The 52,812-nt window shown below is 65.1% G+C and carries 52 protein-coding genes, 1 tRNA gene and 1 pseudogene; 21 read left to right on the forward strand and 33 right to left on the reverse strand.

Features of this window, described 5'->3' with window-relative positions:
- On the forward strand, positions 1 to 254 hold a 254-nt coding region (locus IEW98_RS14735), incomplete at its 5' end, for a PEPxxWA-CTERM sorting domain-containing protein (protein WP_188764074.1).
- Positions 255 to 379: 125 nt separating this feature from the next.
- Here the strand turns inward: IEW98_RS14735 and IEW98_RS14740 are convergent.
- Positions 380 to 964, reverse strand: coding sequence for a TetR/AcrR family transcriptional regulator (locus IEW98_RS14740; protein ID WP_188764075.1), 585 nt, complete (start codon positions 962 to 964; stop codon positions 380 to 382).
- Between the two features lie 81 nt (positions 965 to 1,045).
- On the opposite strand from IEW98_RS14740, the gene IEW98_RS14745 reads away from it, so the two are divergent.
- Together IEW98_RS14745 and IEW98_RS16215 are read left to right on the forward strand one after the other, a co-directional pair.
- On the forward strand, positions 1,046 to 2,026 hold the full coding sequence (locus IEW98_RS14745) for an alpha/beta fold hydrolase (protein ID WP_207792589.1): 981 nt from the start codon (positions 1,046 to 1,048) through the stop codon (positions 2,024 to 2,026).
- Between the two features lie 45 nt (positions 2,027 to 2,071).
- Entirely contained in the window at positions 2,072 to 2,335 is a 264-nt protein-coding gene (locus IEW98_RS16215; protein ID WP_207792590.1) for an alpha/beta fold hydrolase, read from the forward strand.
- Positions 2,336 to 2,411: 76 nt separating this feature from the next.
- On the opposite strand, the gene IEW98_RS14750 is transcribed toward IEW98_RS16215, so the two are convergent.
- Positions 2,412 to 3,206 (reverse strand): DUF1206 domain-containing protein, encoded by a 795-nt coding sequence (locus tag IEW98_RS14750; protein ID WP_188764077.1) that lies wholly within the window; start codon positions 3,204 to 3,206, stop codon positions 2,412 to 2,414.
- Positions 3,207 to 3,374: 168 nt separating this feature from the next.
- Here IEW98_RS14750 and IEW98_RS14755 point away from each other — a divergent pair, with 168 nt between their 5' ends.
- The 5 genes from IEW98_RS14755 to IEW98_RS14775 all read left to right on the forward strand — a co-directional run bounded on the left by IEW98_RS14755 (position 3,375) and on the right by IEW98_RS14775 (position 7,398).
- Positions 3,375 to 3,653 carry a hypothetical protein gene (locus IEW98_RS14755; protein ID WP_188764080.1) on the forward strand — a complete coding sequence of 93 codons (279 nt, stop codon included), beginning with the start codon at positions 3,375 to 3,377 and terminating at the stop codon, positions 3,651 to 3,653.
- A complete protein-coding gene (locus IEW98_RS14760; protein WP_188764083.1) occupies positions 3,650 to 4,090 on the forward strand; it encodes a Spy/CpxP family protein refolding chaperone in 441 nt (146 codons plus the stop codon). The genes IEW98_RS14755 and IEW98_RS14760 overlap by 4 nt, the downstream gene beginning before the upstream one ends.
- Positions 4,091 to 4,097: 7 nt before the next feature.
- Positions 4,098 to 4,685, forward strand: a complete 588-nt coding sequence (locus IEW98_RS14765; RefSeq protein ID WP_188764085.1) for an RNA polymerase sigma factor — start codon at positions 4,098 to 4,100, stop codon at positions 4,683 to 4,685.
- Positions 4,686 to 4,750: 65 nt separating this feature from the next.
- On the forward strand, positions 4,751 to 6,469 hold the full coding sequence (locus tag IEW98_RS14770; protein ID WP_188764156.1) for a copper resistance system multicopper oxidase: 1,719 nt from the start codon (positions 4,751 to 4,753) through the stop codon (positions 6,467 to 6,469).
- Positions 6,466 to 7,398, forward strand: coding sequence for a copper resistance protein B (locus IEW98_RS14775; protein WP_243450804.1), 933 nt, complete (start codon positions 6,466 to 6,468; stop codon positions 7,396 to 7,398). The genes IEW98_RS14770 and IEW98_RS14775 overlap by 4 nt, the downstream gene beginning before the upstream one ends.
- A 54-nt stretch (positions 7,399 to 7,452) precedes the next feature.
- Here the strand turns inward: IEW98_RS14775 and IEW98_RS14780 are convergent, their stop codons facing one another.
- From IEW98_RS14780 to glnE, 11 genes are all read right to left on the reverse strand, one after another.
- The gene (locus tag IEW98_RS14780; protein ID WP_188764087.1) at positions 7,453 to 9,282 is read right to left on the reverse strand and encodes an AI-2E family transporter; all 1,830 of its coding nucleotides are present in this window, start codon (positions 9,280 to 9,282) and stop codon (positions 7,453 to 7,455) included.
- Between the two features lie 70 nt (positions 9,283 to 9,352).
- Complete coding sequence (locus IEW98_RS14785; protein ID WP_188764159.1) at positions 9,353 to 10,231, reverse strand: metallophosphoesterase family protein; 879 nt, start codon at positions 10,229 to 10,231, stop codon at positions 9,353 to 9,355.
- 121 nt (positions 10,232 to 10,352) lie between these two features.
- Positions 10,353 to 11,177, reverse strand: coding sequence for a hypothetical protein (locus tag IEW98_RS14790; RefSeq protein ID WP_188764089.1), 825 nt, complete (start codon positions 11,175 to 11,177; stop codon positions 10,353 to 10,355).
- Between the two features lie 284 nt (positions 11,178 to 11,461).
- On the reverse strand, positions 11,462 to 13,774 hold the full coding sequence (locus IEW98_RS14795; protein ID WP_188764091.1) for a DNA/RNA non-specific endonuclease: 2,313 nt from the start codon (positions 13,772 to 13,774) through the stop codon (positions 11,462 to 11,464).
- A gap of 20 nt (positions 13,775 to 13,794) precedes the next feature.
- Positions 13,795 to 14,748, reverse strand: coding sequence for an MvdC/MvdD family ATP grasp protein (locus tag IEW98_RS14800; protein WP_188764093.1), 954 nt, complete (start codon positions 14,746 to 14,748; stop codon positions 13,795 to 13,797).
- A gap of 5 nt (positions 14,749 to 14,753) precedes the next feature.
- Entirely contained in the window at positions 14,754 to 16,238 is a 1,485-nt protein-coding gene (locus IEW98_RS14805) for a trypsin-like serine peptidase (protein ID WP_188764096.1), read from the reverse strand.
- A 166-nt stretch (positions 16,239 to 16,404) separates the two neighbouring features.
- A complete protein-coding gene (gene xth, locus IEW98_RS14810) occupies positions 16,405 to 17,175 on the reverse strand; it encodes an exodeoxyribonuclease III (RefSeq protein ID WP_188764098.1) in 771 nt (256 codons plus the stop codon).
- Positions 17,176 to 17,232: 57 nt separating this feature from the next.
- Positions 17,233 to 17,565, reverse strand: coding sequence for a HesB/IscA family protein (locus IEW98_RS14815; protein WP_188764100.1), 333 nt, complete (start codon positions 17,563 to 17,565; stop codon positions 17,233 to 17,235).
- A gap of 64 nt (positions 17,566 to 17,629) precedes the next feature.
- Positions 17,630 to 18,814, reverse strand: coding sequence for a M23 family metallopeptidase (locus tag IEW98_RS14820; protein ID WP_188764102.1), 1,185 nt, complete (start codon positions 18,812 to 18,814; stop codon positions 17,630 to 17,632).
- A gap of 433 nt (positions 18,815 to 19,247) precedes the next feature.
- Positions 19,248 to 19,715 carry a peroxiredoxin gene (locus IEW98_RS14825; protein ID WP_188764104.1) on the reverse strand — a complete coding sequence of 156 codons (468 nt, stop codon included), beginning with the start codon at positions 19,713 to 19,715 and terminating at the stop codon, positions 19,248 to 19,250.
- A gap of 2 nt (positions 19,716 to 19,717) precedes the next feature.
- Positions 19,718 to 22,462 (reverse strand): bifunctional [glutamate--ammonia ligase]-adenylyl-L-tyrosine phosphorylase/[glutamate--ammonia-ligase] adenylyltransferase, encoded by a 2,745-nt coding sequence (gene glnE / locus IEW98_RS14830; protein WP_188764106.1) that lies wholly within the window; start codon positions 22,460 to 22,462, stop codon positions 19,718 to 19,720.
- Between the two features lie 106 nt (positions 22,463 to 22,568).
- Here glnE and IEW98_RS14835 point away from each other — a divergent pair, with 106 nt between their 5' ends.
- The gene (locus IEW98_RS14835; RefSeq protein WP_207792591.1) at positions 22,569 to 22,709 is read left to right on the forward strand and encodes an entericidin A/B family lipoprotein; all 141 of its coding nucleotides are present in this window, start codon (positions 22,569 to 22,571) and stop codon (positions 22,707 to 22,709) included.
- Positions 22,710 to 22,972: 263 nt separating this feature from the next.
- Positions 22,973 to 23,110, forward strand: a complete 138-nt coding sequence (locus tag IEW98_RS14840; protein WP_188764108.1) for an entericidin A/B family lipoprotein — start codon at positions 22,973 to 22,975, stop codon at positions 23,108 to 23,110.
- A gap of 4 nt (positions 23,111 to 23,114) precedes the next feature.
- Here the strand turns inward: IEW98_RS14840 and tatC are convergent, their stop codons facing one another.
- The 5 genes from tatC to IEW98_RS14865 form a co-directional block, all read right to left on the reverse strand.
- Positions 23,115 to 23,915 (reverse strand): twin-arginine translocase subunit TatC, encoded by an 801-nt coding sequence (gene tatC / locus IEW98_RS14845; protein ID WP_188764109.1) that lies wholly within the window; start codon positions 23,913 to 23,915, stop codon positions 23,115 to 23,117.
- On the reverse strand, positions 23,912 to 24,418 hold the full coding sequence (locus IEW98_RS14850; protein WP_188764111.1) for a Sec-independent protein translocase subunit TatA/TatB: 507 nt from the start codon (positions 24,416 to 24,418) through the stop codon (positions 23,912 to 23,914). The genes tatC and IEW98_RS14850 overlap by 4 nt, the downstream gene beginning before the upstream one ends.
- Positions 24,419 to 24,441: 23 nt before the next feature.
- Entirely contained in the window at positions 24,442 to 24,687 is a 246-nt protein-coding gene (locus IEW98_RS14855) for a twin-arginine translocase TatA/TatE family subunit (RefSeq protein WP_188764113.1), read from the reverse strand.
- Positions 24,688 to 24,941: 254 nt separating this feature from the next.
- Complete coding sequence (locus IEW98_RS14860) at positions 24,942 to 25,640, reverse strand: PEPxxWA-CTERM sorting domain-containing protein (protein ID WP_243450805.1); 699 nt, start codon at positions 25,638 to 25,640, stop codon at positions 24,942 to 24,944.
- 207 nt (positions 25,641 to 25,847) lie between these two features.
- Positions 25,848 to 25,922 (reverse strand) — tRNA-Thr (locus IEW98_RS14865).
- Positions 25,923 to 25,999: 77 nt separating this feature from the next.
- Here IEW98_RS14865 and IEW98_RS14870 point away from each other — a divergent pair.
- Positions 26,000 to 26,137 carry a hypothetical protein gene (locus IEW98_RS14870; protein ID WP_188764115.1) on the forward strand — a complete coding sequence of 46 codons (138 nt, stop codon included), beginning with the start codon at positions 26,000 to 26,002 and terminating at the stop codon, positions 26,135 to 26,137.
- Between the two features lie 52 nt (positions 26,138 to 26,189).
- Here the strand turns inward: IEW98_RS14870 and IEW98_RS14875 are convergent, their stop codons facing one another.
- Both IEW98_RS14875 and IEW98_RS14880 read right to left on the reverse strand, forming a co-directional pair.
- Entirely contained in the window at positions 26,190 to 26,771 is a 582-nt protein-coding gene (locus IEW98_RS14875; RefSeq protein WP_188764117.1) for a glutathione peroxidase, read from the reverse strand.
- 109 nt (positions 26,772 to 26,880) lie between these two features.
- Positions 26,881 to 28,674 (reverse strand): aminopeptidase P family protein, encoded by a 1,794-nt coding sequence (locus IEW98_RS14880; protein WP_188764164.1) that lies wholly within the window; start codon positions 28,672 to 28,674, stop codon positions 26,881 to 26,883.
- Between the two features lie 143 nt (positions 28,675 to 28,817).
- Here IEW98_RS14880 and IEW98_RS14885 point away from each other — a divergent pair, with 143 nt between their 5' ends.
- Entirely contained in the window at positions 28,818 to 30,884 is a 2,067-nt protein-coding gene (locus tag IEW98_RS14885; protein ID WP_188764166.1) for a S9 family peptidase, read from the forward strand.
- Positions 30,868 to 31,275 carry an acyl-CoA thioesterase gene (locus IEW98_RS14890; protein WP_188764119.1) on the forward strand — a complete coding sequence of 136 codons (408 nt, stop codon included), beginning with the start codon at positions 30,868 to 30,870 and terminating at the stop codon, positions 31,273 to 31,275. Before IEW98_RS14885 ends, IEW98_RS14890 begins: the two co-directional genes overlap by 17 nt.
- Here IEW98_RS14890 and IEW98_RS14895 read toward each other — a convergent pair.
- A complete protein-coding gene (locus IEW98_RS14895) occupies positions 31,268 to 31,471 on the reverse strand; it encodes a hypothetical protein (protein WP_188764121.1) in 204 nt (67 codons plus the stop codon). The genes IEW98_RS14890 and IEW98_RS14895 overlap by 8 nt on opposite strands.
- A 66-nt stretch (positions 31,472 to 31,537) precedes the next feature.
- Here IEW98_RS14895 and IEW98_RS14900 point away from each other — a divergent pair, with 66 nt between their 5' ends.
- A complete protein-coding gene (locus tag IEW98_RS14900) occupies positions 31,538 to 32,326 on the forward strand; it encodes a class I SAM-dependent methyltransferase (RefSeq protein WP_188764122.1) in 789 nt (262 codons plus the stop codon).
- An 83-nt stretch (positions 32,327 to 32,409) separates the two neighbouring features.
- Here the strand turns inward: IEW98_RS14900 and IEW98_RS14905 are convergent, their stop codons facing one another.
- From IEW98_RS14905 to IEW98_RS14925, 5 genes are all read right to left on the reverse strand, one after another.
- Positions 32,410 to 33,258, reverse strand: a complete 849-nt coding sequence (locus IEW98_RS14905) for a C40 family peptidase (RefSeq protein WP_188764124.1) — start codon at positions 33,256 to 33,258, stop codon at positions 32,410 to 32,412.
- 7 nt (positions 33,259 to 33,265) lie between these two features.
- On the reverse strand, positions 33,266 to 33,616 hold the full coding sequence (locus tag IEW98_RS16590; RefSeq protein ID WP_279380385.1) for a MarR family winged helix-turn-helix transcriptional regulator: 351 nt from the start codon (positions 33,614 to 33,616) through the stop codon (positions 33,266 to 33,268).
- Between the two features lie 93 nt (positions 33,617 to 33,709).
- Positions 33,710 to 35,098 (reverse strand): leucyl aminopeptidase family protein, encoded by a 1,389-nt coding sequence (locus IEW98_RS14915; protein WP_188764128.1) that lies wholly within the window; start codon positions 35,096 to 35,098, stop codon positions 33,710 to 33,712.
- 32 nt (positions 35,099 to 35,130) lie between these two features.
- Positions 35,131 to 36,459, reverse strand: a complete 1,329-nt coding sequence (gene rimO, locus IEW98_RS14920; RefSeq protein WP_188764130.1) for a 30S ribosomal protein S12 methylthiotransferase RimO — start codon at positions 36,457 to 36,459, stop codon at positions 35,131 to 35,133.
- A gap of 32 nt (positions 36,460 to 36,491) precedes the next feature.
- Positions 36,492 to 37,445 (reverse strand): M23 family metallopeptidase, encoded by a 954-nt coding sequence (locus IEW98_RS14925; RefSeq protein WP_188764132.1) that lies wholly within the window; start codon positions 37,443 to 37,445, stop codon positions 36,492 to 36,494.
- Between the two features lie 364 nt (positions 37,446 to 37,809).
- On the opposite strand from IEW98_RS14925, the gene IEW98_RS14930 reads away from it, so the two are divergent.
- Positions 37,810 to 38,604, forward strand: a complete 795-nt coding sequence (locus tag IEW98_RS14930; protein WP_188764134.1) for a PEPxxWA-CTERM sorting domain-containing protein — start codon at positions 37,810 to 37,812, stop codon at positions 38,602 to 38,604.
- Positions 38,605 to 38,733: 129 nt separating this feature from the next.
- Here IEW98_RS14930 and surE read toward each other — a convergent pair whose 3' ends face one another.
- Together surE and serS are read right to left on the reverse strand one after the other, a co-directional pair.
- Complete coding sequence (surE, locus tag IEW98_RS14935; RefSeq protein ID WP_188764135.1) at positions 38,734 to 39,510, reverse strand: 5'/3'-nucleotidase SurE; 777 nt, start codon at positions 39,508 to 39,510, stop codon at positions 38,734 to 38,736.
- A 143-nt stretch (positions 39,511 to 39,653) separates the two neighbouring features.
- Positions 39,654 to 40,934, reverse strand: a complete 1,281-nt coding sequence (serS, locus tag IEW98_RS14940) for a serine--tRNA ligase (protein ID WP_188764137.1) — start codon at positions 40,932 to 40,934, stop codon at positions 39,654 to 39,656.
- Positions 40,935 to 41,050: 116 nt separating this feature from the next.
- Here serS and IEW98_RS14945 point away from each other — a divergent pair, with 116 nt between their 5' ends.
- The 4 genes and pseudogenes from IEW98_RS14945 (at position 41,051) to IEW98_RS14960 (ending at position 45,357) form a co-directional block, all read left to right on the forward strand.
- Positions 41,051 to 41,857 carry a zinc-ribbon domain-containing protein gene (locus tag IEW98_RS14945; RefSeq protein WP_188764140.1) on the forward strand — a complete coding sequence of 269 codons (807 nt, stop codon included), beginning with the start codon at positions 41,051 to 41,053 and terminating at the stop codon, positions 41,855 to 41,857.
- 156 nt (positions 41,858 to 42,013) lie between these two features.
- Positions 42,014 to 42,445, forward strand: a pseudogene (locus tag IEW98_RS14950) (DUF4166 domain-containing protein); the annotation flags it as partial.
- Between the two features lie 456 nt (positions 42,446 to 42,901).
- Positions 42,902 to 44,056, forward strand: a complete 1,155-nt coding sequence (locus IEW98_RS14955) for a tyrosine-type recombinase/integrase (protein ID WP_308785510.1) — start codon at positions 42,902 to 42,904, stop codon at positions 44,054 to 44,056.
- A gap of 602 nt (positions 44,057 to 44,658) precedes the next feature.
- The gene (locus tag IEW98_RS14960; RefSeq protein ID WP_188764144.1) at positions 44,659 to 45,357 is read left to right on the forward strand and encodes a peptidylprolyl isomerase; all 699 of its coding nucleotides are present in this window, start codon (positions 44,659 to 44,661) and stop codon (positions 45,355 to 45,357) included.
- Between the two features lie 432 nt (positions 45,358 to 45,789).
- Here the strand turns inward: IEW98_RS14960 and IEW98_RS14965 are convergent, their stop codons facing one another.
- A complete protein-coding gene (locus IEW98_RS14965; RefSeq protein ID WP_188764146.1) occupies positions 45,790 to 46,800 on the reverse strand; it encodes an alpha/beta fold hydrolase in 1,011 nt (336 codons plus the stop codon).
- Between the two features lie 118 nt (positions 46,801 to 46,918).
- On the opposite strand from IEW98_RS14965, the gene IEW98_RS14970 reads away from it, so the two are divergent.
- The gene (locus IEW98_RS14970) at positions 46,919 to 48,346 is read left to right on the forward strand and encodes an amidase family protein (RefSeq protein WP_188764148.1); all 1,428 of its coding nucleotides are present in this window, start codon (positions 46,919 to 46,921) and stop codon (positions 48,344 to 48,346) included.
- 368 nt (positions 48,347 to 48,714) lie between these two features.
- Here the strand turns inward: IEW98_RS14970 and IEW98_RS14975 are convergent, their stop codons facing one another.
- From IEW98_RS14975 to IEW98_RS14990, 4 genes are all read right to left on the reverse strand, one after another.
- Positions 48,715 to 49,101, reverse strand: coding sequence for a DUF4149 domain-containing protein (locus IEW98_RS14975; protein WP_243450807.1), 387 nt, complete (start codon positions 49,099 to 49,101; stop codon positions 48,715 to 48,717).
- 94 nt (positions 49,102 to 49,195) lie between these two features.
- Positions 49,196 to 50,149: an NAD(P)/FAD-dependent oxidoreductase gene (locus IEW98_RS14980; RefSeq protein WP_188764150.1), complete on the reverse strand. Its 954-nt coding sequence runs from the start codon at positions 50,147 to 50,149 to the stop codon at positions 49,196 to 49,198.
- Positions 50,149 to 50,325 carry a hypothetical protein gene (locus tag IEW98_RS16955; protein ID WP_207792592.1) on the reverse strand — a complete coding sequence of 59 codons (177 nt, stop codon included), beginning with the start codon at positions 50,323 to 50,325 and terminating at the stop codon, positions 50,149 to 50,151. The genes IEW98_RS14980 and IEW98_RS16955 overlap by 1 nt, the downstream gene beginning before the upstream one ends.
- A gap of 230 nt (positions 50,326 to 50,555) precedes the next feature.
- Positions 50,556 to 51,860: an NADH:flavin oxidoreductase/NADH oxidase family protein gene (locus IEW98_RS14990; protein ID WP_188764151.1), complete on the reverse strand. Its 1,305-nt coding sequence runs from the start codon at positions 51,858 to 51,860 to the stop codon at positions 50,556 to 50,558.
- 89 nt (positions 51,861 to 51,949) lie between these two features.
- Between IEW98_RS14990 and IEW98_RS14995 the strand changes: the two genes are divergently transcribed.
- Entirely contained in the window at positions 51,950 to 52,594 is a 645-nt protein-coding gene (locus IEW98_RS14995) for a tyrosine-type recombinase/integrase (RefSeq protein WP_243450808.1), read from the forward strand.
- The last annotated feature ends 218 nt before the right edge of the window (positions 52,595 to 52,812 follow it).

Raw genomic sequence — 52,812 nt, forward strand, 5'->3', positions numbered from 1 at the left:
ACCAGATCAATCAACTCAGGTTTCGTAAGCCCCTCAAGATCCTCGCGATTCATGGAAAGGATGAATCACGGACAGCCCGGTTTGGCAAGGGGGTGAGTAATTACGCTACCGGGAGCCACTTTAGTCTCGACAACTTTGTCGGCGATGCAGTTGGCGGCGTTCCTGAGCCTGCGACATGGGGCATGATGATTGTCGGTTTTGGTCTCGTCGGCGCCGCCGCCCGTCGTCGCAAGGCGCTCGCTGTTACCGCCTGACGCCGCGAATCCTTTTCGGAGAATTGCGCCGCCGTGACCAAAACCTCGGCGGCGTTTTCGCACATTGCTCATAGTGCTGGCCACGCCGCCGCCGCCACGCCTCGACGCCTCGACCGAACGCTTGGTCAGGCCTCGATCACGCGCGAAGTCCACCGCTCCGCACTTACGTCCGCCAGTGCCAGAAAGACAGCCGGCGTACGTTCCAGCCGAGCAATCGTTCTTGCGCCTTCGAGGGCGGCCACCAAGGCAGCCGCAGTAGCGGCCGCACGCGCCGTGTCGAACCCGCAGCCCCTGAAGTGCGCTGCGATCATCTCGGTTGAATCGACGAACCCGCGCGCTACTCGTGCGGTCAGCTCGGCATCGAGCGCGGGCAGCTCATTTGCCAGGTTCTGCATGAGGCATCCGTACTGGAAGTCGGATGCGACCATCTCTGCCGCGAAGGTGTCGAAGAGCCGGCGAACGAAGATCAGGGCGTCACCGGTCGTATCTGCTGAAATTGCCGCCTGCACGGCCATTCTGGCGGCAACATACTGGTCGATCGCTTCTTCGGCGAGCTGCGCCTTGCCGCGCGGGAAATGAAAGTAGAACGACCCCTTGGGCGCGCCACTTTCGGCAAGGATCTGGGTCAGTCCGGTCGCCGTATAACCCTGGCCGCGAAACAATCGCGTGGCGGTGGCAATGGCTCGGTCGCGGGCGTCTGTCTTGCGCATGTTGCTTCACTAACACGTCCCGCTTGACATGCCTATGGCGGTCGCCCTACTATGGTGATCGCCATATAAGGGGATGAGACGATGCCGGGCTTTTCGATTGCGCCATCGCCATCCCGGCGCTCAGTCCTGACGATAGGGGCGGCCGGCTTGCTTGCTGCCTCGTCCCGTCCGGCGCTTGCCAGTGCGAAGGACAGGCCTGCCTCGGCCGTATCGCCCTATGGCATCGGCACGCTGCCGGCGGAGGTTCGCTCGCGCATGATCCGCGGGATAAATGGCCTCGACGTCCACATTCTCGAAGCCGGGTTCCAACGCTCCGGTCGGCCACTTGCGCTGCTGCTGCATGGGTTTCCGGATCTGGCCTATGGCTGGCGTCACGTGATGCCCATTCTGGCCGACGCCGGCTATCATGTCGTGGCGCCCGACCAGCGGGGTTTCGGTCGCACGACCGGCTGGGTGGACGACTATGATGCTCCGCTCGAGCCTTTTGGTCTGCTGAACATGACGCGCGACGCGCTCGCCCTGGTGTCGGCCCTTGGGTATCGGCGGACGGCGATGCTGGTCGGGCATGACTTCGGCTCACCTGTCGCGGCCTATTGTGCGGTGGCCCGGCCTGATGTCTTTCCCTCCGTGGTGTTGATGAGTGCGCCGTTTCCTGGCGTCCCGTCATTTTCGTTCGATACTGCCAAGACCGGCGCATCTTCGGTCCAGCCGAACACCGATGGTCACAAGCTGGCCGCGGCGCTGGCGGCGCTCAGTCCGGCCAGGATGATCTACCAGCAGTATCTGAGTCTGCCGGAGGCAAACCATGAGCTGTCCCACCCACCTCAAGGCCTGCACAGGTTTTTGCGGACATTCTTCCACGTCGAGAGTGCAGACTGGTCGGGCAACAGGCCACATCCCCTGCAAGCGCCGACTGCCGAGGCGTTCGCGCAATTGCCAAACTACTACATCATGGAACGCGGCAAAACGCTGCCAGAGAACGTCGCCCCGTTCGAACCGTCAGCTGCGGACGTCATGGGTTGCCGATGGCTCACCGAATCCGAACTTGCTGTTTATACTTAGGAATATGGTCGCACCGGATTTCAGGGCGGGCTGCAGACCTACCGCGTGCATAGCGATCCTGGCCTGAATGCCGGGTTGCGACTGTTTTCGGGCCGGACGATCGACGTCCCGTCGCTGTTCATTGGCGGCAAGAGCGATTGGGCGACCTATGTGTCACCGGGAGCGCTCGATTTGATGAGGACGATAGCGACAACGCGACTGCGCGATATCAAACTCATCGACGGCGCCGGCCCCTGGATCCAACAGGAGCAGCCGGCTCGGCTGGCCGAGTTGCTCCTGGCCTTCGCCAAACAGGTGGGTTCCCGTTAAACCAGTGAGCGAGAAGCACAGGGAAGGCCGGCGGTTCGAGACTTTCTCGAACTCGAAGCAAGGTCCTGAAGGCGCTCTACGATACCAGGCGCCGTCCTGCCCCCTGCAGCCTTGCCAACACCTGCGGGTCATTGATCCGCCGGTACCGCGCTTCGACCAGGCTGAACACTCCGAAGAGTCCCAGCCCCGCCGCCACCAGCAGCCGCGGCCACCCCGTCAGCCAGTCCAGCGCCTCGTCGATGCCGCCCGCCTGCGCTGCGCTCGCCGCCTGGGCCGCACGCCAGAAGAACAGCGCCATGATCGCGAAGACCACGCCGCGCGCCGCATAGCCACCGCGCCCGACCCATTTCACCCACGCCTGCCCTGCTGCCTGCGCGTCAAGATGCTTGAGAAAGCCGCCTTTCACCGCCTTCAAGAGATTGACCACCGCCGTTGCCAGCAATGCCGCCGCGGCGACCATCAGCAATCCCTCGCCGCCCGGCAGGCTCAGCGCCGTTGCGGCGCCGCCCTCGGCACCGCCGCTTTCGGCCGGCCGCCCCGCCGCCAGCTTCGCCGCATAGACGCCCAGCCCCAAGTGGATGAGCCCGCTCACCGCGCCGCCTGCGCGCACGGCCAATCCCTTGGCATTGCTGCCATGGCCTTCGCTGTCGATCGCGGCCTCGGCCAGCCGCCACACGCCATAGGCGAGGAACCCCAGCGCCATCACTGCGAGCACCGCCCGACCGACGTCCGAATCGAGCAATTTCAGCGCGCCCGCGCCATCCTCGGTTCGCCCGGACCTGAGCGCCAGAAACGCGACCAGCAAGTACATGAGGCCACGGGCGGCGAACCCGGCCCGTGTTGCAGTCTCCATCCGGCTGGCACCATTCATGTGTCATCTCCCTTGCCTCCGGATGAACGTCACGCCCCCGGCAATGTTCCGGGTTCGGGTTTCCCGGTGATTTGACGCCGGACAAGCGGGTCGCGCAATGACCTCATGGATCTGTTGAGGGTTGCCGCGAAAGCGTGCGTATTGACGGTTGATTTGGGAGGAACCACGATGGACGACCTTGACCGGGCACTGGCGCAATTGCGGACCATGTCCGTGCCGGCGCGCACTTCGACCATGGAAGGCGATGTGATGATGGGCATCGATGCGGAACGCCGCGCCGCGGCCGTGACGTCGGCCCCGGCGCTTGGTCTTGCCGCCATGTTGGCGCTCGGGATCGGGATCGGAGGGGCAATGCTGCCCGCAGGCGTCACGCCGGCAGGGACGGCAGCAGGTTTTCTGGGGGATGCGAGCCTTGCGCCATCGACGTTGCTGGCAAATTCGGGATGAGCAATTTCGGACGCTTCGTCGTGGTTGCGCTCGTTGCATTCGTCGCGGCGCTCGGCGGCGTCGTCATCGGGCGCGCGCTGGTCACGCAATTGTCGCCGCCTGAGACCGAATTGCATGCCCTGCTGCACGACAAGTTGAACCTGACGGCGGTCCAGCGGCAGCGCATCGAACTGCTGGAACAGCAATTCGCATCGCGCAAGCGCACGCTCGAACAGGCAATGCGTGCCGACAACGTCAGCCTTGCGGCCGCGATCACGGCGGAGCATGGCTATGGCCCGGGCGTCGCCGCGGCCGTCGATCGCTCGCACATGGTCATGGGGACGCTGCAGAAGGAGACGCTCGAGCATGTTTTCAGGATGCGCGAAGTGCTCACGCCCGATCAGGCGCGCAAGTTCGATGCCGCAGCAGTCAGGGCTTTGACAGCGCCGGCCGAATGACCCGGCGTTGAGCCCGGGGCTCGGCGAAATTGCGGACAGCGAGCTGGCGCGCCTGGCGATTGGCGGGCACCAGCAATCTTATGGCGAGTTGCTGCGACGCTATCGCGATCCAGTCTATCGGCTCGTCCGCAGCCATGTCGGCGATAGCGATGAAGCGCTCGACGTCGTCCAGGAAACCTTTGTCGCCGCCTTTGCCGCCATCGGTCGTTATGACGGCAGCCGGTCGTTCCGCCATTGGATCAATCGCATCGCGCTCAACAAGTGCCGGGATTGGGGCCGCCGCCGCAAGGTCCGCCAGTTCTTCGGTTTTGCCCTGCCACTGTCGGCGGCCGACAAGGTCGCTGCCGACGCGGCATCGGGTGAGACGGCAATCGACGACACGCGCGCCCTGCGCCGCACGGTCCAGGCTCTGGCCCAGCTGCCGGTGGGGCTGAAGGAGCCGTTGATCCTGACCGCCGTCGATGGCCTGTCGCAGGCGGAAGCCGCGGCCGTGCTCGGCATCAGTGAAAAGGCAGTCGAGGTGCGCATCTACCGGGCGCGCAATGCGCTGGCGACTTCGCTCGCCGCTCAGGGTGCGACAAAGTCGCAGGCTTGAACCATGAGGGCCAGACGCGCGGCTCGCGTATTGCCAGAGACGCCGCCATGGCATCAAGGACGATGATGACGCCGTTGACCGACCGCCGTAATTTTCTGCGCACTGCATCGATGTTCGGAGGGGCCCTGGCGATTCCGGCGATGCCGGCGATGCCGGCTTGGGCGCGCAGCGGCACGCACGGGCTCGGTTCCGCCATCGACGTGCTGACGGGCAACGACATCAAGTTGAGTATCGGCCATGCGCCGTTGCGCGTCGGGGGCCGGACGAGCCATGCGATCGCCGTCAACGGCACGGTGCCGGGGCCGTTGATCCGGCTCAAGGAAGGTCAGGATGTCCGGATCTCGGTTACCAACACGCTCGCCGAGGACAGCTCGATCCATTGGCACGGGCTGTTGTTGCCGTTCCAGTATGACGGCGTGCCGGGCGTCAGCTTTCCGGGGATCAAGCCTGGCGAGACCTTTGTCTATGAGTTCCCGATCCGCCAGTCCGGCACCTATTGGTATCACAGTCATTCGGGGCTGCAGGAGGCGATGGGGCATTTCGGCTCCATGGTCATCGATCCGGCCGGCATCGATCGCGTCGGTTTCGACCGCGAGCATGTGCTGGTGCTCAGCGACTGGAGTGCGATGCACCCGCACGCGATCCTGAAGAAGCTCAAGCAAAACGGCGGCAACTTCAACTTCCAGAAGCAGACGCTTGGCGGCCTGCTCACCGGCAAGGACCAGTCGGCCGCCGAGCGGCGGATGTGGGGCAAGATGCGCATGGACCCGACCGACATTTCGGACGTCACGGGCGCGATCTACACCTATCTCGTCAATGGTCATGGTCCAGATGAGAACTGGACCGGGTTGTTTGCGCCGGGTGAACGGGTGCGGCTGCGCATCGTCAACGCCGCCGCGATGACCAATTTCAACGTCCGCCTGCCCGGCCTGGCGATGACCATTGTCGCCGCCGACGGCAATCTGGTGCGGCCTGTCGAAACCGACGAGTTCCAGATCGGCGTCGCCGAGACCTATGACGTCATCGTCCGCCCGGCGGAGGACCGTGCCTATGGCTTCATCGCCGAATCCATCGACCGGTCGGGGATGGTCCGCGCCACGCTGGCGCCGCGGCTGGGAATGGTTGCGCCGGTTCCGGAGCGGCGGCCACGCCCGCTGCTGACGATGAAGGACATGGGGATGGAGATGGCGGGCCACGACATGGCCGGCATGAGCCACGATATGGGGTCGATGAAGATGCCCGATCCGTCGGTGGCGCCGCAGGTCAGGATGGGCCCCGGTGTCGCGACCCTTGCGGCAATGCCGATGGATCGCACAGCCGAACGACCGACCGGTCTCGAAGACGTGCCGCACCGGGTGCTGACCTATAGCCAGTTGCGCTCGCTCGACCCCAACCCCGACCCGCGCAACCCTTCGCGCGAGATCGACATTCACCTGACGGCCAACATGGAGCGCTACATGTGGTCGTTCGACGGCGTGAAGTTCAGCGAAGGCGCGGAGCCGCTGGCGTTTCGCCACAACGAGCGGGTGCGGGTCAATCTGATCAACGACACGATGATGCCGCATCCGATCCACCTCCACGGCCACTTTTTTGAGGTGGTGATGGGGGAAAAGGGGCATCGCCCGGTCAAGCACACGGTGAACGTGCTGCCCGGGGGCAAGGTGGCGTTCGACCTGACCGCCGATGCGCTCGGCGACTGGGCCTTTCATTGTCACATGATGCTCCACATGCACGCCGGGATGTTTCGGGTGGTTACGGTGCGTGCGGACGAGGACGCGGCGTGAAGCGCCTGGCGATTGCGATCGCCGCGATTGGGTTCGCGGCGCCGATCAATGCGCAGCAGCCGGCCGCCGCCGACCCGCACGCCGGCCACGACATGGGTGCGAAGCCGGCACCGGAAACGCCCGTTGCCGACCCCCACGCCGGCCATGATATGGGTGCGAAGCCCGCGGCTGGCCCGGCCGGCGAGGAGGTCGGCACGGCACCGGCGCCCGCGCCGCCGATTGATCATGCCGCCGATGCGGTCTGGGGCGCCGCGGCACTGACAGCATCGCGCGCCAGTCTGCGCCGCGAACATGGCGGTTTTCAGGGTTCGATGATCCTGTTCAATCTTGCTGAATATCAGGCGCGAAGCGGGACCGACGGTTATCGCTGGGAAGGCGAAGGTTGGTTCGGCGGTGACATTCATCGCTTCGTCCTCAAATCCGAAGGCGAGGGCGACGTTCGCGGCTCGGTCGAGAATGCCGAGGTCCAGGCGCTGTACTCGCGTGCCATTGACCCCTGGTGGAACCTGCAGGCCGGCGTTCGCTACGATATCCGTCCCGATCCGCAACGCGCCTTTGCCGTGCTGGGCATCGAGGGACTTGCGCCCTATTGGTTCAAGGCCGGCGGCGCGCTGTTCCTGTCGACCAAAGGTGAATTGCTTGGACGTATCGAGGGATTTTACGACCAGCGCATTACGCAACGCCTGGTGCTCCAGCCTCGCGCCGAAATCGACGTCGCGGCGCAGGACATCCCCGAGATCGGTGTCGGTGCCGGTTTGAGCAGTGTCGAGGTCGGGCTGCGGCTGCGCTATGAAATCGAACGCGAATTTGCACCTTATATCGGCATCGAGTGGGCGAGCGACATTGGGGATACGGCACGGTACGCACGCGCGGTGGGCAAGGAGCCAAGCAGCTTCAGCCTTGTCGCCGGCATTCGCTTCTGGTTCTGACCGGATCGAACGGCACCGCTTTCGTTGTCGCTGGTCGGCAATCAGGATGCCAGTCTAGACAGGTGCGGTGCCGGCGGGTTCGGAAACGCTTGCGCATAGTTCGGCAAGCGACTGGAAAGCCGCCGGCTCACCGATATCCGACGCGCCGTCTTCATCGCCGCGCCGGACACCAAGCAGCACCATGATGCCTGGGAATTGTTGCTGCATTCGCTGGGTGATCGGCTGGATGCGTGTCGTGGCGCGCTGGTCGAACAGTCCAAGAAGACACAGGATCCTGGTCGATCCCAATTCCAGCGTCGACGTATCGCGGCCCGGCAGGCGATCACGCGACTGTTCGGAAACACTGTGTCCGGCATCGCGAAGCAATTGCACAACCATCTTGCTCACCACCACGTCGAGCGGTCCGCGTCCTGGCATGCAGACGATATCGGTGCAGTTGGTCGTGTCATCGAGAGCCGGCAGATACGCCGAAACGGTTTCACGATCTTCAAGCGATGCGAGAACCTCCAGCGTTGCTTCGCAGACCGCGTGCAACGCCGACCGTTCGACCGCCCCGCGGTCGACATCGGCTGCTGCCATGCGAAGAGCGCCAAGCACGACATCATCATAATAAGTCGCAAGCGTCGTGGTCTGGAGCAAGACATTGGCGTGATCAACCGCCTCGTCCGGGTGATTGGCGAGTACGCGCTGGTAAAAAGTCTCGGCAGGCGAAAGCGCCGGTCGATTGCCAAGAAGAATATCGAATACCGCAAAGGCGGGAATGTGGTGACCGAGTACGACCAGTGTCAGTGTCAGGGGCATCGAGAGTACCAGTCCCACCGGGCCCCAGATCCACGTCCAGAACAGCGCTGCAACGACCACCGAAACGGGCGAGAGCCCGGTCGAATGGCCGTACAGGAGCGGCTCGACGACATAACCAGTGAACGGTTCGAGTATCAGGAACAGCAGCGCGACATAGATGACCAGGTCCCAGCCCGGATCGACGGCGGCAGCGAGTGCGAGCGGACCGATTGCCGCGATGATGCTGCCGACATAGGGCACGAAGCGCAAAAGGCCTGCCAGGATGCCCCATAAGCCGGGTGCTGGCACGTCGAGCATGTACAGCCCGCCCCAGACGATGGCCCCGAAGGCACTGTTGATGGCAAATTGTGACAGGAAATACCGGCTGAGACGCTTGGCACCGTCATCGAGCGCGACGGTCGTGCGGTGCAGGTCGGTGGTGCCCATGAGGCGGATCATGCGGTCGCGCAAATCCTCCTTTTGCAGCAGGATGAAAATGGTCACGATCAGCACGATCAGGGTCGTCTCGAGTGGTGCAAGGGCCGGAAGCACGAACGTCTTCAGCTCTTCGGTTGCGGTCAGTGGCGGGGCCTGAATCTCTACCGGCAAAGCGCCGCTGGCAGTCGGCGGCGGCAGGCCATTGCGGCGACTGCGTGACGTCGTGGCTCGTTTGGCGGCGCTTTCGTTGAGCAGAAAGTCGAAGCGCCGGGTCAGTTCGGATCGAACATCCTGGACTTTGTCGCCGACGCGCTGGACGTACACTGGAGCGTCCTTGCCCAGCGTTGCCGCTTGGCCGACAACGACGGCCGTCACCGCACCGAAGCTGGCAAGCGCGAGCAGGACAGCACATAAGACCGCAAGGCCCCGCGGCAGGCCGATACGCCGGAAAAGTCCTGCGACCGGTGCAAGCAGGAACGATACCAGCCCGGCCAGGATGATCGGGATGAGGACGGACTTGCCGAAATACAGCGCTGTCGTGGCAAGTGCGGCAATCAGCCAGGGCACCAGCGCATCGAGCCCCGACGGTGCTCCTCGCCGACGACCGACAGGACGAACCGCCGCCGATCTTGTCATGTCCAGCTTGCCGCCGACTATGTTTGGCACACGACCCCCCGTTCGATACCAAGGCGTAACGCGCGAGCGGCGCGATAGTGGCGTGTGGCTGGCTGTGGGATCAACCTGGGTGGGCGCCGATGTGCCTGGTTTTCAAGCGCTCGACTTCAGGCGTGTCTCCGGTGCGCCAGATCTTGCCATTGAAAGCGAAAACGGCTTCGGCACGGTCGCCGAAGCTGGCACCGTTCCACGCGATGACCTGGAGCGAAATGCGGTCCCGGCGCTCGACGTGCAGCCAGTTGAAACTTTGCGGCTCGTCGTTGCGCAGCCGCGTCGATGTTGCCGTACCGGCCTGGATGACAAGCGCCGTCCCGACGTTCTCGGCCATGTCGCTTGCAGACCTTGCATAAGTACGGTGGAAGTGGCCGGCCAGGGCGATATGCACGCCGGCCTTGCACGCGCCGGCCACGGCATCCTCGTGACGCCCGACGGCTTCCGAGAGTTCGGCCCCCGTTCCGATCGGCATGGCGAAAAGCGGATGGTGAGTGACGAGGATGCGGGTTTTCTGGTCGGACACGGCGCCGAACCGCTCCTGCATCAGGTCGATCTGCCGATGATTGATCCGGCCGTCCTTGATGGTCAGCGAACGCGCGGTGTTGATGCCCAGCACGGCGACGTCGTCATCCTCGAACCAGGGGGTGAGGTCGTTGGTGATGAAGCGCTTGTAGCGATCGAGCGGCGCTGCGAACCGGCGAACGACGTCGTATAATGGTACGTCGTGATTGCCCGGGATGGCCAGGACCTTGAGGCCGGCCGACTGCAGACGGTTGATGTAGGCCGAAGCTTCGCGAAACTGGGAAATGCGGGCGCGCTGCGTGAAATCACCGCTGATGATCACGAGATCCGGCCGGCGTTTCTGGAGCCATGCCTCGGTAGCGGCAACGATCTTCGCGTCGTTCGCGCCGAAATGGAGGTCGGAGAGATGGGCAATTCGTGTCATTGCGCTTCCAGCATCCTCGACGTTTGGACGCCGCGAGAACAGGCATGCCCCGCCCGAATAAGCGGGGCATGCAGGTGTCCGGACGCTGATATCGTTCCAACCAATGTCCGAGAAGCGCACGCTACATCGTCGAAGTGCGCGCGTGCGAAGCCGAGTGACCGCCGTTCCTGTAGAGAACGTCCTGGGCAAGCTGGCGATCGATGCCAGTGTCGTTCACTGTCACCAGGACGCCGCCGCTCTTGAGCCGGTCGCCGTAATAGGCCGAATCGTCATCGCTGACGCCGTGCTTCTTCAGCGCTTCGTTGAATGTGCCGGCAGCGGCGCCGACGACTGCACCGAGCGCCATGGCTTCGGGGACAGCCGATGCGGCGATCGCGCCAAGAGCCGCGAGCGGACCGACACCGGGGATGGCAAGCGCGGCGATGCCGAGGCCGGCGCCGAGAGCGCCGCCGCCGAGGATGCCGCGGAGCAGGTTCGAATGCTCTTCATCGGTGATCTCGCCGCCGCCTTCGCGCGTCGTCATCGTCCCCTTGGACTGTGCGATGAGCGACAGGGCGCCATTGTCGACGCCCATTTCACGAAGCTCTGCAACGGCCCGTTCCGCCTCGGCATTGCTGTCGAATACGGCAGAGATGACGCCGGCGCTGCGGGACGCCTGTTCGGAGCCGTTGCCAACCGCCGCCGAGACGCCGCCCGTACCGCCGGTCAAGGCATTGGCGGCACGATCGAGCGGACCGCGATTGGGATCGTCATGCCCGCCAAGGGCCTTGGCGGCACGGTCGAGCGGACCGCGATTGGGATCATCATGCCCGCCAAGGGCATTGGCGGCACGGTCGAGCGGACCGCGATTGGGATCGTCATGCCCGCCAAGGGCATTCGCGGCACGGTCGAGCGGACCACGATTGGGATCGTCGAAACCGAACGCGCTCTTGTCGTTATCGCTCATGTGAATCTCCTGACGTGGCTATTCCGCCTCGTCTCAACTCGCCTGCACGACATAGGTTCATCACGATGGACCCTCGACGATTGCTTCTTTTTCACGGAAATAAGTGCGCAACCATAATGACATGGAGCTGGCGCGGCTAATTGTCGGAACGAAAACACGAAACTGGAGCGCTGCCCCGAGAAGACTGCGCATGGCCTTCACAGCGGATCCTGCGTCGACCGGTCCAGGATGGTTTCGGGCGGGATCAGCGAGAGCGGAAGTCGCCGTGCCGAAGCGGCATGAAGCTAGCAGATAATGTCGGTAAGCGCCTCGATGGGTCGGTCACCACTGGCGCCGATAACTTCATGCAGCCGATCGGTCGGTGCGCCGGCAAGTCGATCCAGCCGCGCCAGTTCGCCGAAGTCGAGATCGACCGTCGTTTGGATGGCCGAGATCAGGCGCTGGCGCAGCCTGAACTCACCCGCGTCGATCGCTTCCTCGGGCAGGCGGGCGATCAGGTCGGATTGTTCGAGAACGAAGCCGACCGCGCCGGCCTCGGCCTCGCCGTCGTCGTGCCAGACGACGATCTTGAAAAAGGCGCGGGGGACCAGGATGTCCTTCAAAGGCTTGTCGTTGCCAGCGAAGATCGGGCCGTTGAAGATCGTCAGCCGGGTCCGCTGCTGCTGTCCTTGCGCGGCGATGAAGTCTTCGAGATCGCCCCAGAGTTTCAGATGCTGGTGCGTGAAGGCGTCGGATTGATTGAAGAATTTATGCTGGGGAGCAGCGTTGGTGTAATGGAAAGTGTCGGCGTTCGCGGCGACGGCTTCCGTCAATGTCGCGCCCCACGCAGCGTCGGCGCGCCTGGTCAGATGGCCCTTGTCGTAGTCGTTCTTTAAATAATAGTCGTTGCCGACCTGCATCGCTGCCGGGATGCGGCCGTCGCGTGCCCATTTGTCACTGTTCGACCGCGGCGCAGTGATCGCTGCAAAGTCGACGTTCGCCGCCGACAGATAGGCCAGCCGCCGCCTGGCGTTCATGATGACCGAGTAGCGCGCATAGCGAAGTTCGCAAGGGTTGCCCGTCAGCGGCGGCAGCGTCAGCGGCAGCGGGGTGCCAAATACCGGGCGCGGCTTGATCACCGGCAGCGGCACTGCCACGCCGAGGAAGTCGGGCCGATAGCCATCCCGGCCGGCAAAGCTCGCCGCCGGTGTCATGGGCTCGGTCGCTTCCGGGCTGCGCTCGACCGGTGCCGGGGTTCCGATGCCCCGGCCGTTGCCGAAGGCGATCGTGACCCGCAGCGGTATCTCGAAGCTCATATTTTCCGCGGCCAGCACGATGCCGGTTGCTTGAGCATCAGCTTCTGGCGGGGCTTCCCCGACCAGGCTCGACTCATTCGATCCCGCGGGGTGCGCAGCGGCGGGCGCGATCGTCGCTGCGGCATTGGCGGAGCCCGGGCCGGCACCGGCGAGGACCAGCGCCAGCAAGGTGCGAGCCTCGCCCTGCAGCTGGAGCGAAGTGAAGGCAGTGACGAGGCTGGAAACGCGTATCCCTTCGTTGCCGACCCACGCGATCGATTCGAGCGGTTCGGCCGTCCGGTCCCACACCCCGCCGGCCTTGTTGAGAAAGCGGCCCTCCGCGTCGGTCTGCGGAACGCCCATGTGGTGGAGCGCTACCACCTCCCATTGGTCGTTGAACACCGGTGACCCCGACGAGCCGTGTTCGGTGTCGGCCTCGTAGTGGATGAACGGCGTCATTGCCGCCGCCGCCGTTTCGGTGGCACTCGTCCTGAGGTCGAGGATCCGGTTGTCGCGCAGGACGACTTCCTTGCGGCGGCCGAGCGGGTGCTGGACGATGTTGAGGAAATCCTCGGGCAGGGTGGTGATCTTGCCGAAGCCGCCGTCGAGCGGATTCCAGCCATAGTCGGCAATCGGCTTGCCGCGATCCGACACCGCGGCCACGGCGACCAAGGTATAGTCCAAGTCCTTGTCGGTGACGAAGATGCGATCGGGTTCGAGCTGGTAAAGCTGCGGTAGCAATCCCGGCCCGAAGTCGTTGACATAGTCCATCTGGATCGAACAGCCGTCGGCCCGGTCGGGGCGGGGCAGGACATGGTTGTTGGTCAGCAGGATGCCGGGCGCAACGAGGAAGCCGCTGCCGAGCGCGCGCGGCCCGCCACCGCTCCGAAAGACGACGCAGCCGACGGTGCGAGCCGCCACGACGCCGCGCTCGAGGAACTCGATCGACAGGAAATTCTGGACGCCGATCAGCGCTTCCTCGACGATCATGCGCTGGTCGATGACCGATTTGCTGGTCAGGTCCTGGGGTGTCACCGGCGGCGCGGCGGGCGATGCCGGTGGATCACCCATCGCGGTTGGCGCCAGGGTTTCGGCCGCCATCGTTGGCGACAGGCCGGCCCGGCGCGCGCCCGCCGCCAGCCGGTTGATCCGGGCGGCAACGCGGTCGGGCGAGTCGGCGTCGAGGTAACGGCCCTCGCCCAGCGCGCGCGCCCGATCTTCGCGGACCCCGGCGCGCGCCTGCCACCGCTCGGCGGCACCGATAGCGACATCGAGCGCCGCCTGCTTCACGTCGAGATCCTGGGCCATGTCATTCGTCGCCATCGCGCGATCCTCGATATGTTTCAGACTGCCCAGCCGACTAGGACGTCGGCGATCGCGGCCCCGATCGGCTGGCCGGTGACGTGCTCGACGAACAGCCATTGCCCGGCCGGGTTGATCTCGAGAAATACATAGTCGCCGCCGGGCGTCAGGCGCAGATCGATCGCACCATAGACCAGCCCGAGCGCCGCCATGAGCGCCAGCAAGGCGCGTTCGATCGGCGCCGGCAGGTCATGGGCGGCGATCGCGACATCGCCCATTGAGACGCGAAAATCATATTCATAGGCGCCGGCACTGGCGGTGATGGACGCGGCAAAGACTTGGCTACCGACGATGGTCACGCGGAGGTCGCAGGTGCCGGCGATAAATTCCTGAAATATGACCGGGGCATAGCGCACCGCATCGAGCCCGACCGCCTCGTCGGCGTTCAGCACGCGGGTCTCGCGCCACAATTGCTCGGTCGCGGAGAAGGCCTTGTAGATGACCCGGCCGGGCTCGGCGGCGATGAAGGCGCGGGCGGCGTCGGGGTCGTTGGTCATGCAGGTCCGTGGGATCCGCAGGCCCGTCTGCCGCGCCAGTTTCAACTGCCAGGCCTTGCGCGCGGCACGGTCGTCGGCATCGGGATCGTTGATCCAGCGGGCGTCCAGCAGCGACCAGAGGCCGCTGACGGCTGCGTGGGTCTCGGCGACGGCGAACCCCTGGTCGGCGGGCCCGCCCAGTTCGGCGTGCACCGCGAAAGGCTGCGGTCGCCGCCACCAGACGGCGCGGATCGCAGCCATGTCGAGCGTGCGCCCGTCGAACTGCGCCGCGCCGCGCCAGTCGTGCAGCGGATCGTGCGCGATCGTCAGCCGGGTTTCGCGCGGCAATCGCCCGGTGTCGAACAGCACGGCGTCCGCGCCCCGCCGCGCGAGGTGACCGAGCACCTCGATCGCGTGGATGTCGTGGGTGTGACTGATGACGAGGATGGGACTGGGCAACGCCGTCAGCCCGGTTGGCCGCCGGTGTTGCCGGCAACCTGCTCATATTCGGCAAGGAGTTGCTGGTAGTCGGCATCGAGCGATTCCAGCGCCTGCTGGTACTGGACGATGGTTTCGGCGAGCTGCGCCAGTGCGGCTTCGTATTCCGCCAGTTGCGGCGTCGCCGTCGCCTCGCCGGTCCAGGCCATGCTGTGGTGCGGCGTCGACAGGACAAACGGCCGCTGGAGATTGCCGAGCTGCGGATTGACCAGCGGACCGCGGGGGTCGGGGACGAGCGGACCATCGGAACCGAAGCGCTTGATGATGTCGGTCGCCGGATTCTTGTCCAGCACCGGACTTTTGATGTCGTCGCGGAACTTGAGGGTGCCACCCCGGTCGAGGATCGAGATCGTCGCGATCTGATCGTTGGCACGCAGCGTTACGACGTCGCGTGCGAGGCTGGTGCCGATGACGTCGTCGTTGCCCTTAAGGGTGGCGGCGACGTCCTGTGCCAATGCCGTCGTCGTCCCGCCCGGGCGTGTCAGTGTCCGCAGCGTCGGCGATGCCGCGATCAGCGCGCTGATCCGCTGGCCGAAATTGAAGTTGGCATCGGCCGGGCTTTGCGGTCCGCAACCGCCATTGGTGTGCACCCCGACCAGCCGGCCGTCGCTGGCGCGCAGCACGCCCGACCCCGAATTGCCACCTTGGGTGTCGATGTCGTCGTAGCGGATCTGGCTGCCAGATGGGGCGAGCGCCGGCCCGGCCTCGACTCGCTTGGGTACGCCGGCGGGGTGGCCCATGATGCAGACCATGTCGCCGACGGCGGCGTCGGTGGTCGAGATCGCCGATTGTCCCCAAGTCGCGCCGGGGTTGCCGCCGAGCCGGAGCACGGCGAAATCGAGTCCTCCGAGACGATATTCGACAAGCGCCACGATCGGAAAGACCGAGACCGGCCGCATATTGCCCGACGGATCGACCTGGAAGTTGAAATTGACGTGCATGTTCTGGGCGATCTGCTCGCTCGAGATGATGTTTGCGGTGCCGTTGACGCGCGGCCGCTCCCAATTGCCGCCGGTCTGGTCGAAGCAGTGCCCGGCTGTCAGGAGCAGGTCGTTCGAGATCAAGGTTCCCGAACACCAGCGCGCATCCGAAACATTGCCGGGGTTGGTGAAGATCGCCCCGAGATTGGCATTCCACTGGATTTGCCCGACCGCGCGCTGGTGGTCGGCGACAAATTGCTGGGTGACGCCAAGGCCGCCGTTATATTGCTCGACCGGCTGCGAATCATCGACCGCGCCGCAGATCGATTCGAGGATGATGGCATATTCGTCGCGCAGGTCCGGCGCGTCGCTGAGGGCGCCTTCGGCCCGGACAGCGCGTTCGGCGTTACGGGCTCGCAGCGCATCGAGCACCTTGGGCATGATCGGAAACAGCGGATCGCTGGGTCGATCGGCGACACCGCGACCATCGCCCGGTACTTGGACACCTTCCAGCTCGATCTTGTCGCACATGGTCCGTCTCCCCAAACGCTCCTGTGCGAAAATTATAGGCGTATTCTAGGCAATCTATAGGATCGAAACGACAGTTCGACCGAGGGATGCGGACTAGCGATGCGCAGGTAACGCGTCGAATATCGCGGGTCGTTGCCAGGCGGCAACAGCCGCCTGGCTGCAGGCATTAGCTGCGCAGGGTGATCCAGGTCGGGGCGTGGTCGCTGGCTTTTTCCTCGCCGCGGACAGCCTTGTCGACGCCGGCATCGACGAGACGGTCGGCAGCGAGGGGCGACAGCAGCAGGTGATCGATGCGAAAGCCGTGGTCCTGATGCCAGGCCCCCGCCTGATAGTCCCAGAAGGTCCAGATGCGGCCGTTCGGGTGGATGCTGCGGACGGCGTCGGTCCAGCCCGCCCACAGGAGCCGGCGATACGCGGCGCGGCTTTCGGGCTGCATGAGGGCGTCGCCGGCGAGGGCGATAGGCGACCAGATGTCGTCGTCATGGGGCACGACATTATAGTCGCCGGCAAGGATGACCGGCTGGGCTCTGTCCAACAGGGTCGCAGCATGGACAGCGAGGCGATCGAACCAGGCGAGTTTGTAGTCAAACTTGGGGCCGGGCTGCGGGTTGCCATTGGGCAAATAGATGCTGGCAACGCGGACACCGGCGACTTCGGCCTCGAGATAGCGCGAATGGTCGTCGAGATCGTCGCCGGGCAGGCCGCGCTGGGTTTCGGTCGCCGGTTCGCGGCTGAGGATCGCGACGCCGTTGAAGCCTTTCTGGCCATGGACGAGGCAATGATAGCCGGCGGCGTTCAGGGTTTCGACCGGGAAGTTTTCGGTCTGGATCTTGATTTCCTGCAGGCAGGCGATGTCGGGCTTGTATTCCGCCAGCCATTCGAGAAGGCGCGGCAGCCGGGCGTTGGTGCCGTTGATGTTGTAGGTGGCGATGCGCATCGGCGTGGTTTGCCGGAAGATGGCGCCGGCGGGAAGAGGCGGCGCCTATTTAGTCAGTCAGACCGAGAAGCTGGAGCCGCAACCGCAGCCCGAGGCGGCGTTGGGATTGCGAACCTCGAACGCGGCAGCGCCAATCTTTTCGACGTAATCGACTTCGGCGCCGGCGACGAAGGGCAATGTGTCAGGATCGATCAACATGGTGACGCCATCGGTTTCGACGGCGAGGTCGTCGGGGGCTGCATCGGCTTCAAGGCCGAACTTGTACTGGAAGCCGGCACAGCCGCCGCCATCGACGGCAAGGCGGAGCTTGAGGCCGGGCTTGCCCTGGCGCGCGGCAATCACCGCGACGCGGGCGGCGGCAGCGGGCATCAGGCGGGGGGCGATATCCATGGGTGCAATGTAGGGTGCGGGGAGCGGGGACGCAACGGTGCGTCCGGGGACACCCGCACGACGCCTAGCGGAGCGAACGGATCGGCGTCATGCGCGGCGCATTCGCCGAAGCAGTGACAACGTCGTCTTCGAGGATGGGGCCGAAATCCTGCGGCGTGTTGCGGCCGGCATCGCCCTGAGCTGCGAGCATGAACGACGAAGCATCGAGGAACGGGCGCGGGTTGACGGCCTGGCCATCGACGCGGACTTCGAAATGGAGGTGGGTGCCGGTCGAGCGGCCGGTCGAGCCCATGTGGCCGATGACCTGGCCCTGCTTGACGCGATCGCCGGCGGTGACGGTAATCTTCGACAAATGGCCGTAGCGGGTGTCGATGCCCTTGCCGTGCGACAGCTCGACGAGGTTGCCATAGCCGTTGTTGCGGCCGGCCTGGAGGACGACGCCGTCGGCGGAGGCGTAGATCGGTTCGCCCATGGCGCCGGCCATGTCGACGCCGGCGTGCATGGCGCCGCGACCGTTGAACGGATCGTAGCGAGCGCCATAGCCCGAGGTGTAGCGATAGTCCTTGACCGGCATGAATGCCGGGATCGACGAGACTGCGGCCTGAAGCGTGTCGAGCTTCTTCCAGCTGAGCAGCAGGTCCTTGAAGCGGGGTTCGGCATCCATGGTGACGGGGATGAAGGGACCGCCGACGCCGATGCTGTTCCCGTTCCAGTCGCTCGACTTGACGAAGCGCGACGGATCGAGGCCGAGGCGGCGGATAAGAGCCTGGGTATCGCGCAACTTGGCTTCGGCTGCACCGGTGGCCTTGTCGACAAAAGCGAGCTGCTGGCTTTCGAGCTTGTTGAACGGCTCGTTGAGCTCGGCGCTGGCGATCGCGACGGGGGCGACCAGCTTGGCCTTGGCGCCGCGCTTTACCTTGGCGACGACGGGAGCGACGAGGCTGTTGAGCATGGCGTACTCGCTGCCGCTCGATTTGCGCGGCAACATGCGAGCGAGCTTTGCCATGTCGGGTTTGTCGGAGAGCAGCGCGGCGAGGAAGGCCTGGCGCGACTCGAGTGCCTGGGCGCGGGCGGCGACATCGCCTTTCAGCGCGGCGGTTTCGGAACGCATCGCCTGCAGCTGGTTCTGCATGCGGGCCAGTTCGGCCTGCTTGGCGGCAAGGGCGACGTCGGTCTGGTTGCCTGAGAGCATCGACGAGGTGGCGATGCCGAGCCAGCCTGCGACGATTACTGCGGATCCGATAGCCATGACTTGCGCTTGTGTCCCCATTTTGACGGTCGACTGACCATTGCCGTGGTGCCAAGTGAATTGATGCGCGGGGAGAGCGCGAGCGATACCCTGCGCTAGCCCGAGCCAGGCCAGTTTCAGTTTCGGCACTGCCTTGAAACCCCCGATGACTTTGTCTTGAACGTTACTGCGATCCGGAATTACGCCGGTGGACTCGGATACAAACATCAACGCCTTACTCTGCTGCGACGGACGATGCCCCCGCTGCCAGGCCAATCAAACAGGTGGCGCCGGGGGGGGCAAGCGGAGATAGCGAGGCGGCGGGCGAGGCGGTGCGGCGACACGATGAGTTGAGCAATGTCACTGTAAATATGAAGTTCATGCCGCAACAATTGCATCCGATGCGCGTAATTGGCGCGGTTCGAATCGACAGCCGCCATGCCGAATCTGGGATTCAGGCGAGGTTTTGCGCCGCAGCGAGGACTTCGGCGGCGTGACTGGCGACCTTCACCTTGTTCCAGACACGGGCGATCCGGCCGTCGCGGCCGATCAGGAAGGTCGCGCGCTCGATGCCCAAGTACTTGCGGCCATAAAGACTTTTCTCGATCCAGACGCCGTAGCTGTCGGTGACGGCGCCGTCCGTATCGGCACCCAGCGCGATAGTGAGGTCATGTTTGGCGCGGAATTTGGCGTGCTTGGCGGCCGTGTCGCGCGAGATGCCGAGGACCAGTGCGTCGGCGGCGGCGAAGTCGGCGGCGTGGGCGGAGAAGTCCTTGCTTTCGGTGGTGCAGCCGGGGGTGTCGTCCTTGGGGTAGAAATAAAGGACGAGCTTTCTGCCGGCAAAATCGCCGAGCGCGATGGGGGCGGTCTCGCCGGCGATGGTGAAGTCGGGGGCGAGGTCGCCGGGTTGGGGTTGCGGCATGGTCAGGTCCTTTTGGCGGCGAGGGTGTCGTTGAAGGCCTGGCGGATGGCGGTTTTGGCAAGCGCCAGTTGTTCGGTGGCTTCGGCAAAGGAGGCGGCGCCGAGGCCGCGGGCGAGGACGGCTTCGATGGCGGGGGTGAAGCTGGCGGGGCATTGCGTGCCGGCGGCGACGAGGCGGAGCAGGACGAGAAAGCGGGTGAGCAGGTCGTGCGCGGTGGCGAGGCCGGGCGGCAGGTGGCCGGCGGCGGTGAGCATGTCGATGGCCTGTCCGAGATCAGGGCCGAGGCCGATCTGTTCGCTTAGTTGCAGAAAATGCACCGTAAATTCGAGATCGACGAGACCGCCAGGCGATAGTTTCACGTCGAACTGGCCCTTGGCAGGCTTGGCGCGGGCGATGTCGGCGCGCATTTCGAGGACGGCGCGGCGCAGGGTCTCGGGATCGCGCGGGCGGGCCAGGGTGGCGGCGACGGCGGCGTCGGCGGCAGGGCAGTCGCCGACGACGCGGGCGCGGGTGAGCGCCATATGTTCCCAATTGTCGGCGTCGTCGGCCTGGTAGCGGGCGAAGCTGTCGACCGAGAGGGCGAGCATGCCCTTGGCGCCCCAGGGGCGCAGGCGCGTGTCGACTTCATACAGCGCGCCGGCGGCGGTGGGGACCGACAGCGCCGCGGTGAGCCGGGCGGCGAGGCGATTGAAATACAGCGTTGCGGCGAGGGGGCGGGGCCCGTCGGAGATGGCTTCGTGGCTGCCGGTGAACAGGTAGATTAGGTCGAGGTCGGAGGCGTGGGTGAGGGCACGGCCGCCGTAGCGGCCTAGGGCGAGGACGACGGGTTCGCCGCCCTGGATAGTGCCGTGGCTGCGGGCGAAGTCGGCGGCGACGGCGGGGATGACGACGGCGAGGGCGGCGTCGGCGAGGTCGGACAGCGAGCGGCCGGCGACAAGGGGGTCGGTGCGGCCCTCGATAAGCTGGGCGCCGAGTTGGAAGCGACGCTCGCCGGTCCAGCGGCGGACGCGGTCGAGAAGGTCCTCGAGGTCAGGGGCGGGGCCAATGAAAGCAGTGAGTTCGGCGGTAAGGGCGCCGGGGTTGGGCAGCATGTCGAAGGCGTCGGGGGCGAGCATGACGTCGAACAGCGCCGGTTCGCGGGCGAGGGCGTCGGCGAGGACGGGGGCGACGCCGAGGAGATGACCGAGCAATGCGATCAGGCGGGGGTTGGCGTGGAGCAGTGCGAAGAATTGGGCGCCTTGCGGCAAGGCGGCGAGAAACGTGTCGAGGCGGGTTGCGGCGACGGCGGGTTCGGCGGCGGCGGCGATGCCGGCGATGAGATCGGGAAGGACGGCTTCGAAGGCGATCCGGGCGGCTTCGCTGCGCAATGCGCGGAGGTTGGCGGTGCGCCAGCGGACGATGAGCGGCAGGATAAAGCGGGCGATTTTGGGGTGGTTCTGCTTCAGCCAGGGGGCGGCGTCGGCTGGTATGGAGGTGGTTTCAGGTACGGCGGCGGCAATCAGCCGGTCATAGGCGGTAGCGACAGGGACAGTCGCTGCGACGAGGCCTCGTTGCAGCGTCGCCCAGTCCCGGGCGCCGGACAAGGCAGCGACGGCGACGCGGTCTGCGGCGAGTTTGGGGACCATGTGCGTCTGTTCGTCGCGGCGCATCTGGAGGCGGTGTTCGAGCGTCCGCAGCGCGCGGTAGCTGCTCGCCAGAGTGGCGGCTTCGCCGGCGTCGATGCGATCGGCCGCAGCAAGGGCGGCGAGGCCGTCGAGGGTGGCGGGGGCCCGCAGCGCAAGGGTGCGGCCGCCCCAGATAAGCTGGTGGATCTGGGTGAAGAACTCGATCTCGCGGATGCCGCCGCGGCCGCGCTTGAGATCATAGCCGGGACCGATGGCCTGGCCGGCTTCGAAATGGTCGCGGATTCGCAAAGATACTGCCTGGATGTCGCGGACGGCGGTCCAGTCGAGGCTGCGGCGCCAGACGAACGGCCGGATACGGTCGAGCAGGCCCTGGCCGAGCGCCAAGTCGCCGGCGCAGGCGCGGGCGCGAATGAAGGCGACACGTTCCCAGGTCAGGGCTTCGGACTGGTAATAATGTTCGGCGGCGGCAACGGGGATGGTGATCGGCGTGATTTCGCTGGCCGGGCGCAGGCGCAGGTCGACGCGGTGGACATAGCCGTCGGCGGTCAGGTCGGCGAGCAGGGCGACGGCGCGCTTGGCGATGCGGACGGCGGCCTCGCCGGGTTCCTCGTGCGGGCGGCGCGGGATCAGGTCGGGGTCGTGGACGAAGATCAGGTCGACGTCGGAGGAATAGTTGAGCTCGTGGCTGCCGAGCTTGCCCAGTGCCAGCGCGGTGAGGCCGCGGTTGGGAGCGCCGCGTTCGGCCAGCGCCGCGCCGATGGCGATATCGATGCTGGCGTCGGCGAAATCCGACAGCGCGGCGGTGACGCGCTCGAGCGACCATAGCCCGGCGAGGTCGGCGAGCGCGGCGGTGAGCGCGACGGCGCCGCGGGCTTGGCGCAGGCGTTCCTTGACGTCGGTGACCGGGTCAGCGGCGTGCGCCATGGCGGCGCTGAAGGCGGCTTCGGGTCCTTGCGCAGCGAGGACGGCGAGCACCGGACCGCGGCCGCGGATCAGGCCCTTGAGGAACGGGGCATGGGCCCAGGCGGTGGCCGCGGCGGTGACGAGGGGCGCACCGAGCCCGGCCGGCAGCAACGCGGCAAGGTCGGCGGGGGCGGCGGCGGGGGGAAGATCGAAGAACACGGTGCGGTGATGCCAGCGCGCGGCGGGTCTGTCACCTGCGCGGAACTTGGCAGGTCGGGCGGGGTTTCACGATCAGGCCAACGGGCCAGTCGATCGGGAGATTATCATGCGCAAGTCCATCATACTCGCTGCCGCCGTGTTCGCCGGCCTGGCCGTTTCGGCCTGCAACACTGTCGAAGGCGCCGGCAAGGACGTCAATTCGGCGGGCAAGGCGGTTTCGGAGACGGCACGGGACGTCAAGAACTAGGGGGTGTGACGGGGTCTGTCTTGCCGGTTCGGGAGATGGGCCCCGGCCTTCGCCGGGGTGACGATGGAGGGCCGGGGTGACGATGGAGGGCCGGGGTGACGATGGAGGGCCGGGGTGACGATGGAGGGCCGGGGTGACGGTTGAGAGCCGGGGTGACGGTTGAGAGCCGGGGTGACGGTTGAGAGCCGGCGTCGCGGGCTGGAAGCGGGGTTTCGGCGGGCGATGGGCTAGGCTATGCCTGAGGCGGATACAGGGAGCCCGGAATGCAGAAGTTGAATGTGATTGCCGCGATTGCGTTGCTGGGGCTGTTGGCTGGTTGCAATACGATCGAGGGTGCCGGGCGGGATTTGAGCTCGGCGGGCAAGGCCGTCAGCGAGACGGCGCGGACCGTCAAGGACTAGGGGGCTATTCCGCCGGTTGCCGGGCGCCGTTCGATGCAGCGGCGCGGCGGCGTTCGGTCAGCCAGATGCTGATAATCGAGATTTCGTAGAGCAGGATCAGCGGGATCGCCAAGGCGAACTGCGACCAGATATCGGGCGGTGTCAGTACCGCGGCGATGGCGAAGGCGCCGACGATGGCGTAGCGGCGGCCGGCCTTCAATTGGGTGCGGGTGACGATGCCGGCGCGTTCGAGCAACATGAGCAGGACCGGCAGCAGGAACGCCACGCCGAAGCCGAGGATCATGTTCATGACAAGGCTGAGATATTCGCCCATCGCCGGCAAGGCTTCCTGGGTGATGCCGGTGACTTCTGACGAGGATTGAAAGCCGAGGAAGAACCGGAACGCTGCCGGCATGACGAAGAAATAGGCCAGTGACGCCCCCATGGTGAACAGGATCGGCGTGGCGAGCAGGAACGGCAGGAACGCGCGCTTTTCGCGCTTGTAGAGGCCGGGGGCGACAAACGCCCAGAGCTGGTTGGCGATGATCGGGAAGGCGAGGCAGAGCGCCGCGAAGGCAGCGACCTTGATCTCGACGAAAAACGCCTCGTAGAGCTTGGTGTAGATGAGCTTGCCGACGACGCCGTCGCCATAGGCATGGACGAGCGGCTGGACGAGGAAGCCGAAGATGCGGCTGGCGAATGAAAAGGTCAGCGCAAAGCAGAGCGCAAAGGCGATGACGCATTTGAGCAGCCGCCCGCGAAGTTCGATGAGATGATCGAGTAGCGGCGCCTTGCTGGCATCGATATCGGCGGTTTCGTCGGTCATGATCCGGTCCGCGCGGTTTCGGCGGGATCAGGCTTGGGGGCGCGCTTGCGGGGTGCCCTTGGCGGCGCATCGGGACCTGGACTGGCCTTGGTGCGGGCTTTTTTCGGCTGGGCAGCATCCGGTGCCGCAAGCGCGGCCGGCGTTTGCGCGGCCACGTCGATGGTTTCCGGCGTCGGTGTCGACGGCGGCGGGGCGGACCAGTCGTCGAGGGCGAGCGGATCGGACGCTCCAAGCTGGGCGAGCGGATCCGAGAGCCCCAGGTCGGGCAGGGCGCTGGCCTTCATGATGGCTTCGTTCTGTGCCGCCCAGGCCTTTTGCATTTCCTCGAGTTCGGCTTCGCGCATCATCGTGTCGAAACCGGCGCGGACGTGGCGGGTCATGGCGCGGCCCTTGGCGAGCCAGTTGCCGACCATGCGCATGACGCGCGGCAGGTCCCTTGGCCCGATGACGAGCAAAGCCACCAGCGCGATGATCGCCAGTTCCGTAGAGTCGATGCCGAACATGGTGTTGCCCTGTGGCGGGCGGTTTAGCGCCGGACTTCGTCGGTTGCGGGGGTCACGGGTGTCGTGGCAGCATTGGTGACCTGCGGGCTAATCTGGGGCGGCGGTGCCGGGGCTGCAGCCGGCGGGGTTTCGCCCTCGGCGAGGCCCTTCTTGAAGCTGGTGATGCCCTTGGCGAAATCGCCCATCAGGTCGGAGATGCGGCCGCGACCGAACAGCAGCATGACGACGATGATCAGGACGGCCCAATGAACGAGGCTGAACGAGCCCATGGTGGATACCTTTGCGAAAAACGCGTGTCGGGGCTGCCTTACCGCGATTGCCGGCGCTTTGCCAGCGCTGCGCGGGCGGGTTGCCCGGGCGGCGGCCTGCGACATGGTGGCTGTCCGGCTGGAAATTCGGTACTCGCGGCACTGCGGTGCTGATTGGCAGCGTATGCCGTCGCTACGGGTCCTTTTCGGGCGTAAATGGCGCAAAAAAGGGGCCCGGTGTGCGCCGGGCCCCTTTTTTGTCGGCGTGGTGCGGATCAGGCGGCGAGGACGGCCTTGCGGCGACGCAGGCTGGCGCCGACGAGGCCGAAGCCGATGACGAGCATCGCCCAGGTTGCTGGCTCGGGAACCGAGTCGGTGATGCCGCTCGACAGGAACTCGAGACGCAGCCCGGTCGGGTTGCCGCTGCTGCCGGCGTCGTTCAGGGTGTTGATCGTCAGCGTGTTGAGGCCGGCGACGAAGCCCGAGGTGGTGCCAAAGTTGCTCCAGACATTGAAGTTGGTGCCGCCGGGAACGGTCAGCGCGGTCTGGTTGAGCAGGATCGAGGTCACCGAATTATCGGCAGCAAGACGCCCGGTGAAAAAACCGGTGCTGGCAAGCTGCGACGGGGTGACGACGAAGCTGAGGGTGTAGCTGTATTGGCCCGGAGCGTGGTTCGCGGCGCTGTCGGTCGGCGTCAGCCAACGCGAGACGGCGGTGTTAGACAGCCATGGGCCGTTGACGGGAAACACGCCGTTGACGGGCGCGGCATAGGTGTTGCCGAGCGTGTAGCCGACGGGCGCTGCCGTCAGCGACCAATGGGCATCGACGGCGTTGTCGGCGATCGGCGACCCGAGGGCATCGACGCCGGTGTTGTAGAGGCCGGTGATCTGGACGGTCTGTGCAGCCATGGCGCCGGCCGAGAAGGTGAGCGAGGTGGCGACCAAGGCAGGAGCGATTACAGTGAGCAGGCGCATGTATCTGGATTTCTGACGATAGAGTTACCAAACACTTAAGCAAGTTCCGTGCCAGACGGGCAAGCGTCTGGAATCGTTCTGAACAGCCGTGCAAGAGCTTTCAATAGTGTAAACCAGGCCGACAGTTTTCGGCACTCGTGCGGTGTACCGCGCAACGTCACGAATCTGCAGCTGTCGGCTGCCGGTTGAATGGGAAATCTTCGCCGGTGGTGCTGTCGGGGAGGATTGAACTCCCGACCTCAGCCTTACCAAGGATGCGCTCTACCACTGAGCTACGACAGCATTCCGGCGAAGGACCGGGCCTATGGGCGAGGGGGGGCGGGGTGTCAAGAAACTCCGGAGTGGTTTAGGTGGTCGACATGACCAAGGATGTGATTTCGGATGCCGAATCGGTGCGGCAGGCGCGGCTGGCGGCGGCGCTGCGGGCGAATCTGGCGAAGCGCAAGGCAAGGGATCGGGCGGCTGGGGAGCCACCTGGGAAGCAGGGGGCGGGTTAAGACTTGCCCACCCCCGACCCCTCCCTAGAAGTAGGGAGGGGGGAAGTAAGGGCTAGCCCTTGGCGGCGAGAGCTGCGGTTACGGCGGTGGTGACTTCGGTGGACATCGGCGCGGATTTGGAGCCGAAGGCGGCGATGAGCTTGCCGTCGCGGCCGACGAGATATTTGTGGAAGTTCCACTTGGGGGTCTTGTCGCCGCCGAGTGTGGTGGCGGCCCAGCGGTAGAAAGGCACGGCATCGGCGCCCCTGACGACGCTCTTTTCGGTGAGCGGGAACTTGATGCCGAATTTCGATTCGCAAAAGGTCTTGATCTCGGCGTTCGAGGCCGATTCCTGCTCGAAGTCGTTCGAGGGCACGCCGATGACGGTGAAACCCTTGGCCTTGTAGCTGTCCTGGAGCTTTTGCAGCCCCTCGTATTGCGGGGTGAAGCCGCAGAAGCTGGCGGTGTTGACGACGAGCAGGACCTTGCCCTTGTACTGGGCAAACGGCATCGGCTTGCCGTCGATGGTCTGCATGGTGAAGTCATAGGCGGTGCCGGGGGTGTTGGGGGCGGCGGGGGCGGTCGAGTTGACGGCGGCGATGGCGGCGGCGGCACCGGCGGTGAGGGCGATGGCGATGGCGAAGTTCTTGATCATGGCTGGGGTCTCCCTGTGGTGGTTTTGGCTATGGCGGCTGGGTTTGGCGTGCGGGGCAGAATCACCCACCCCCAGCCCCTCCCTTGAAGAAGGGAGGGGAGTTAGGAAGTCAGATTGGGGCGGCGGCGGTTTCTAGCCAGGTGCGGGTGGGGTCGTCGAGCTGGGGGCCGATCTCTGCGATGACGCGGGCGTGGTAGGTGTTGAGCCATTTGCGTTCGGTTTCGGTCAGCAGGCCGGTGTCGATAAGGTTGCGGTCGATCGGGGCGAGGGTGAGTTCGCGGAAGCCGAGGAGGTCCTTTTCGGCGCCGGGGACGCTGCGGGGTTCGACGAGGACGAGGTTCTCGATGCGGATGCCGTATTCGCCGGTCTTGTAATAGCCGGGCTCGTTCGAGAGGATCATGCCGGCTTGCAGGGGTTCGTCGTTGCCGGGCTGGCTGCTCCAGGCGGCGGCGATGCGCTGCGGGCCCTCGTGGACGGCGAGGTAGCTGCCGACGCCGTGGCCGGTGCCATGGGCGTAATCGAGGCCAACCTCCCAGAGGAATTGCCGGGCGAGCGAATCGAGTTGAACGCCGCGGGTGCCGGCGGGGAAGACGGCGCGGGCGAGGGCGATATGACCCTTGAGGACGCGGGTGAAGCGGTCCTTCATTTCCGCGGTGGGCGTGCCGACCGCCATGGTGCGGGTGACGTCGGTGGTGCCGTCGCGGTATTGCCCGCCCGAATCGACGAGATAGATCGAACCCGAGGTTATCGGCAGGCTGGAGGCTTCGGAGACGCGGTAGTGCGGGCTGGCACCATTGGCGCCGGTGGCGGAGATGGTGTCGAAGCTGAGGTCCTCGAGGACGTTGGTCTGGTCGCGGAACTGGCGAAGTCTTGCGGCTGCCGATAGCTCGGTGAGCTGGCCTTTCGCAGCTTCGCCGTCGAACCAGTGGAGGAAGCGGGTGAGGGCGGCGCCGTCGCGGCGGTGGGCTGTCGTGGTGCCGTTTATCTCCACGGCGTTCTTGATGGCCTTGGGGAGGACACAGGGATCGCGCGCCTCGAGGATGGTGGCGCCGCCGCTGGTGAGGGCGGCGAAGACGGCGGCGACGGCGCTGCTGGGGTCGGCGGCGACGGTCTTGCCGGAAAAGCCGCCGAGCGCGTCGTCGAAGGCGTTGCGGTCCTGGGGGCGGACCTGGGGACCGAGATGGGCGCGGACTTCGGGGGTGAGCTTGTGGGGGGCGGTGAACAGGTCGACCGAGGCGTCGGCGTGGACGATGGCGAAGGCGAGCGCGACGGGGGTGCGGTCGACGTCGCGGCCGCGGATGTTGAGCAGCCAGGCGATCGAATCGAGCGCGGTGATGACGACGGCGCTGGCACCGTGCACCTTGAGCCAGGCGGCGACGTCTTCGCGTTTTTGCGCCGCGGTGCGGCCGGCGTTGTCGTCGGCGTGGATTTCGAGCGCGGCGGTGCTGGGGGCGGGGCGGCCGGCCCAGATGCTGTCGATCGGGTTGACGGCGACCGGGACGAGCTCGGCGTTCTTGGCAGCAAGGAGCTTGGCGGTGGCGTCGGCCCAGCCGCGCGTGTGGAGCCAAGGGTCGTAGCCGATGCGGTCGCCGGCGGCAGCGTGATCGGCGAGCCATGCGGCGGCGCTGGTCTTGGGCACGTCCTGGTATTCGAACAGGTCGCCGGGAACCTGGTCGCGGACCTGGAGCGTGTAGCGGCCATCGGTGAAGATCGCCGCCTTCTGGCCGAGGACGGCGGCGGATCCGGCCGAGCCGGCGAACCCGGTCAGCCATTCGAGGCGCTGGGCATAGGCGCCGACATATTCGCTCATATGTTCATCGGTCAGCGGGATGACGAAACCGCTGAGCCGGTCGCCGGCCAATTGCGCGGCGAGGGCGGCGAGGCGGTCCTTGATGGTGGACATATGCATTACTCGTTCTAGGTTGCAGGGCTCAACATAGGCCGGTGAAGTTTGCCGCGCCAGCACCTGCGGGAGCCGGGATGTTTCGCCATTTTCTGTGCGCGGTAATCGCCGCGGCCACCCTGCCGACAATTACGGAAGCCAAGATGAAAGCCGATCCCAGCCTGAAGCCGCCGGTTGCCGCTGTGCGGCCGCATCGTTCGACGTGGCACGGGGAGACGATCAGCGACCCGTATCACTGGTTACGGGACGCCGGTTATCCGGTCGTCGACGACAAGGATGTGCTTGATTATGTGAAAGCGGAGAACGCCTACTTCGAGGCCAATATGGCGCCTTTGAAGGGGCTTACGGGGGCGATTTTCGAGGAGCTGAAGGGGCGCGTCAAGCAGGACGATGCCAGCGTGCCGGTCAAGGACGGCGGGTTCGAATATTGGTGGAAGTTCGAGCCGGGGGCGCAATACCGGACGTGGCTGCGGCGGCCGGTGAAGGGCGGTGCCGAGCAGGTGATCCTGAGCGAGCCTGCGTTGGCCGAGGGCAAGGATTATTTCCGGCTGGCGGGGACGAGTGTCAGCCCGGATGGCAGGCTGCTGGCCTATGCTGCCGATACGTCGGGGGACGAGCGGTTCGTGCTGAAGGTGCGCGATATTGCCACGGGCAGGGATCTGGAGACGGTGACGAGCAAGAGCGTCGGGGTGCCGGAGTGGACGGCGGATTCGAAGGCGCTGGCGTGGGTGGAGGTCAACGACAACTGGCGGCGGGTCCGGGTGCGGCTGCACAAGCTGGGGGATAGCGGCGACGACCGGGTGCTTTACGAGGAGACTGCGGACATCGGGTTCGGGGTCGATGTCGGGACGAGCCAGGACCGGCGCTGGCTAGTTATCTCGACCGCCGACAATGTCACGAGCGAGATCCGGCTGGTGCCGGCGGGTGATCCGGCGGCGACGCCGGTGCTGGTGCGGGCGCGGAAGGCGGGGGTGACCTATGACGTCGATGTGTGCGGCGATACCTTGTTCGTGCGCGCCAATGATACGCATCCCAATTTCCGGATGGCGACGGCGAGCCTGACGGCACCGGGCGAGTGGCGCGGGCTGATCGCCGGGTCGGACCGGGACTATATCACCGGGTTCACGCCGTTTGCGTCGTATTTGGCGATCGAGGCACGGCGCGACGGGTTGGAGCAGGTGCGGCTGCGGCGGGACGATGGCAGCGAGATCGCGGTGCCGTTCGGCGAGGCGTCGTACACGGTTTCGATGGGGGTGAACCCCGAGCCGGATGCGCCGTTGCTGCGGCTCAACTACAGCTCGATGGTGACGCCGGCGACGGTATTCGATTACGACGTTGCGGCGGGCAAGCTGGTGACGCGCAAGGTCCAGCAGGTGCCGTCGGGGTATGACGCCAGCCAGTATGCGACCGAGCGGTTGATGGTGACGGCGCGCGACGGGGCGCGGGTGCCGGTGTCGGTCGTCTATAAAAAGGGCTTTCCAAGGGATGGCTCGGGCAAGGTCCATCTTTACGGTTATGGGGCGTATGGAATCGCGATGCCGCCGAGCTTTTCGGCGAACCGGTTGAGTTTGCTCGATCGCGGCATGGCGTTTGCGATCGCGCATATCCGCGGCGGCGACGACATGGGTTATCAATGGTATCTCGACGGCAAGCTCGAGAAGCGCAGCAACAGCTTCAACGATTTCGTCGATGCGGCGAAGGGTTTGGCGAAGGCCGGCTGGGCGCGCGAGGGCAATATCTCGGCCAGCGGCGGGTCAGCGGGCGGCGAGCTGATGGGGGCGGTGGTCAACAGTGACCCCGGGCTGTGGCGCGCGGTGGCGGCGCATGTGCCGTTCGTCGACGTGCTCAACACGATGCTCGACGACACGCTGCCGCTGACGCCGGGGGAATGGCCGGAGTGGGGCAACCCGATTACCGACAAGGCGGCGTTCGACCTGCTCAAGGGCTATAGCCCGTACGACAATGTGAAGCGCCAAGATTATCCGCCGCTGCTGATCACGGCGGGGCTCAACGATCCGCGGGTGACGTATTGGGAGCCGGCGAAATGGACTGCGAAGCTGCGCGCGACCAAGACGGGGGACGCTATCCTGTTGCTCAAGACCAACATGGGCGCCGGGCATGGCGGCAAGTCGGGGCGCTTCGCGGCACTCGAGGAGACGGCTGAGGAATATGCCTTTATCCTGGCGGCGTTCGATGCCGCCGGGAAGTGACCGCACGGGATTTTCGATCGAGGTAACGGCGACCGCGTCGGATATCGACGAGCTTGGGCACGTCAACAACACGGTGTATCTGCGCTGGGTCCAGGATGCGGCGACGGCGCATTGGTGGGCGACGGCGCGGGCGGAGGATATCGAGCGCTATATCTGGGTCGTGACGCGCCACGAGATCGACTATCTGCGACCGGTGCTGGTCGGGGAGACGGTGACGCTGACGACCTGGGTGGGGACGCCGAAAGGGGCGCGCTTCGATCGCTATGTCGAGGTTTGCGGCGCCGACGGCCGGGTGCGGGTCAGGGCGGCGACGATCTGGGCGCTGGTCGACAAGGCGTCGGGGCGGGCGGTGCGCGTGCCGGCCGAGGTCGCGGCGCCATTCCTCAGATAGAGCCCTGGCGGATCAGCGTGACGATGTGGACGGCGGCGACCAGCGCGATCGCGGCGCCGGTGAAGATGGCGGCATTCCACGGCAGATGGGCATGCCAGGCCAGTGGCGCGCGGCGGCGGGCGCGGTCACCCAGGCTGGCGGCAATGGCGAGTGCCAGCCCCGCTGCGAGCAGTGCGAATGTGGTTTGCGAGTCCATCACGCTGGGCTAGTCTTGCGGCGAGTTCATCACAAGCCGCAGCCAAGCGGTTCATGGGAGACGATCATGTTGCGCCAGAGCCTTTTTGCAGCCGTAGCCGCCATTGTCGTGGCAGCGCCCGTTGCCGCCGCGCCGTTCGATGCGGCGATTGCCGGGCCGCAGCGGTCCGAGGCCAACAAGGCCCGCGACCAATATCGTCATCCGGCGGAGACGCTGGCGTTCTTCGGCATCAAGCCGGGCCAGACGGTCGTCGAGATTTCGCCGTCGGGCGGCTGGTACACCGAGATCCTGGCGCCGGGCCTGGGGTCGAAGGGCACGCTGTACGCGGCGCACAACGATCCGGCGGCGAGCGAACGTGCTGCCGCCGGCGTTGCCAAGTTCAAGGCAAAGCTGGCGGCCGATCCGGCCTATGCCAACGTCAAGGTGACAGCGTTCGGGAAGGGTGCCTATGACATCGCTCCCGCCGGCAGCGCCGATGCCGTGGTGAGTTTTCGCAACGTCCACAACTGGTACATGGCGGGTGGGACTCCCGAGGCCTTCAAGGCATTCTTCACGGCGCTGAAGAAGGGTGGCACACTCGGTATCGTCGAGCATCGCATGGCCGAGACGACGCCGGATGCGGCGATGAAGGACAGCGGCTATATGAAGACGTCGTATGTGCGCAAGATGGCCGAGGCGGCGGGATTCAAATATGTCGGGTCGTCGGAGATCAACGCCAATCCCAAGGATACCAAGGATTATCCCAAGGGCGTGTGGACGCTGCCGCCCAATTTTGCCGAGGGTGAGGCGACCAAGGCCAAGTATGCGGCGATCGGCGAGAGCGACCGGATGACGTTGAAGTTCGTCAAGCCATAGGATTTTCCGGTGGCCGCGACCGGCTGCGAGAAGCAACTGTGTCCCGGGTCAAGCCCGGGACGACAAGTTGGAACTGGTGATCGCTATACCCGGCGGACGGCTGTTACGGGCTGCTCGATGCCGCTTTCGTGCAGGCGCTGGATGACGTCGGCTAGAGGTTCCTCGAGGGTGGTCATCCAGAAGGCGTTGGCGTGGAACAGCGTGTCGAAGCCGGTGAGGATGCCGACGTGGCCCGGGAAAAAAACCAGATCGCCGGCGGCGCGGTCGGCGTAGTCGACCGGGCGGCCGAGTTCGCTGCGCTGCTGGTCGGAGTCGCGGGGGGCGGCGACCCCGCAGGCGGCCAGTGCGGCCTGGACAAGGCCCGAGCAATCGACGCCGGCGGGGGTGCGGCCGCCCCATAGATAGGGCGCGCCGGTGAACACGCGGGCAGCGGCGATGACGCTATGGGGCGGGTGATCGATGTGGCGATTGTGGACGAAGCCGCCGCTGGCCAATTCGATAAAGCGGTCGCCGGGTGCGCCGGCGATATGCGCGCCAAAGGGCAGCTCCGCGAGCACGGCGGATTTTATGTCGGGGGTTTCGAACACCGGTGCGGTGGCGGCGGTGACCCGGTGGACGGGCGGCATTCCGGCTTCAGCCAGCGTTTCCGATCGCACCCAGCCGGCGTAGCGGTCGGGGCTGCGCCCGAAGGACCAGCCGGCGGTCGTTTCGAAGACGTCGTACATCTCGCCGAAAAGGAGTTCCGATACAGCGACAGCATGGATATCGGCGCGGGCGCGCATCGCGGCACGCGGCACCGCGCACTGCATCGCGGCGGGCGCGACATAGGATGCTGCCGCGACGTCGCCGGCGAGCGCGATATCGATCAGGTCCGACCGGACGATGTTACGCCGCGGATCGAGAATGGGGCGCGGCCCTGTCAGCCGCGCCATAAGAAGCTCAGGCCGTTCCCCCTGGGGCATCAGCCGTGATCATTTCGGCGAAATCGACGAGGAATTCTTCGCCTTCCGTCGTCAGGTCGACAAAGACGCTGCGGCGATCGCGCTCGTCGCGGCGGCGTTCGACCAGACCAAGGCCGGTCAGGCTGTTGAGGGCCCGGGTGACGACCGGCTTGGATACCGCCAGACGTGCGGCGAGGCCGCGGACCGTATGCGGTCCGGGTTCCTGGCCGGCGACGAGGAGGAGTGCCATTTGACGGTTTGTCAGATCGGGTTGGCCGGACTGGACGTAGCGCAATAACGCACCGCGCCAGTTGCCAAGCTGGGCTAGTGATTCTGGAGTGGTATTCACCTGGGGATTCCTGTTCGCATGAGGCAGGTGGAGGCGGGGGCTCTTCACCATCAGTGCAATAACGAGTCAGGAACAGTTTTCGTTGCATGAGCGCTATGAGCCGTGCGGCAAATAGCGTGAACGGAGTAATAACCAGCTCGCGCGCAGTCCGAGTGCTTCGCCGCCTTTGGGTCGGCCGGGCCGAGGGGCCGGATTCCAGGCGAACGTGTCGAAGTGCGCCCAGGTGATTCGTTCAGGAACAAAGGCTTGGAGGAACAGTGCCGCGGTGATGGCTCCGGCAAAGCCGCCATCGGGGGCGTTGTTGAGATCGGCGATGCCTGATTTCAGCATGTCGGCGTAGGGGGCCCAGAGCGGCAGTCGCCAGAGCGGATCGCCCGAAAGGGCGCCGGCGGCGGCGAAATCGACGGCCAAGGCTTCGTCGTTGGTGAAAAAAGCCGGTAGTTGCGGGCCGAGCGCCGCGCGGGCGGCACCGGTAAGCGTCGCGAAGTCGATGACAAGAGCCGGATTCTCCTCGGCGGCGAGCGCAAGGGCATCGGCCAGGATCAGACGACCCTCGGCGTCGGTGTTGGTGACTTCGACGGTTTTGCCAGCGCGGGTGTGGAGAATATCACCCGGACGCATGGCGTCGGCGGAGATGCTGTTTTCGACGGCCGGGACAATGAGTCGCAGGCGAACGGGCATGTTGGCCTGCATGACGAGACGGGCAAGCGCCAAGGCATGCGCAGCGCCTCCCATGTCCTTTTTCATTGCTGCCATGCCGCCGCCGGGCTTTATGTTGAGGCCGCCGGAATCGAAGGTAACGCCCTTGCCTACGAGAGTGACGCGGGGGTGGGCAGGGTCGCCCCAGTGCATGTCGATCAGGCGGGGAGCGCGGGAAGCCGCTCGTCCTACCGCGTGGACGGCAGGGAAGTTGGCGGCGAGCAGGGCCTCGCCCTTGGTTATGGTAACGATGGCGCCGAAAATCCGGGCTTCGGCCTCGATAGCGGCGGCGAGTTCGCCGGGACCGAGATCGGCGGCAGGGGTATCGACGAGGTCGCGGACAAGGGCGGTGGCCTCGGCGATCCGCACGGCTTCGGTGATGGCGGCGGGTTCGCTGGTCAGCAGGATGCGCGGGCCGGTGTCGCCGCTGGCTTTGCGGTAGCGGGTGAAGCGGTGCTGGGCGAGCAGCCAACCAAGGGTGGCGGCACCGATTGGACCGGAGGGACGGTAACGGCCGGGGACGAGGCGGCTGGCGGCGGCGGCGAGGCTCCACGGGTTGAGATCGGCTTCGACACCGGCGAGGGCCGACCAGTCGCCAGGCTGATCGCCGGGCAGCAGCGCGGTCTCCCCGGGTTGGGCCTTGAAGCCTTGGGCGGCGACGAAGGTGCGGGTGCGCTCGCTCTGGCTGCACAGCCAGTCGTCGAGTCCGGCTGCGGCAAGCAGGGTCAGGGTTTTGGCGGGGCCGCCGTCGTCGGCAATCAGCAGCGCGGGGAAGTCGGTCATCGCCTTGGTGTAGCGGAAGCTTGAATCGCCGCCTAGACCGGCACGCCGAAGAGGTCGGCTTCGTCGGACTCCTCGATGCGGACGCGGACGATGTCGCCGACGCTGATGCCGCCGGCGTCGCGGAGATGGACTTCGCCGTCGATTTCGGGGGCGTCATATTTGCTGCGGCCCGACGCGCCGCCGTCTTCGTCGACGGCGTCGATGAGCACGTCGAGGTCACGGCCGACCTTGGCGGCGAGGCGTTCTTCCGAGATGGCCGACTGGGCGGCCATGAAGCGGTGCCAGCGGGATTCCTTGACGTCCTCGGGGACAGCGCCGGGCAAAGCGTTGGCGGCGGCGCCGGCGACGGCTTCGTATTTGAAGCAGCCGGCGCGGTCGATCTGGGCGTGGCCGAGCCAGTCGATCAGATACTGAAAATCAGCTTCGGTTTCGCCGGGGAAGCCGACGACGAAGGTGCTGCGCAGCGCGAGATCCGGGACCTCGGCGCGCCATTTGTGGATGCGATCGAGGACCTTGGAATCATTGGCGGGGCGGCGCATGGCGCGCAGGACGGTCGGGCTGGCGTGCTGGAAAGGGATGTCGAGATAGGGCAGGAGCAGGCCTTCGGACATGAGCCCGATGAGCTGGTCGACGTGCGGGTAGGGGTAGATATAGTGGAGGCGGACCCAGGCGCCGAGGAGCCCAAGTTCGCGCGACAGGTCGGTGATGTGGGCGCGTAGGGGGCGCCCGCCGAGGGTGGAGACGGCGTGGCGGAGGTCGACGCCGTATGCCGAAGTATCCTGGGCGATAACAAGCAGTTCCTTCGAGCCGTTGCGGACGAGAGCTTCGGCTTCGCGCAAGATGGCGGCGGGGGGGCGGCTGGCGAGGTCGCCGCGCAGGCTGGGGATGATGCAGAAGGCGCAGCGGTGGTCGCAGCCCTCGGAGATCTTGAGGTAGCTGTAGTGGCGGGGGGTCAGTTTCAGCCCGGCGTCGGGAATGAGGTCGAGATAGGCCGATTTTACCGGTGGGGCGGCGAGGCGGACGGCGTCGACGACGGCTTCATATTGCTGCGGTCCGGTGACGGCGAGGATGGCGGGGAAGCGGGCGCGGATGGCGTCGGCTTCGTGGCCGAGGCAGCCGGTGACGATCACTTGGCCGTTTTCGGCCATAGCTTCGCCGATCGCGTCGAGGCTTTCGGCCTTGGCGCTGTCGAGGAATCCGCACGTGTTTACAATGACAACGTCGGCGCCGGCATAGTCGGCGGACAGCGCATAGCCATCGGCGCGGAGCTGGGTGAGAATGCGTTCGCTGTCGACGAGTGCCTTGGGGCAGCCGAGCGACACCATGCCGACGCGGGGTGCGGTATCGAGGGTGAGGGTCATCGCGGGCGCCATAGGCTAGAATGCGGCGCGAGTCACCGTCCGCCTATGACCTTTACGGGATCGATGGGGGTGCGGCCCTTGCGGATTTCGAAATGGACCTGGGGCTCGGTGACGGCGCCCGTGCTGCCGACGCGGGCGAGGACATCGCCTTGGGAGACACGTTTTCCGCGGGTTACCAGCAGATTTTCGTTATGGGCATAGGCGGTGACATAGTCGCCGGCGTGCTTGACGAGGACGAGGTTGCCGAAGCCGGGGATGGCGTCGCCGGCATAGGCGACCACCCCGTCGGCGGCGGCGCGGACCGGGCTGCCGGCCGAGGCCTTGAGGTTGACGCCGTCGTTGAAACGGCCGCCGGGCTTGGCGCCGAACCCCGAGACGATGCGGCCGTCGACCGGCCAGTGGAACAGGGATTCGCCATTAGCGCGGGGATTTGCGGGGATTGCGGGCAGGCTGGCGGTGCGTTGTGGGGATGTGGCGGGGCGTTGGCCGGCCGGTATTGCCCCGGGTTTGGGATTTGGCGGGTATGTGGCGGGTCGTTCGGCGGGTTCGCCGCCGGTGACGATGTCGTCGATGGTCAGGTCGAAGGCCTTGGCGCGGTCTTCGAGGCTCATCGCGGCGACTTGCGCGGCGGCCTGGCGGGCGCTGGGCAGCAGCAGCTTGTCGCCGACTTCGAGGACATACGGCGGCTTGAGCCTGTTGGATGCGGCGACGCCTTCCCAGCTGACGCCATAAGCCCGGGCGATCGAGATGCCGGTCTCGCCGGACTTGACGGTGTGAAGCCGGCCCTGCGGGGTGACGATCGCGTCGGGGACGACCCTGCGGGCCTGCCAGGCGGGTCTGGCGGGGGCGGCAGCCTTGGTGGCGGTCTTGGGCGGGGCGGGCGATCTGGCAGCGTCGCGCTTGTCGCCGGCACAGGCGCCGAGCGCCAGCAGCGCGCCGAGCAGGATACCGGGCACGGGGGCGCAAGGGAGGCGGCGCGGGCTCATTGCTGCCGGTCCTAGTGTAAAGCCCGCGGGTCGCCAATGGCGGAGCAGGACGGCGCGGTGGCAAATATTCGCCGGCGGCGCGGCCGGCCGGGGCTATCGGTAGACATTGCCAATGTGTCATGTTTTAGGGTGGTAGGTCGCGAAAACTGGCATTGCAAAACGGAAGTGAAACGAACGATGCCTCGAAAGTGTCGGATTATCTTACACTTAACAGGACCGTCATGTTAGCCGCCGTAACGAGTCCAACAGGTTAACAGTTTCGAGACGATTGGCACGTTCCTTGCAGTCTTTCAGAGACAGGGCGTGGCGCCGAGTGAGCCAGGCAAATTTCAGGTAGTTCCAAGGGATTCGATAAATGAGCAGCATGAAGACTTTGACAGTGATCGCGGTGGTTGCCGGATCGATGCTCGCGGCCGTGGCGCCGGCAAATGCCGTTGTCGAGACGTTCGCGACCTATACTGCCGTTGGCGGTGCCAATGTCCGCTTCGTCAATTCGGGCACCAATCCAGCGCGGACCTCGGACGCTCGTTATTATACGATCTCCGCACCATCGCACACCACGGCCGGATCAGTCCTGGTCAACTTCAGCTTCCTGCAGGCCTCGCTGGCGCCGTTCATCACCAACATCAGCGCGCTGTACACGCTCGATGCGACCATCGCGCCGTTCAGCCCGGTTTCGTCGACCGGTGCGTTCACGCAGGCTGGCCTCAGCGCAAACTTCTCGTTCGTGACCACCCAGGACATCACGATCAGCGGTCCCGGCTATATCACCACCTTCTATGCAGCCGGTTCGAACCTGTTGTCGGGCAGCTTCTCGGGTGGTTCGATCCTCGGCAACATCAACGGCACTTCGGGCGCCTCGTTCGCCTCGGGCACCAATGGTTCGACGATCAGCTACACCTCGGATTTCCTGACCTTCGCGCCTGACGCGCTCCTCGATCGTGCCCAGGCGCTGACGGCTGTGACGTCGCGGTTCGCGCGCACCACCAACGGCGCGCTGCGGACCTTCAAGGCTGTCGCCAGCGGCCAGTTCTCGTCGGATCCGGCACCGGAGGTCAACGCGACCGTTCCCGAGCCCGGCATCTGGGCGATGCTGGTGACAGGGTTCGGGCTCGTCGGTTTCTCGATGCGCCGCCGTTCGCGGGTGCCTGCTGCCTGAACTTGCGGGAACTGAAATGAGAAAGGGCGGCGGGGGTGACCCTGCCGCCCTTTTTTTGCTTGATTGGACCCCCACCCCGCTCGGCGGAGGCGCCGAGTCGCCCTCCCCGCAGGGGGGAGGGAGAGAAGGTCAGATTTCGGCGAGGGGGGCGAGGACGGCCTTGAGGGCGGCCATGGTCTGGTAGTGCGTCATGTCGAGATGGAGCGGGGTGACCGAGATCATCGCCTCGTGCATCGCCTTCAGGTCGGTGTCGTGGCCGGGGATGAGGTTTTCCTTGCCGAAGCCGTGCCAGTAATAAGGGAAGCCGCGCGGGTCGATGCGTTCGACGAGGCTGATGTTGCCGTAATCGCGAAAGCCCTGCTGGGTGACACGGACGCCCTTGATGGCGTCGGCGGCGACCGGCGGGAAGTTGATGTTGACGAGCACGCCGGCGGGCCAGTCGACGGTCTGGACAAGGCGGATGATGGCGGCGCCGTGGGTGGCGGCGGTGGAGAAGTCCTCCATGCCCATCGTGTAGTTCGACATGACCTGGCTGAGCGCGATCGAGCGGATGCCGGCGAGGCAGCCTTCCATCGCGGCGGAGACGGTGCCCGAATAGGTGACGTCCTCCGCGAGGTTGCCGCCGCGGTTGACGCCCGACAGGATCAGGTCGGGCTTGTGATCCTTCATGACGGCGCCGAGCGCCAGCATGACGCAGTCGGTGGGGGTGCCGCGGACGCTGTAGCGCCTGGGGCTGATTTCGCGGATGCGGACGGGCTGGGAGAGGGTGAGGCTGTGGCCAGCGCCGGACTGTTCCTCGGCGGGGGCGACGACCCAGACGTCGTCGGAGAGCTCGGCGGCGATGGCTTCGAGGGCGACGAGGCCGGGGGCAGAAATGCCGTCGTCGTTGGTGACGAGAATTCGCATGGTTCGGGGGCTTTCGTGGGGGCGCGCGCTGTGGCGGGGGGCGTGTGGGCGCGGATTGAGAGGGCGGGAGATGGGCCCCGGCCTTCGCCGGGGTGACGATTAAAAATTGGGGTGGCGAGTTGGGGTGACGAATTAAAGTAAGGTCAGGCCGGCGTGAGGACCGTGATGCCGCCCATGTAGTTGTGGAGGACCTGCGGGATGCGGACGCTGCCGTCGGGTTGCTGGTAGTTTTCGATGACAGCCACAAGCGTGCGGCCGACGGCGAGGCCGGAGCCGTTCAAGGTGTGGACGAAGCCTGTCGTGCCTTTTTCGCCGCGTTTCCTGGTGCGGGCGGCCATGCGGCGGCCCTGGAAGTCGCCGCAGTTGGAGATGCTGCTGATCTCGCGGTACGCGCCCTGGCCGGGGAGCCAGACCTCGAGGTCGTAGGTTTTCTGCGCCGTGAAACCCATGTCGCCGGTGCAGAGCAGCATCCGGCGATACGGCAGCCCGAGGCGCTCGAGGATGGTTTCGGCGGCGCGGGTCATGCGCTCGTGTTCGGCTTCGGCCTGGTCGGCGGTAGTTATGGCGACGAGCTCGACCTTTTCGAACTGGTGCTGGCGGATGAGGCCGCGGGTGTCGCGCCCGGCGCTGCCGGCTTCGGAGCGGAAGCACGGGGTCAGCGCGGTCAGGCGGATCGGCAGGCTTTCCTCGTCGAGGATCTGGTCGCGGACGAGGTTGGTCAGCGAAACCTCGGCGGTCGGAATGAGGTAGCGGCCGTCGGTGGTCTTGAAGAGGTCTTCCTCGAACTTGGGGAGTTGGCCGGTGCCGAAGGCGGCGTGTTCGTGGACGAGGAGGGGGACGGCGGTTTCGCTGTAGCCGTGTTCCTCGGTCTGGATGTCGATCATGTATTGGCCCAGCGCGCGGTGGAGGCGCGCGAGGGGGCCGCGCAGGACAGCGAAACGCGTGCCGGCGATTTTCGCGGCGGCTTCGGGATCGTAGCCGAGTTTTGCCGCGACGAAGTCATGTTCGAGCGGGGCGAAATCGAAATCGGGGAGGGTGCCGTGGGTGTGGACGACGATGTTGCCGGTTTCGTCCTCGCCTTCGGGGACGTCGTCGGCGGCGATGTTGGGGAGGATGGCGAGGAGGGGTTCGAGCGCCGCGGTGGCTTCGCGCTCGGCGGCTTCGAGGCCGGGGATATTTTCCTTGAGCAGCGCGACTTCGGCCAACAGCGCGTCGGCGGTGGCGTTGTCTTTTTGCGCCTTGGCGATGCCGATGGCGCGGGAGGTCTCGTTGCGGCGGGCGAGGGCGGCCTGAAGCTCGGTCTGGATAGCGCGCAGGCTGCTGTCGGCGGCGAGGATGGGGGCCGAGGCATCGGCGACGCCGCGCCGGGCGAGGGCGATGTCGAAGGCGGCGGGGTTCTCGCGGATGCGCTTGATGTCGTGCATTGCGGTGCTATCGCCGAGGGGGGCGGGATAGGCAAGTTCCCGCTGCCTCGGTGGTGCACCGAATAGCCGGCGCAAGGCAGTAGAATCGGCCCGGGTCCTGGTCTAGAGATTCGGGCATGATCGTTGTCTGTCCAAACTGCGGCGCGCGTTATCGGTTGTCGGACGCAGCGATCGCCAAGGGCGGCCGCCTGCGCTGTGCGGCGTGCGATCACCGCTGGGTTCCAGAGGCCGAGGTGGAGGCGCCGGTACCCGTCGTTGCGCCGAGACCGCCGGTGCCCGAGCATGACGAGGAGGCGGCGTTTGCCGCGGTCCAGGAGCAGATGCGGGCGCGGTGGGATACGCCGGCGGCGGCGTCATCGGTGGTAAACGGGCTGGTTGGCGAGGCCGCGGCGGCGCCGGTGGCGAGCTGGGCGGCGGTCCGCGACAGCGAGGATGCGGCGGAGCCCGAGGTTTTCGAGGCACGTGCCGCGCCCTGGGTGCTGAAGACGGTGGCGGCGGTGATTGCCGGGGCGGCGTTGATGGTCGCGGCGGCGGGACTGTGGATCGGGCAGTTCGGCGGTGTTGCGGGGTTCGATACCGCGGCGCTGCCGTTCGATGTCAATGCGGTGCCGGCGGCGGCGGAATTGCTGTCGCGGACGGCGCCGGTGCCGGCCCTGGTGGTTTCGGTGCGCGGCGAGACCAACCGGTTGCCGTCGGGCAAGCGGGTGCTCGAGGTGATGGGCAGCGTGCGAAACGACGGCAAGACGGTGGCGGTGGTGCCGCCGCTGCTGGCGACGCTGTCGGGGCCGGAGGGGACGGCGCTGCGCTGGACGATTGCGGTGCCGGCGCGGGCGCTGCCGCCGGGGGGCGAAGTCGGGTTTGCCAGCAATGTGACGGGGTTTCCGGCTGGGGCGACGACGTTGGCGGTAAGGGCGGGGCGATAGGGGTTGGTTTGCGGCGCGGAGAAGAAACTGAGTCCCGGACCAGGCCCGGGATGACAGGTTGTTTTGGCTTCTTTCGGAAGCGCGTTCGCTGCGCTCCCTTCGCAGGTGCAAAAGCTTCATGCCTTGGCGACCGAGCACAGATGACGCGGCGCGGCAGACGTGCGACGTGGAACGGGCCTAGCCGCAAGACTGGTGGCATGGATCTTCCGTTTTCCGGAAGCGGGCACGGCTATGCCCATCACGGTCGTGATCACCCCGGCAGCCGATGGCGAACGCTGGACGCGCAGTTTCGCCGGCCGAACTTTCACGTCCAGTCTCAGTGCCGGAAGAGGCCGCGAAGATTATCTGCTGATCGAACGATTTGAGGCGGTAAGCATAGCCTTGGGGCTTGTCGTCGAGGGGGATCGACTACGTCTGATACCAAGGCGATGGAAGCTGTTCGGACTATCGATGCCGGCGGTGCTGATCCCACGTGGCGACAGCTTCGAGAGCGAAGAGGACGGCCGCTTCTGCTTCGATGTGTCGATCGTGCTCCCCGTCATCGGTCTGGTTGTCGCCTACAGGGGGACATTGGGGATGGTTGAATGACTAATATCAACGAACCGGGCCCAACTGCTCGAATGTAGCGTTCAGGGATCAACGCTCGGATAGCTTCGATCCGCCATGACGTCATCGGAAACGGTGATGTCAGCATATCGGATCTAAATGCGAGGTTCGATCCAGGCTCGCAAATGCCGTCGATGCTCTCACCCGTCGCGGCGGCGAAACTGATGTCATGGATACCCGTCTGCTGGCATCGGCGACGCAGAAAAGCCCGGTCTCGCTACGCCTCCGGCCGCAAACTCTGAGACACTTGATTTAATGGTGCACCCGACAGGATTCGAACCTGTGACCCCTGCCTTCGGAGTGCAGGGCAATGGGCCATCTAGATACATTGGTGAACAAAGAAAGTCTTTGGTTTCAACATTTAATGTGTTGCGCCATTCGTCGTTGTCCCTCATTGTATTTCATACGCATTACATACGGACGTGGTTAGGGTTGGCAATGGACCTGAGTAAAGTTGGCGAGCGTGAAAAGCTGAAGGCGAAGCAGGAGCCGTATTGGCAGCGCTTACGGACGGGCTGCTATCTGGGCTTTCGCCCGTCCAAGCGCGGCGGCAAGGGAACATGGATCGCGCGTGCCTATGACGAGGACGCTGGCAAGTATCGGGTCAAGTCAATTGGCGATTACGGTACCTTGGCAGGCAATGAGATGTTCGCAGCGGCGAAACGTGACGCAGAGGCACTGGCTGTGCTGGTCGAAGCAGGCGGCGAAGTTCGCACCAAGATCGAAACCGTTGCAGATGCTTGCCGGGAATATGCCAAGACGCGCCCCGAAGCTGAAAAGCGGTTTCGGCGCTACGTTTACAGCGACCCGGTTGCTAAGGTGAAGCTTGCCAAGGTGCGGCGGCGGCACCTGAAGGAATGGCGCGATCGGCTGGAGGCGCAACCAGCGCTGGTTACGCGCAACAAAGCTGGCGATAAGCGCACTCGGCAGCGCGCGCTTTCTACCGTGAATCGGGATATGGCCGTCTTTCGTGCGGCGCTCGGCAAGGTGCTTTCGCCGGGCGCGCCTAACAGCGAAGCAGCATGGCAGGAGGCGCTACAAGCCCACAGGAACGCCGATGGAAGGCGCACATTGTATCTGGACCGCGAACAACGCAGGGCGCTTGTGGGGGCCATTGTCGACGAGGCAGCGCCGTTTGCGCGAGCCATGTGCCTATTGCCCTTGCGCCCCGGCGCATTGGCGGCGCTACTTGCTGGTGACTTCGACAAGCGCACTGCAGAATTGACCATAGGGAAAGACAAGACGGGCAAGCCCCGGCGAATCCAGTTGCCAGGCGAGGCGGCAAAGCTGTTCACGATGCAGATAGCGAACAAGTTGCCGACAGCTCCCCTGTTCATGCGGAACAATGGCAAGGCTTGGGACAAGAGTAGCTGGAAGCTGCCGATCGGCGCTGCCGTCATCTCCGCCGGCCTGCCCAGTGGAGCCAGTGCCTATACGCTGCGGCATTCGACCATAACCGACCTAGTAAGCGCCGGGTTGCCGTTGCTGACTATCGCGCAAATATCCGGAACAAGTGCGGAGATGATCGAACGGCATTACGGGCACCTCGCCAGTAGCGCTGCCACAGAGGCGCTAGGGACTCTGGCGCTGTAACTGCACGAGTGGTCCAAACCTGACGGCTGGTTCCCATCCCGACAAGTTTGCAGAGGACGGGAACTGGGACTTCGTTGCCGTTCCTCGCGGGGCCGCTGAATGTCGGCTTCCGCCCAATGTCGGTCGGTCAGCGCAGAATTTCGCTTTCCTGAAACCGGCCGTCGGCTGAGCGATGGCTTTTCGACCTGAGCTGGCCGGTAGCCGACCATCCGCTACAGCGCTTGTGACGAGCGCGCGTCCGGTCAGCTACGCTACCGGCAGAACCTACACCATGTCCCGGGACACGACCCATGACCGCGGTAAATGCTTTCCCAAAAGCCTGCATTCCCTCCATTATTAATGCCGGTGTTCAGCCCGTTACGGCCCTTGCGGAATATCACGGCCCTCCGGATAGCCGCCGCCAGCACAGTGGCCTGTGGGTCGATCACATCCCATCATTCCAAGATCACCGCCGAGCCTGTCTGACCTTTCAGGTGGCTGCAGGCCTGCCCGTTGTGCATCTTCGCGGGTACTGTTAGGCCAACCGCATGTGGCGTGTTCTTCCTCTTCTCCTCCTAATCGGTGCGGCACCGACAGGTTGGCGAGTACCTGACCCTGCCCAGTTGCTTGTAATTGACACCAACCGCGGCCGCATTGTGATTGAGATGGAGCCTCGCGTGGCGCCCCGCGCAGTGGAGCGCGTCAGCCTGTTGGCACGAAAAGGCACCTACGACGGACTGCTGTTTCATCGCGTGATCGATAACGTCCTGGTGCAAACCGGCAACCCGAACAACAAAGACGGCGGCGGCAGCGAGCTGCCTGACCTGAAGCCCGAGTTCTGGGTCCCCGATCCGCTCACGACCAAGGTTACCTGGGTGCGCACTACAAACGACGGATCAGATGGAGCGATCGGGTCCCTGCCCGTGGCCAAAGGCACCGACCAATTCATGCCCGCTTGGGTCGCGCATTGCACCGGCATCGTAGCGATGGGTCGTCAAAGAGACCCGAACACGGCCAATAGCGAAATCTACATCATGCGAGGTTCCGCTAGAGGCCTCGACCATGACTACACCGTATTTGGGCGTGTATTGGCTGGGCAGGCTGCGGTCGACGCACTGGCTGTCGGAGAACCACCAGTAAAGCCGGACCGGATGATTCGGGTACGCATCGCCGCCGACCTACTGGCGGCAGATCGGCCACGGCTCGAGATCATGGACGTTAAAAGCCGGGAATATAGCACGTTCGCTTTAGCCCGGGGTCGCACGTTCGGGCCTCGGCTTTCGATATGCGATATGTTGCCGCCGGCTCGGTCTTTGAATTAGCCATAGGAGTTGGCGACAAACATGCCGAGGCAGGTGGGTGAAGCTCGCCCTCAATGGCCGCCGGCAGGGTAAATGGCGCCCGCGCGGCCAAACCCTCAAGGTATGCAATAAGGCGAAAGCACACTTGAGTAATTTTAGCTGAACGAGCGTCGCTCACGGGTGCCACGAACACTATGCGACCGCCCGAGATGGGCGGGCAGCCGTCGCCCGCGATGCTCGGTCGAACGTCAGCTTCTCGGGTCGCTGATCCAAAAGCCGACAGGCAGGAATCCACCACTAGCGGTCATTCAGCGATGATCGGGCGAACGACCGAATTTGGGTCGGAAGCGGCCGATCGCCCCAATAGCCCGTGCGTGCCAGATTTTCGGAGCGTTGCGGGTTTGAGATATCGTTCGGAATCGCCAGCGCGGGCCCGTACCGCTCGCTCTGCTGTCACCGCGCCAGGAGGTCGATCAGCGCTGTGTCGATGAACGTCGCATCCGCCGGGTTCAGCCCGCCGCCGGCCATATGGCCCCAAATGGAGGGAATGATACGCAGCTCTGCATCTGGCATACGCGCCACTTCGATTTCGCTGTCCTCGGGCGGGAAATACAGGTCAGTCCGGCACGGCATGACGATCGCCTTTGCCTTGATGGCGGCGAGCGCCTGATGGAAATCGCCGTCATAGTGCGTGTTGGCACTGATGTCGGCGCCTTGCCAGGTAGACAGCATCGCGAGCAGGTCGTTGGCGTCCTTGGATAGGAAATGCGGCTCCCAAGCATGGGTGAGAAAGGCTTCAAGCGAGGGCAGGCCGAGCACCTGCATGTCGAGCCGTTCGCGGAACCAAGCCTGCGACCAGGCCCAGCCGGCATAGACTCGGGCAAAGGCGCGCAGCCCCGTGACAGGCGGCGCCGCATAATGGCCGCCGGCCCAAGCGGCATCAGCGGTAAGTGCTGCCTTGATACCCTCAAGGAAAAGGAAATTGTGCCGTGACGTACGCGCAGAGCCGCAAAAGGGGGCGATGCGCTCGACCATGTCAGGATAGAGCGCGCCCCAATGGAACGCCTGTTGCGCCCCCATCGAATGGCCAGTGACCAACGCAAGCCGGGTGATGCCGAGTACTTCGGTGACAAGCCGGTGCTGCAGCCGGATATTGTCGAGCATGGTAACCGCCGGGAAATCCATCGAAGCCATACCCGGCGGCGGACAGGAGGGGGAAGTGGACACGCCGTTGCCGAGCAGGTTGGGGACAATGATGCAGTATTTTTCGGGATCGAGCGCGCGGCCCGGTCCGATGTTCCAGGCATTGTCATCATGGGTGCCCGCATAATGGCTAGGGTAGACGATGCCATTGTCCCGCGCGGCGTTCAGCGTGCCGTGAACGGCGTAGGCGAGCCGGACGCCGGGCAGGACAGTACCCGACTGTAGCAGCGTGTCACCGGCTTCGTAATATTGGGGGTGCATCGATGGCCTCGCAGCGGTTGAAGGGCGCGATGTTGCACGGCCGGGGTGTGGCGGAAAGTGGCGATTTCACGCAAGGGTGCGATGGGATAGGGAACGCATTCTAGCAGGGGGAAAGCAGATGGACAGAGCGGCGATGATCGAACTTTCGGCAACCGCAGCAGTGGCGGCAATGCGGGCTGGCGAAATGTCGGCGCTGGACTATGCCGAGGCGCTGCTGGCGCGCTGCGCGGCGGGCGCCGGGCTCAACGCCTTCATCACGCTCGATCCCGAGGCGGTGCGCACGGCGGCGCGGACGGCGGATGCGCACCGTGCGGCGGGTGGCGTGTTGGGCCCACTGCACGGCCTACCGATCCCGGTGAAGGACAGCGTCAACACCGCCGGCATCCAAACGACGGTGGGGACCAGGGCGCTGCGCGGCTGGATTCCGGCGCGCGATGCCACCACCATCGCCCGGCTGAAGGCGGCAGGGGCGATCGTGCTCGGCAAGACCAATATCCACGAACTGTCGTTCGGCTGGACCAGCAGCAATCTCGAATTTGGTGCTGTGCGCAATCCTTATGATCCCTCACGCATCCCCGGCGGTTCATCGGGCGGCACCGCTGCGGCGATCGCGGCGCGGATGGCACCGCTTGGGGTGGCGGAGGATACGCAAGGCTCGATACGTGTGCCGGCGGCGCTGTGCGGCATCACAGGCTTTCGTCCCACGACGGGCCGCTACCCGACCGACGGCACCGCGCCGATCACCGCGCTGTTCGACCAGATCGGGTCGCACGCACGCTGCGTTGCCGACCTCGCGCTGTTCGATGCGGTGGTGAGCGGTGAGGAGGCGCCGATCGAACCGGCAACACTCTCAGGCCTGCGCATCGGCATCGATCGCAATTTCTTCTTTGCCGGCATCGATGCCGAAGTGGCGGCGCTGGTCGAAGCGGCGCTGACTCGGCTTGCTGCTGCGGGGGCGGTTATCGTCGAGGCGCCGGTGCCGGGGCTGGACGGGGTCGTGCCGGTAGCAATGGCGATTCAAGTGCACGATGTGGTGCCAGCGCTGGAGCGCTATCTCGCCGATTCGGGCGCGCCCGTTGATTTCAAAGCGATGTTTGCCGGGGTCAGCGCCGATGTGGCGGATGTGTTCGCCCAGGTTGCGCTGCGCGGAGCGCCGGCGGCAATTACCGAGGATGTCTATGCCGCCGCCCGCGACGCGGCACGCCCGGCGCTGCAGCGGGCAATGGCGGCCTGGTTCGCGGACCAGCGTATCGACGTCATGCTGCTGCCGGCGACGATGGTGGCGGCAACGCCGGTTGGGGACGTAGGCAATGTCGATATCGGTGGCACGTCGGTGCCCTTCGCCACCGCCATCGCCCGCAACATAACGCCGGGCAGCACGTTGGGCCTGCCGGGACTTGTGCTGCCGTGCGGGTTGACGCCGGGCGGCCTGCCGGTTGCAATCGAGCTCGACGGACCAGCGGGCGGCGACCGCCGGCTACTGGCAATTGGCATGGCGGTGGAGGCGGTGCTCGGTCCGCTGCCGGCGCCGGTACTCCGCGGCTAACTATCAATCTGGCATGGGCTAGTGCCCCGGTTTCTTGTCCGCGGACGCAGAGCAAGGCTCGAGCCTTGCGCGCGACCTGAGCGACGTCAACATTTGCTGTCCATTTGCGTGTGCGGTTACAAGGGTCCTGCCGACGCGCCGGCTGCGCACTGTCCTCACGCGGTGCAGCCTGTTTCAGCGGCTTCCGCGGCAGGCCCAGCAACTAGGCGACACGAGCGCAGCGATTGTGCGCCAAATGGCAGAAAAGGCTTTTAATCCGCCCTGACTACCACGGCGCACAACTCTGTGGATACCGCTTCCCTGTCGCTCGGACTGTTCACAAAACTGCACCGCGTCGATACTGCGGGTTTGATCGTCAGTCTTGCGCGTCAGAGAAACCGTGACAGCACAAAGCCGGCGATGCCGATGTGCGACAGGGTGATGACGACTGACAGGCAGTGCAACAGTCTGAACTGCAATTTAGCTCCAGCGTCGGTCGCACGGTTGATGGCGGGCATGAGCAACTGGCGGGTAGGTAAGGTCGTTGCAGCGATGACCAGCATCAGCCCGGCAGCGAGCGCGTCCGGCCGATACAGAAGCACCGCAGCCAACGCAGCTGTGCCGATGACGAACAGGTAGAAATGTGGAAACGCGCGGCGAATGGTGGGCCCGGCAACTGCGGCCGGCAAGGCATCGAACAGGAAAGCCGCGAAGCCAAACGAATACAGTACCATGCCGCCGAACAGCAGCGACGTAACAAGAAGTGCGGCGATCAACTTGGAAACTTTCGGGGAGCAGGGCGAAGCCGGGCGATGCAGATCAATGCACTAGTGGCCTCCCGCCCGCCATCAGACACGTCGGCGCGCACCGTTAGAGACGGCGGGATTGATCGATGATAGCTTGGGCGATGGCGGTGCCGCTTAGCCAGGCCGCCTCAACACGTGCGCCAAGGCACCAGTCACCGCCGACAAATAATGTCGCATCGTTGCTGCATAGGAACGGCGCGCCGAGCGGCGCAATCGTTTGGGCATAGCGCCAGCGATGCGCAGAGGCATACACCGCCGACTGCGGCGCAACACCAATGACCTCCGCCAGCATCGGCAACATTCGAGCGGCAATGATCTCGGGCGTTTCTTCCAGATGCCGCTCGCTCCATTCTGCGCCAGCCTGCGCCACCCATGTCGTGAAAACGCCGGCCCGGCCGGGCTTGGTGCTATTCTGGGCTATCCAGGCCAGCGGGTGATCGTCGGATACGCGCGAAACAAAGGGTCGGGGCGCATCGCCCGGCAAGGCGGCCATCAGCGTCAGGCAGGGCGCCATGGCGATCTTGGCGATGCGCGAGTGCAGGGCATGGTCAGTGCCCAGAAGTGCTGCGGCCTGTGGGGCCGGCACAGTGATGACCAGATGGTGCGACTGGACGCGCATTTGGCTTAGATCCAGCTCCCAACCACCCTGCACGGCCCGCATGGCGGTGACTTCCTTGCCCAGCTGGACATCAAGACCATTTGCCAGACTGCGCGGCAGGCTCGACATACCGGGTACGCCGACGAGGTGCGGTTCGGCCGCGCCATCACACCAAACTGCGGAAGCAGAGCCAAGACCCTGAAGTGCCGCAGCAAAAGCCCGGTCGCGCGCCGTCAGATACTGGGCACCGTGATCGAAACCGATCGCACCATCCGGTAGCATGACGCGCCGCGTCGCTATGCGCCCGCCGATGCCCCGCCCCTTGTCGAGCACCAGCGGCGTGTATCCATCGCGAACTAAGCGCTGGGCACAGGCCAGCCCGGTGATGCCGGCGCCGACAATAGTGATTTTGCAGTCCATCACTGCTCATGACCTGCTTGTGACCCAGAATCTAGACACTCGATGGCCGCAGTGACGCTCGTTTTGCGCCATGGCGCATTGGCGACCATATCCTGCGCCTGTATCGCAAGGTCCTGCTTCATCCGGTCACTAACCGCCCAAACAACGACACGGCGGCTATGCAGATCGAGGATCATCGCAAGACAAAGCTAGCTTTGTGACGACCAGATACGGCATTCGAGTAAGCGCCGGGTTGCCGTTGATGACTATCGCGCAAATTTCTGGAATAAGTGCGGAGATGATCGAACGGCATTACGGGCAACTCGCCAGTAGCGCTGCCACAGAGGCGCTAGGGACTCTGGCGTTGTAACTGCACGGCACGGGCTGAGTTTCGCATGTTCCGATAATATCTTGGGTCAGGACCTACTTATCGCGCCTTTAACCAGACTTTGCCCGACCTCTGGATGGTCAGCAGAGCGGAAAACGGCGAAATCCCAATATTGGCTTTGCCGGTGCGCGCCACCGCATCAATCTGGGCGTAATACCAGTATACTACGGCAAAGCCTTCGAGCGCGCGCGACATTTTCAGCCCGCTAAGAAACGCCAGCCAAGGCGGCAAGAGGCGCAGCGTGTTTTCCCAGCGGTCAAGCGCGTCCGCGCCCGAGAGCAACTTGGCGGGGCCTGCCGTATCGACACAAAGCGGGCGGCCAAGGCCAATGACGTCAGCCGCGCCTTGCGCCAGCGCAGTATTCATCGCGTGGCGGGTGCGAAAGCCTCCGGTAACCATCAGCGGCATAGTGAGCGAGGCGCGCATCGTCTTGGCAAAATCGACGAAATAGGCCTCGCGCGTCGCGGTCGACGCCGTTTGCAGGGGTGCGTCGGGGGCTTCCATACCGGCATGGTCCATCATCGCGGGCTGTTCATACGACCCGCCTGAAATTTCAAGCAGATCGACCCCCGCCGTCTGCAACCAGCCCGCCACGATCAGGCTGTCTTCAAAGGCAAAGCCGCCTTTTTGAAAATCGGCCGAATTGAGCTTTACGCCGATAGGGAACGCTGACCCCACCCCGGCCCGGACCCGCGCGACTATGGCCATCAGCATGCGCGCGCGGTTTTCGAGGCTACCGCCCCATTGGTCGGTGCGCTGGTTGGCGCGGGGACTGAGGAATTGCGAAAGCAAGTAGCCGTGCGCGGCGTGGATTTGTACGCCTGTATAGCCGGTGTCTTTCGCCACTTCCGCGGCTACGCCAAAGCGTTCAATAAGATCTAGTATTTCCGCATCTGTCAGAGCTACCGGCAGGCCAAACTGCTTGCCTGGCAGACCCACGGCTATCGCTGACGGCGCTTTGGGATGCGGGTTGACTGAGACTTGCGTCTGGCGCCCGGCATGGCTGATCTGCATCCAAATGTGCCCGCCTGCGCGGGTGCCCGCATGCGCCATCGCACGTAGGCCAGTGCGCGCGGCTTCGTCTTGCGCACCCGCGATGATCACATTGCCCGGCCGTTCGAGGTGGTCGCGGTCAATCTGCACGTTGCCGGTGATCAGCAGGCCCGCGCCGCCTTCGGCCCACAAGCCATAAAGTCGCGCCAATTCTGCCGTCGCGCGCCCTTGCGGATCAGCCAGCCCCTCGGTCATCGCCGCCTTGGCCAACCGATTGGGCAGAACCGCCCCACACGGAAGGGTAAGGCTGTCGGCGATATTAAGCGTTGGGGTCGGCAAGGGTTTGGTCATGTGCAACGCTCCGCAAGGTCAGGTTTTAGGCCATACTGGCACCGAGGGCGCGTGCGAAACAAGCCGTTAAAGGCATGGCCTGGGCCGGCATGACAGTTATGGCCGTGTTTCGTGCGGCGCTCGCTAAGATGCTTTCGCCGGGCGCGCCTAAAAGCGAAGCAGCATGGCAGGAGGCGCTACAAGCCCACAGGAACGCCGATGGCAGGCGCACGCTGTATCTGGATCGCGAACAACGTAGGGCGCTGGTGGGGACCATTAACGACGAGGCAGCGCCGTTTGCGCTCGCTATGTGCCTATTGCCTTTACGCCCCGGCGCATTGGCAGCGCTGCTTGCTGCTGACTTTGACAAGCGCACGTTTGAATTGACCATAGGGAAAGACAAAAATGGCAAACCTCGGCGCATCCAGTTGCCAGCCGAGGCCGGAAAGCTGTTCACGGCGCAGATTGCAAACAAGCTGCCGACAGCGCCCTTGTTTATGCGCAACAATGGCAAGGCTTGGGACAGGAATAGTTGGAAGAAGCCGATCGGCGATGCCGCCATCTTTGCCGGCCTGCCCCATGGAGCTAGTGCCTATACATTTCGGCATTCAACCATAACCGACCTTGTAAGCGCCGGGTTGCCGTTACTGACTATCGCGCAAATCTCTGGAACAAGTGCGGAGATGATCGAACGGCATTACGGGCACCTCGCCAGCAATGCTGCGACGGAGGCGCTAGGGACACTGGCGCTGTGACGGCACTAGTGATCCAAACCTGACGCTTGATTTCTTGATTTCCATCTTGACGGGTTTGCAGATGACGGGAACTGAGACTTTGCGGTCATTCATCTGAGGGCCGCTGGACGTCTGCGTACGCCTACGGTGAAGGCCGCCTTGCCTGGTTTGACGGGTGCCGCGAGGTAGCACCGGTGCAAGCACTGGTGTTTGCACTGATGTTAGCGACGGTGCGATGG

It is taken from the genome of Sandarakinorhabdus glacialis (genome assembly GCF_014643455.1).
GTDB lineage: Bacteria > Pseudomonadota > Alphaproteobacteria > Sphingomonadales > Sphingomonadaceae > Sandarakinorhabdus > Sandarakinorhabdus glacialis.

What these genes read in the sequence shown, in the direction of transcription:
- IEW98_RS14740 (WP_188764075.1), bottom strand. Translation starts at nt 964, where the DNA reads ATGCGCAAGACAGACGCCCGCGACCGAGCCATTGCCACCGCCACGCGA.
- IEW98_RS14745 (WP_207792589.1), top strand. Translation starts at nt 1,046, where the DNA reads ATGCCGGGCTTTTCGATTGCGCCATCGCCATCCCGGCGCTCAGTCCTG.
- IEW98_RS14750 (WP_188764077.1), bottom strand. Translation starts at nt 3,206, where the DNA reads ATGAATGGTGCCAGCCGGATGGAGACTGCAACACGGGCCGGGTTCGCC.
- IEW98_RS14755 (WP_188764080.1), top strand. Translation starts at nt 3,375, where the DNA reads ATGGACGACCTTGACCGGGCACTGGCGCAATTGCGGACCATGTCCGTG.
- IEW98_RS14760 (WP_188764083.1), top strand. Translation starts at nt 3,650, where the DNA reads ATGAGCAATTTCGGACGCTTCGTCGTGGTTGCGCTCGTTGCATTCGTC.
- IEW98_RS14770 (WP_188764156.1), top strand. Translation starts at nt 4,751, where the DNA reads ATGACGCCGTTGACCGACCGCCGTAATTTTCTGCGCACTGCATCGATG.
- IEW98_RS14785 (WP_188764159.1), bottom strand. Translation starts at nt 10,231, where the DNA reads ATGACACGAATTGCCCATCTCTCCGACCTCCATTTCGGCGCGAACGAC.
- IEW98_RS14790 (WP_188764089.1), bottom strand. Translation starts at nt 11,177, where the DNA reads ATGAGCGATAACGACAAGAGCGCGTTCGGTTTCGACGATCCCAATCGT.
- IEW98_RS14795 (WP_188764091.1), bottom strand. Translation starts at nt 13,774, where the DNA reads ATGGCGACGAATGACATGGCCCAGGATCTCGACGTGAAGCAGGCGGCG.
- IEW98_RS14805 (WP_188764096.1), bottom strand. Translation starts at nt 16,238, where the DNA reads ATGTGCGACAAGATCGAGCTGGAAGGTGTCCAAGTACCGGGCGATGGT.
- xth (WP_188764098.1), bottom strand. Translation starts at nt 17,175, where the DNA reads ATGCGCATCGCCACCTACAACATCAACGGCACCAACGCCCGGCTGCCG.
- IEW98_RS14815 (WP_188764100.1), bottom strand. Translation starts at nt 17,565, where the DNA reads ATGGATATCGCCCCCCGCCTGATGCCCGCTGCCGCCGCCCGCGTCGCG.
- IEW98_RS14820 (WP_188764102.1), bottom strand. Translation starts at nt 18,814, where the DNA reads ATGGCTATCGGATCCGCAGTAATCGTCGCAGGCTGGCTCGGCATCGCC.
- IEW98_RS14825 (WP_188764104.1), bottom strand. Translation starts at nt 19,715, where the DNA reads ATGCCGCAACCCCAACCCGGCGACCTCGCCCCCGACTTCACCATCGCC.
- IEW98_RS14835 (WP_207792591.1), top strand. Translation starts at nt 22,569, where the DNA reads ATGCGCAAGTCCATCATACTCGCTGCCGCCGTGTTCGCCGGCCTGGCC.
- IEW98_RS14840 (WP_188764108.1), top strand. Translation starts at nt 22,973, where the DNA reads ATGCAGAAGTTGAATGTGATTGCCGCGATTGCGTTGCTGGGGCTGTTG.
- tatC (WP_188764109.1), bottom strand. Translation starts at nt 23,915, where the DNA reads ATGACCGACGAAACCGCCGATATCGATGCCAGCAAGGCGCCGCTACTC.
- IEW98_RS14850 (WP_188764111.1), bottom strand. Translation starts at nt 24,418, where the DNA reads ATGTTCGGCATCGACTCTACGGAACTGGCGATCATCGCGCTGGTGGCT.
- IEW98_RS14855 (WP_188764113.1), bottom strand. Translation starts at nt 24,687, where the DNA reads ATGGGCTCGTTCAGCCTCGTTCATTGGGCCGTCCTGATCATCGTCGTC.
- IEW98_RS14860 (WP_243450805.1), bottom strand. Translation starts at nt 25,640, where the DNA reads ATGCGCCTGCTCACTGTAATCGCTCCTGCCTTGGTCGCCACCTCGCTC.
- IEW98_RS14870 (WP_188764115.1), top strand. Translation starts at nt 26,000, where the DNA reads ATGACCAAGGATGTGATTTCGGATGCCGAATCGGTGCGGCAGGCGCGG.
- IEW98_RS14875 (WP_188764117.1), bottom strand. Translation starts at nt 26,771, where the DNA reads ATGATCAAGAACTTCGCCATCGCCATCGCCCTCACCGCCGGTGCCGCC.
- IEW98_RS14880 (WP_188764164.1), bottom strand. Translation starts at nt 28,674, where the DNA reads ATGTCCACCATCAAGGACCGCCTCGCCGCCCTCGCCGCGCAATTGGCC.
- IEW98_RS14885 (WP_188764166.1), top strand. Translation starts at nt 28,818, where the DNA reads ATGAAAGCCGATCCCAGCCTGAAGCCGCCGGTTGCCGCTGTGCGGCCG.
- IEW98_RS14890 (WP_188764119.1), top strand. Translation starts at nt 30,868, where the DNA reads ATGCCGCCGGGAAGTGACCGCACGGGATTTTCGATCGAGGTAACGGCG.
- IEW98_RS14895 (WP_188764121.1), bottom strand. Translation starts at nt 31,471, where the DNA reads ATGGACTCGCAAACCACATTCGCACTGCTCGCAGCGGGGCTGGCACTC.
- IEW98_RS14900 (WP_188764122.1), top strand. Translation starts at nt 31,538, where the DNA reads ATGTTGCGCCAGAGCCTTTTTGCAGCCGTAGCCGCCATTGTCGTGGCA.
- IEW98_RS14905 (WP_188764124.1), bottom strand. Translation starts at nt 33,258, where the DNA reads ATGGCGCGGCTGACAGGGCCGCGCCCCATTCTCGATCCGCGGCGTAAC.
- IEW98_RS14915 (WP_188764128.1), bottom strand. Translation starts at nt 35,098, where the DNA reads ATGACCGACTTCCCCGCGCTGCTGATTGCCGACGACGGCGGCCCCGCC.
- rimO (WP_188764130.1), bottom strand. Translation starts at nt 36,459, where the DNA reads ATGACCCTCACCCTCGATACCGCACCCCGCGTCGGCATGGTGTCGCTC.
- IEW98_RS14925 (WP_188764132.1), bottom strand. Translation starts at nt 37,445, where the DNA reads ATGAGCCCGCGCCGCCTCCCTTGCGCCCCCGTGCCCGGTATCCTGCTC.
- IEW98_RS14930 (WP_188764134.1), top strand. Translation starts at nt 37,810, where the DNA reads ATGAAGACTTTGACAGTGATCGCGGTGGTTGCCGGATCGATGCTCGCG.
- surE (WP_188764135.1), bottom strand. Translation starts at nt 39,510, where the DNA reads ATGCGAATTCTCGTCACCAACGACGACGGCATTTCTGCCCCCGGCCTC.
- serS (WP_188764137.1), bottom strand. Translation starts at nt 40,934, where the DNA reads ATGCACGACATCAAGCGCATCCGCGAGAACCCCGCCGCCTTCGACATC.
- IEW98_RS14945 (WP_188764140.1), top strand. Translation starts at nt 41,051, where the DNA reads ATGATCGTTGTCTGTCCAAACTGCGGCGCGCGTTATCGGTTGTCGGAC.
- IEW98_RS14955 (WP_308785510.1), top strand. Translation starts at nt 42,902, where the DNA reads ATGGACCTGAGTAAAGTTGGCGAGCGTGAAAAGCTGAAGGCGAAGCAG.
- IEW98_RS14965 (WP_188764146.1), bottom strand. Translation starts at nt 46,800, where the DNA reads ATGCACCCCCAATATTACGAAGCCGGTGACACGCTGCTACAGTCGGGT.
- IEW98_RS14970 (WP_188764148.1), top strand. Translation starts at nt 46,919, where the DNA reads ATGGACAGAGCGGCGATGATCGAACTTTCGGCAACCGCAGCAGTGGCG.
- IEW98_RS14980 (WP_188764150.1), bottom strand. Translation starts at nt 50,149, where the DNA reads ATGGACTGCAAAATCACTATTGTCGGCGCCGGCATCACCGGGCTGGCC.
- IEW98_RS16955 (WP_207792592.1), bottom strand. Translation starts at nt 50,325, where the DNA reads ATGATCCTCGATCTGCATAGCCGCCGTGTCGTTGTTTGGGCGGTTAGT.
- IEW98_RS14990 (WP_188764151.1), bottom strand. Translation starts at nt 51,860, where the DNA reads ATGACCAAACCCTTGCCGACCCCAACGCTTAATATCGCCGACAGCCTT.
- IEW98_RS14995 (WP_243450808.1), top strand. Translation starts at nt 51,950, where the DNA reads ATGACAGTTATGGCCGTGTTTCGTGCGGCGCTCGCTAAGATGCTTTCG.